Raw genomic sequence first — 57671 nt, forward strand, 5'->3', positions numbered from 1 at the left:
GGCGAAAAGCAAAGTTGAGCTTAGTTTTTTTGCTTTGCTGAATAAGTTCCGATATCTTATTTACATAAAAGAGTAGCATATGGTTTTTGATTTATATGGAAATGAAGATTGCTTAGAGGTAAATAATTTTTATAAAAAATTGTTGGCCGAAATGCCTGACCTGCTTTTTCAGTTTGTTATTGATGCTGATAATAATTACACGTTTCCTCTTGTAAGTAAATCGGTAGATGAAATATTTGAGCTTTCTTCTACAGATTTTAATAATGATATTAAGTTTATAATTTACGATCGAATTTTACCTCTAGATCGCGAACTTTTTTTTCAGTCTTTAGTCAAAGCTAGAAAAGAAATAAAACCTTGGAAAATTGAATTTAGAGCTACTCTTCCTAAAAAAGGGATTTGCTGGTTCAAAATTGCTGCAAAAACAGAATCTGCTGCAAATGGAAATGTTGTCTTTTATGGGCATGTCTCTGATATTACTGAGCTAAAAGATAAAGAGGAGAAGCTTCGAATTTCTGAAGAACGTTTTCAATTTGCTCTAGATGCATCTACGGCTGGAATTTGGGACTGGGATATGGTTACTAATAGGGTTTTTTACTCTTCTTTGTCTCTTAAAATCTTAGAATTGGAGTCTACTGATATTTTTGATGATCCAGAACGATGGGATAAAATTGTGCATCCAGATGATCTTCCAAAATATTATTCAGATATACATGAACATTTTGATAATAAAATTCCGTTTTATGAAAATTACCATCGTGTAATGACTTCTAGCGGTAATTACAAATGGATTTTGGATAGGGGGAAGGTAATTAAGCGCGATGAAAACGGAAAACCTTTGCGGGTAATTGGTACACATACAGATGTTTCGGCTCAGAAAGAAAAAGAGCTGGATCTTATGAAAACAATGAAGTTGTATAGCGATCAAAATAGCCGTTTGTTGAACTTTTCGCATATTGTTTCTCATAATCTAAATACACAAGCTGGAAATATAAAATCGATTTTAGATCTTATTGATGCTGATGTTAGCAAGCAGACTGTAACAGAAATGCTGGAATATTTGCGAACTGTTTCTAATGATCTGAATGAAACTATTTCAAATCTTACTCAAATTGTAAAAACACAGAGTAATATTAATATTGCCGTAGTTCCGCTAAAACTTTGCGAGTATATCGAGAAGACTATTTCGACAATCAAAGGGTATCATCAACAGAGAAAGGTTACTATTATAAACAATGTTCCAAAGTATTTAACGATTAATTTTAATCCGGCTTATATGGAGAGTGTTTTGTTGAATTTTACAACAAACGCGATTAAATATGCACATCCAGATCGTGATCCAATCATTACTTTTGATTTTGCAATTGAACCTGAAGGATTTAAATCTCTAAAAATTACTGATAATGGCCTCGGAATCGATTTGAAAGTCTATGGCGATTTGCTATTCGGCATGTATAAAACCTTTCATAAACATGAAGAAGCTCGCGGAATTGGGTTGTATATAACTAGGAATCAAATTGAAGCGATGAAAGGAACGGTTGAAGTAGAAAGTGAGGTAGGAGTAGGAACAAGTTTTAAAATCATTTTTAATGATATGTAGAAATTTTAGAACATAGATAAAAAAATAAAGGCTGTCAATTGACAGCCTTTATTTTTTTATCTATGTTCTTTGGATTATTTAGCAATGTTTACAGCCCTAGTTTCTCTAATAACTGTAACTTTTACCTGTCCAGGATAAGTCATTTCTGTTTGAATTTTTTGTGAAATTTCGAAAGATAAGTTTGCTGCATTATCATCAGAAACTTTTTCACTTTCTACAATTACACGAAGTTCTCTACCGGCTTGAATTGCGTAAGCATTTTTAACTCCGCTGAATCCGTAAGCAACATCTTCAAGATCTTTCAGACGCTGGATGTAAGAATCAAGAACCTGACGTCTTGCGCCTGGTCTAGCTCCAGAAATAGCATCACAAACCTGAATAATTGGAGACAATAAAGACTTCATTTCAATCTCGTCGTGGTGCGCTCCAATCGCGTTGCATACTTCTTCTTTCTCACCATATTTCTCAGCCCACTGCATACCTAAAAGCGCGTGTGGCAAATCACTTTCTGTATCTGGCACTTTTCCGATATCGTGTAATAAACCAGCTCTTTTTGCTAATTTCACGTTCAATCCTAATTCTGCAGCCATAATACCGCAAAGTTTAGAAACTTCTCTCGAGTGCTGTAATAAGTTTTGTCCGTAAGAAGAACGGTATTTCATTCTACCTACAACTTTAATCAATTCTGGGTGTAAACCGTGAATTCCTAAGTCAATAACCGTACGTTTTCCAACTTCGATAATTTCGTCATCGATTTGTTTTGCGGTTTTAGCAACAACTTCTTCGATACGTGCTGGGTGAATACGTCCGTCAGTTACTAATTTGTGTAAAGACAAACGAGCAATTTCTCTACGAACAGGATCAAAGCAAGAAAGGATAATAGCTTCTGGTGTGTCATCAACAATAATTTCAACTCCAGTTGCAGCTTCAAGTGCTCTAATGTTACGTCCTTCACGTCCAATAATACGTCCTTTTACATCGTCAGATTCAATGTTGAAAACAGAAACGCAGTTTTCAACTGCTTCTTCAGTTCCAACTCTTTGTATCGTATTAATGATGATTTTTTTAGCTTCCTGCTGTGCAGTAAGTTTTGCCTCTTCAATTGTTTCTTGAATATGAGACATTGCTTTTGTTTTGGCTTCAGCTTTTAAACCTTCTACCAATTGTTCTTTAGCTTCTTCAGCAGAAAGACCAGAGATTACTTCTAATTGTTGTAACTGGCTTTTGTGAAGTTTGTCAACTTCAGCTTGTTTTTTGTCTAAAACCTCAATTTTATTGTTGTATTCAGCTGTTTTAGCTTCAAAGTCTTCGTTTACTTTTTTAGCTTTAGAAAGTTCATTAGAAACTTGAGATTCTTTATCGCGAACGCGTTTTTCTACTTCAGCAACTTTTTTATCACGTGCTAAAATAACTTGTTCGTGTTCTGATTTAAGTTCGATAAAACGCTCTTTTGCTTGAAGAATTTTATCTTTTTTGATATTTTCTGCTTCTAAATTTGCGTCTTTTAAGATAGAAGCCGCTTCTTTTTTAGCGTTTTTAATTAGGTTTGAAATATTACTTTTCTCGATAATTTTAGCTATTGCAAATCCTGCTGCAATACCTACAATACCAATAATGATCGTTATGATGTCCATGTTTGTTAGGGTTTATATATAAAAAAAGCCTACATTAATTGCTTGTATAAACTCGTAAAGACAAGTTTTGAGCTAACTCACTGTTCAAGTTTCCCAGCCAAATGGAGGGCATACTATAGTAGCGACGATTTGCTCATTCTAAATTGTTAGTGTTGAGTTTACCAAATGTGAACTAATGTAGGCAGTATCTTAGTTTCTGTAAAGAACGTTTAATTTTCGAGATATTGATCTAAAAGCGTGTTTAATCTTTTAATTCTTTCGATAGTCTCTTCTCCATCGATTGCATTATCAATCTGTTTTTGTTCTACTTGCGATGCAAATTGTAATGCACACATTGCTAGAACATCTTGTTTATCACGAACCGCGTAATTTTCTTCGAACTGCTTGATCATGGCATCAATTTTCTTAGAAGCACTTCTGAGTCCTTCTTCTTGAGCGGGTTCAACCGTAAGTGGGTAAACGCGATCGGCAATTGATATTTTAATTCTAAGCTTTCCGTCCATATTATTAATCTGATAGTTGCGCTATGCAGTAATCAATTTCGCGAATTAATGAATTTATTTTAAGCTTTGTCTCTCTCTTGTTATTGTCGCTGCCAAGCAACGAATTGGCTATCTTAAGTGTTTCATTTTGCTTCTTCAAAGCTTCCATTTCCTCAGATTGTTTCTGGATAATTTGCGCAGCTTTGGCTAGTTCTAATCGTAATACTTGATTGTTTTGTTCAAAGGCTTTTGATTTCTCAAAAAGCTTTTCAACTTTATATTCAAGAGTATCAATTATTTCTGCAATTACACTCATTATACATCCTATTCATTACTTAATCCTACAAAGTTAATATTCCTTTTTATTAATGCAATTTTTTATCGATTTTTTTGCATTATTTTAGATAAATATATTGTAATTCAATTAATTGAGTTTTTGAAGCTTTTTTCTTGCTTTTATTGGCTTATTTTTGCTTATCTTAGCAAAAATGTTGTTTATGAGATTATATGTACTTGCCCTTTTAATTTGTAATTCTGTGTTTGCTCAAACACAATATCCTAAAGATTATTTCCGTCCTCCATTAGATATTCCAATGCAACTTTCAGGTAATTTTGGGGAGTTGAGACCTAATCATTTTCATGCTGGTTTTGATTTAAAAACTAATCAAAGAGAAGGTTTGAGCGTGCATGCAATTGCAGATGGATATGTGTCAAGAATTAAAATTTCGACTTTTGGAAACGGAAAATGCATCTACATAACGCATCCGAACGGATATACTTCTGTTTATGGACATTTGCAAACACCAACAGGGGCAATTTTAGATTATGTAAAAAAAACGCATTACAAAGAAAAAGCTTATGAAATTGAAATGTTTCCAAAACCAGACGAACTTCCTGTAAAAAAAGGTGATATAATCGGACTTTCAGGAAATACGGGTTCGTCAGAAGGACCACATCTTCATTTTGAAATTCGAGATACTAAAACAGAATTTGTTATCAACCCGATTTTCTTTGGCTTTGACCAAAATTTAAAAGATACTAAAAAACCAACTTTATCTAGTTTGTATGTTTATCCGTTGGATAATGCTATGGTTAATCAATCCAAACAGCCTTTGCTGGTAAACATGGCGCTTCAAAAAGACGGAACTTATCTAGCTTCAAAAGTTAAAGCAAACGGAAAAATTGGTTTCGGAATTAATGCTGTTGATACCGATGATGTTTCACATAATAAAAATGGAGTTTTTAATGTTTCGACTTTTTTAAACGGAAATCAGAATTATAATTATCAATTTAATACTTATTCTTTTGATGAAATGCGTTATGTAAATGCATTGATAGATTATTCTCGTTATAAAAAATCGGGACAGCGTGTGCAGAAACTTTTTATGAAAACACCTTTTGCTTTAAGTATTATTAAAACCGATTCACTTCGCGGTATTGTCAAAGCAGAACCTAATTTAACTTCAAATTACAAAATAGAGGTTTCAGATTATTTTGGAAATATGAATTCGATCACGGTTCCGATTGAATTTGATACTGCAACACCTCTTGTGGAGTCAGAGTCGGTTAATGGGAAGTATTTTATAAAATATAATAGAGATGCCAATTTTGAGAAAGATAAAATGTCAGTTTTCTTTCCTGCTGGAACTTTCTACGATGATTTTAATATGAATTTTGATGTTAGAAGTAACAAACTTTTCATTCATGACGATACAGTTCCCGTGCATTCAAATTTTACAATCACTATAAAAGACGATACTTATCCAGAGTCATTAAGAGATAAGCTTTATATTGGTAAGGGAACAAGTTATAACGGAACAATCAGAAAAGGTGATGTTTTTACTGCAAAAGCAAAAATATTAGGTACATACGGTTTAGTTCTCGATACGATTGCTCCAGTTGTTAAAATTGCAAAACCAATTGAAGGAAAATGGATTAGCGATCAAAAGAAAATTGATTTGACGATAAGCGATTCTCTATCTGGAATAAAATTTTATAATGGCTATTTGAACGGAACTTGGGTTTTGTTTGAATACGAAAATAAAGCCAGAAGAATTACGCATACTTTTGATGATCAATATTTAGCAGAAGGTGAAAACGTATTAAAAGTTGAAGTTGTTGATAATGTAGGAAATACTACTATCTTTGAAACTCGTTTTTTTAGAAGTCAACAAAAATAAAACCCAAAATCTTTGAGTTACAACAGGTTTACATTCGCTTTTCTTTTTTTATTTTTCAGCTGTATTGCTTTAGCTCAAAATGCCCGCATAAAAGGGCTAATATTAGATGTGGAAAAACATCCTGTTGCGAGTGTAAATATTTCGTCTCAAGGAACTTCTGTACAATCTGATGCAAATGGATTTTATGAAATTGAAATTCCATCAAATAAAAAGGTTTCTCTTATTTTTACTCACGTTTCATTAAAAATGATGAGTTTGACGGTTAGTTTGAAAACAAATGAAGTTTTTGTTTTTAATCCTATTATGAGTAATTCTGAAGAGCAAATGGGAGAAGTTTTTGTTTCTTCTGGAAATAGAAAAAGAGTTCAAGGAATTACTTCGGTTGATACCGAAACTTTAAAGAAAATTCCAGGCGCAAATGCTGGAATCGAAAACATTTTGAAAACGCTTCCCGGTGTTAATTCGAATAACGAATTAAGCACACAATACATGGTTCGTGGCGGAAATTATGATGAAAACCTAGTTTATGTAAATGAAGTAGAAGTATATCGTCCGTTTTTAATTCGTTCAGGACAGCAAGAAGGTTTAAGTTTTACAAATACAGATTTAGTACAGAATGTTGAATTTTCTGCAGGTGGATTTCAGGCGAAGTTCGGAGATAAATTATCTTCTGTTTTAGATATTACATATCGAAAACCAACTCGGTTCGGTGCTGCTTTTGAAGCCAGTTTTTTAGGTGGAAGTGCTGCAGTCGATTTAGTTTCTAAAAATAAAAAGTGGTCTGCCGTAACAGGAGTTCGTTACCGAAATAATAGTCTTTTGGTAAATAGCCAAGATACAGAGACAAATTATAAACCCACTTTTGCTGACATTCAGACTAATGTAAATTATGATATTTCTGAAAAATGGCAAATGAGCTTTTTAGGAAATATTTCTCAGAATAAATATTCATATGAGCCTTTAGTTCGTCAGACAAATTTTGGAACTTTAGATCAGCCAATGGCACTTGCAGTTTATTACGAGGGGCAAGAAAAAGATCAGTATAACACTTATTTTGGCGCTTTAAAAACTACTTATAAAGCGTCGCCATCTCTTACTCTTAAATTGATTGGTTCTCTATTTCATACTACAGAACAAGAACATTTTGATATTTTGGCACAATATCGTCTAGGAAATGTAAACGCTGAAGATCCAGAAAATGCATCTGCAGTTGATTTTACTCGGGGAATTGGTTCTCAGCTGAATCACGCTCGTAATGATCTCGATGCGTTAATTGCAAATATCGAATTGAAAGGAATTAAAGATTGGAAAGAAAGTCAGTTAGAATTTGGTTTAAAATATACAAGAGAATCTATTCGAGATCGAGTAGTGGAGTGGGAAGTAATTGATTCGGCTGGATTTTCTATAAATCCGCCGTTGGTTATTCTTCCAAAAAATAATCAGCCATATACACCTTATACGGGACCACTTTTGCCATATCAAAATATACGAGCAACCAATTTTAATGCCATAAATAGGTTTTCTGGTTATGCGCAATGGAACAAGCAATCAGAAATTGGTTCAAGTCAGATCTGGTATCATTTGGGAGCGCGTTTTCAAGGCTGGAATGTTGCGGGAGCTTTAGAAGAAGGAAAAACACAGTTTGTGGTAAGTCCGCGTGCGCAATTTGCGATAAAGCCAGATTGGGATCGTGATATGGTTTTCAGGATTTCGGGCGGATTATATCATCAGCCTCCATTTTATAGAGAATTGCGAGATTTGGATGGGGTTGTAAAACCGAATGTGAAAGCTCAGGAATCTGTTCATATTGTTTTGGGTAATGATTATAATTTTAAAATGTGGAATCGTCCTTTTAAATGGGTGACAGAACTATATTATAAATCACTTTCAGATGTTAACGTTTATTCAATAGATAACGTTCGAATTCGCTACGTTGCCAATAACAATGCAAAAGCGTATGCGCAAGGTCTTGATTTTAGATTAAACGGCGAATTTGTGCCAGGAACAGAATCTTGGATAAGTTTTGGATATTTGAAAACCGAAGAAAATTACGAAGATAGAGGTTATATTGCCCGTCCGACAGACCAGCGTTTGAAATTTGCAATGCTTTTTCAAGACTACATGCCGAATATTCCAAGTGTAAAAGTGTATTTGAATTTGGTTTACAATACAGGTTTGCCTGGAGGTGCGCCAGCATATTCTGATCCGTATTTATATCAAAATAGATTGAATGATTACAGAAGAGCTGATATTGGTTTTGCAAAGGTTTTTGTAGACGCTAGTACACAAAATACAAAAAAAGGCTGGCTGAAAAACTTTAAAGAGTTAGCCGTTGGATTGGAAATTTTCAATCTTTTCAATAATCAAAATGCGATTACAAATACTTGGGTTCGTGATGTGTATTCAAAAAATCAATATGCGATTCCAAATTATATGACTTCAAGGGTTTTTAACGTTAAGATAAATGCGAGGTTGTAATCTGCTTTGCAATTGCTCAGTAAAATTCAATAAAACTCAAAAATACAATCAAAAATAGTATATTTGATAATCGTATATAATCAATGTAGATGAAAAAGTATTTTAAATATATCGCCTTTATACTTATCGGAACAGTAATCAGCTGTCGAGAAGAAGTTCAAAAACCAAAAGTAAGCTATGGCGCTTCAAATAAGGTAAGCGTTACTAAAACCGATACAACTCAAATTGAAATTGCAGATCTTCCTATTCAAATGGAAGGGACTAATTATTTAATCCATCCAGTTGGAGATTTAAGGGTTTTTGAAAGAGGGTCTAAAGCTAGATTTGGTTCTTCAAGTGTTAATGATGTGAGTTTTACTATTTCTAATTTGGGTGAATATGAGATTACAGGTTATCTGCAGAATTTAAAATTCCAAAAAGTAGATTCAGATTCTATCCGACCTTTGTCAGACAAACCAGTTTTGATTTTAACAGCTACGTATTTAAAAACAGTTGCTGACAAAACGCATAATAATGTGATGGTTTATACACTTACGGATTCAGATACCAATAAAGATGGTAAAATAGACACTAGCGATATTAAAACTTTATATTTAAGTGATATTAGCGGAGAAAACTTTACCAAAGTTTCTGCAGATCTTCAAGAGTTGGTAGATTGGAGCTTAATCGAATCTAAAAACCGTCTGTATTTTAGAACTATTGAAGATACTAACCAAAACGGTCAGTTTGATAAAAATGATGTGTTGCACTACAACTATATAGATTTATCTTCTAAAAAATGGGAAGTAAAGAATTATAAACCTATTTAAGTTGCTAAGGTTCTAAGTTTTTTTGCCACAGATTAAAAGGATTAAAAAGATTTTTTATAAAAGAGAGAGGCTGTTTCAATTTGTTGAAACAGCCTCTCTCTTTTAAATTGTTTTCCATAATGAAAACAACGTTTTCCATTTTTATGTCTAGACTCGTTCATTCCGTAGGAATGTTTGATCGGTAGAAAAAAAATCATGCCAGCACATTTACGTTCCATAGGAACGTTTGATGTGTTGCATTGTTGAAAAAAATATTAAAATCAAACGTTCCTACGGAACGTAATTAAACAAAACAATATAATTTTTCTACCGATGAAATGTTCCTACGGAACATAATCAAATCAGAAACGGGAAAAAATCTTTCTAATCCTTTTAATCTGTGGCAAACCATAGAATCTTAGTATCTCAGAACCTTAGTAGCTTTAAATTAATATATCACTTTCTAAATCTGATTTTTCAATTTCGAAACCAAAACCTAGTCGCTCGACCAATTCAATTACCAGTTTTTTGTACCAGTTTTCAGATTTTGGATGAATGTATATTTTTTCAATAAGCTGATTAATGTCGACGTTGATCTTTAATCCATCGTTTAATTTGATTTCGCTTTTTGAAGTGTCACTCAGAATTCGAACTTCTCTTTCGTATTGAAAACTTTTTCTCTTAAATAAAAACGGAAAGAATAAATCATCAAACGGAATATATTCTTTTTTATAATCGATGTAATTCACCTCACCAATGTACTGGTCAAAATTGTTTTCAGGTTTTACGGCTTTCTGCAGTCTTCTAATGGTGGACTGAATGGCTAAACCTTCATTATTTTTGGTAAAAATCTGCCACATGGCAAAAGATTCATATTCGTTAATATGCCAGCTGCTAATAGCTACTTTTTCCCGATGCGTTTTGTAGTAATTTAAAAACTCGGGATTATCAGCGGCAAGTTTTTTAATCTCTTCATAAGTTGGTTCGCTAAAAGTACCTTCATATTGGTCTTCAAACTTGTCTGAACGTGACATAAAAAGTTTCTTCGAAAGTAATAAATCAAGAAATTTAGATAAGTCTAGATATTTCCAAACAATAGTATCGGGATCGTCAGGAAGTTTTATGTTGGGGTTGTTAAGATACATTTTCTGAAAGAATTAAATTTCAATCTTTAACTATCCTAAAGTTATAAAAATAAACACAGATTAAAGAAATTAAACTGAGTTTTAATATTTCCTTAATCTGTGTTAGATTATTTGGGTATGTAAAAATCTTATGATTCGAAAGACTGCATGGTTACCAATTTATTGTAAGTTCCGTTATGAGCAATCAGTTCTTCATGAGTTCCTTGTTCAACGATTTTACCTTTTTGCATTACCACAATCACATCTGCTTTTTGAATTGTAGAAAGACGGTGTGCAATTACAATTGAAGTTCTGTTTTGCATCATGTTTTCGAGTGCAACCTGAACAAATTTTTCGCTTTCTGTATCCAGTGCCGATGTTGCTTCATCCAAAATCATAATCGGCGGGTTCTTCAATACTGCTCTTGCAATAGATAAACGTTGTTTCTGTCCACCAGACAGTTTGTTTCCGCTATCTCCGATATTAGTATAAATTCCTTGTGGAAGGTCTTTCACAAATTCATAAGCATTTGCAATTTTAAGAGCTTCTATAATTTCATCATCAGTGGCGTCCAATTTTCCTAAAGAAATATTGGCTTTGATTGTATCATTAAATAAAATACTGTCTTGTGTAACCAATCCCATTAAGCTGCGAAGCGATTGCAGATTCATGTCTTTAATGTTGATTCCGTCAATAGAAATTGAGCCGTCGTTTACATCGTAAAAACGAGTCAATAAATTGGCAATAGTACTTTTTCCACTTCCAGATTGACCAACAAGCGCAACAGTTTGTCCTTTTTTAATTTGAAGAGAAAAGTCTTTTAAAACGGTTTCTTCTTCATATTTGAAATTCACATTTTGAACATTGATATTATCATCAAAAGTTGTTTTTTCTACTGCGTTTTCTTTAGAAACAATAGTATTTTCTTGTTCTAAGATTTCAAGAACACGTTCTGCAGCCGCATTTCCTCTTTTTACTCCGTATGAAGCTTTAGAAATAGCTTTTGCAGGAGTTAAAATGTTGTATGCTAATCCCATGTAGGCGATAAACGCAGCGCCTTCTAAAGTTTTATCGATCAAAACCATTTGACCTCCGTACCAAAGTAAAATAGCAATTACGGTAATTCCCATAAATTCACTCGCTGGAGAAGCTAAGTTTTGACGGTTTCCAATGCTATTTGATAAAGTAAAAAAGCGGTCTGTCGAATTTTGAAAAACATTATTAAAGTAATTTTCAGCATTGTATCCTTTTACAACTTTTAATCCGCCAATTGTTTCTTCAATTGTAGAAAGGAATTTCCCTTGTTCTTCTTGAGCTTTGGTAGATTGTTTTTTAAGCTGTTTTCCAATCAATGAAATAATATATCCAGAAACCGGAATAAAAATGAAAACAAACAAAGTCAGTTTAGCACTAATGACAAGCATAGCGATGATCGTAAAAATAATTGTTAAAGGTTCTTTTACAATAAGCTCTAAAATTGCTAAAAAAGAGTTTTGGACCTCATTTACGTCAGCTGAAATTCTAGAAATTACGTCTCCCTTTCTTTTTTCAGAATAAAATGCCAAAGGAAGTTCTAATGTTTTTTTGTACAATGCATTTCGCATGTCTTTTAAAACACCATTTCTCAAGAAATTGATGAAAAACATTGCCAAGTAATCAGCTAAGTTTTTTAATAAAAAGATGGAGATGATTATGGCAACCATTATAGATAGCACATATCCAGATTCGTGAGTTCCTTTTGAAGTTGTAATATAGTAGCTTAAGTAATTTTCTCCATATTCTTTAATGTCCAAAATCCCTGTGTATAAAGGCTTTTCATAGTTTTCTTTGGTTTTGTCAAATAAAACTTGAAGCATTGGTATTAAGGCAATGAATGAAAGTGTACTGAAAAGCGCATATAAAATATTGAAAAAGATATTTAAGAATGCGTATCTTTTATACGGGTATATAAAAGGAACTATTTTTTTGAAATTACTCATTTATTTTTGGATGTTATTTTTTTGCTTGGTTATGGTTATTTGAGTTTTGGCTAGTGAATTTTTACTGCACAAAATTAATCCAATTGGATTGTTTTCAATTTCTTTTGGGTTTTTTTTATAAAAAAAACTCTGATTTTGCATCTTCTAAGAAATGCAAATCAGAGTTTTAATATTGGACTCCTTGTTTTTAAAGACTATTTGCAAATGGCAATACTTTCAAAAAAGGTTTATTTAATTCAACTGCATATCTGCAATAATGTTTTGAATTTTCTGATCTAAGAAACTTTCTGCTTCATCAAAATCAGAAACCGATTCGATTTCGGCATTTACACTAATGTAGAATTTAATCTTAGGTTCAGTTCCGCTTGGTCTTGCGCAAATTTTAGAACCATCCTCTGTATAATAAATCAATACATTCGATTTCGGAATATCCATTGTCGATTCTGAACCGTCTAATAAATTTAAAGCAATAGATGATTGATAATCCTCAACCATAATAACTCTTTGTCCGTTAATTTCTTTCAAAGGATTTTTGCGTAAATCAATCATCATTTGGTTGATTTCTTGCAAGCCTTCCATTCCTTTTTTAGTTAAAGAAACTAAGAATTCTTTGTAGAAGCCATTTTCAACATAAAGCTGTAAAAGTTCTTTATAAACAGAGCTTCCTGCTGCTTTAGCTTGAGCAGCAACTTCGCAAATTAATAAGGTAGCGGCAACAGCATCTTTATCTCTAACGGCATCACCAACCATAAATCCGAAACTTTCCTCACCACCTCCGATAAATTCAAGTTCAGGAAAATCTTTGATCATTTTTGCGATCCATTTAAATCCTGTCAATCCAACTTTGCACTCAACACCGTAGCTTGTTGCCAATTCCATCATCATTGGAGTTGAAACGATTGTTGAACCTACGAATTGTTTTCCGTTAAGTTTATCTGCTTTTTTCCATTGTTTCAATAAGAAAGAAGTCATTAAAACCATAGTTTGGTTTCCGTTCAATAAAATCATTTTGCCGTCATTGTTACGAACAGCAACTCCTAAACGGTCACAGTCAGGATCTGTTCCTACTACAATATCAGAATTTGTTTTGTCTGCCAACGCCAAAGCCATTGTTAAAGCTTCTGGTTCTTCCGGATTTGGCGATTTTACTGTTGGGAAATCTCCGTCTGGTACAGCCTGTTCAGGAACAATATGAACATTTTTATATCCGGCTTGCGATAAAACATCTGGAATTGATTTTATAGAAGTTCCGTGTAATGAAGTAAACACAATGTGAAGATTGTCTTTGGCTTCAGCCGGAGTATTAAAACTTGCGTTTTCGATAGATGATTTTATAAATGCTTTGTCAAGTTCTGTGTCAATGTACTGAATCAAACTTTCGTTTGCGTTAAATTTGATTTTGTCATAGCCTAAACTTTCAATCACATTGACAATTTCTTTGTCTTGCGGAGGAACAATTTGTCCACCATCTTGCCAGTAAACTTTGTAACCGTTATATTCTGGCGGATTGTGAGAAGCTGTTAAAACAATTCCGCACTGACATTTTAAATATTTAAGGGCAAAAGATAATTCTGGAGTTGGTCTCAAATCAGAAAACAAATAAACTTGAATTCCGTTTGCTGAGAAAACATCAGCTACGACTTTTGCTAAAGTATTACTGTTATGACGGCAATCGTAAGCGATAACCACTTTTAAAGGTTCGTTTGGAAAAACTTTATGTAGGTAATCAGATAATCCTTGAGTGTTTTTTCCAAGCGTATATTTGTTGATTCTGTTATCACCAACACCCATAACACCACGCATTCCTCCAGTTCCGAATTCTAAGTTTTTATAAAAACTCTCCTCAAGTTCTTTTGGAGAAGTTGTCATTAATTCCTTAACTGCAGCTTGCGTTTCCTGATCGAATGTTGGTGTTAGCCATTCGTTTACAGCTTTTAATATATTTGGTGCTATATTCATTTTTGATTTCGTTTTATGTTTTGTTTAAAATAGCCTGTTATTGGGGATTAAACGTGCTTTAAGAAAAATTAAAAATTAACCTCTCGTGCTACTTTATATCTTGCTTCGTTATTTTTTGTTCTTAAAATAATTTCGCCCAAGAATCCTGCTAAGAATAGCTGCGTTCCAAGAACCATGGTCGTCAAAGCAATATAAAACCATGGGTTGTTTGTAACCAAGCTATATTTCATTCCTGTATACATGTGGTATAGTTTAGAAACTCCAATGTATCCAGCTGCTAAAAATCCGATAATAAACATTAAAGAACCCATAGCGCCAAATAAGTGCATTGGTCTTTTCCCGAATCTTGATAAAAACCAAATGGTAATCAAATCCAGAAAGCCGTTTATGAAACGCTCCATTCCAAACTTCGTTTCACCATATTTTCTTGCTTGGTGAATTACCACTTTTTCGCCAATTTTTCCAAATCCAGCATTTTTAGCCAAAACTGGAATATAGCGGTGCATTTCGCCAGAAACTTCAATGTTTTTTACCACAACATTTTTGTAGGCTTTCAATCCGCAGTTAAAATCATTCAGTTCAACGCCAGAAGTTTTTCTAGCCGCCCAGTTGAATAATTTTGAAGGAAGATTTTTTGCCACAACAGAATCGTAACGCTTCTTTTTCCAACCAGAAACCAAATCGTATTTCTGAGCTGTAATCATTTCGTACAATTCCGGAATTTCGTCTGGACTGTCTTGCAAGTCGGCATCCATAGTAATGATAACATCACCTTTTGCCTTTGCAAAACCAGCATGTAAAGCCTGAGATTTTCCGAAGTTTTTCATGAAACGAATTCCTTTTACATTTGGATTTTCGTTAGAGAAACCTTCAATAATCTGCCAAGAATTATCTGTACTACCATCATCTACAAAAATGATTTCATAAGAGTAATTGTTAGACTGCATCACTTTAATGATCCAAGTGTAGAGTTCTTTAAGTGATTCCTCCTCGTTTAGAAGCGGTATAAGTATAGATAAATTCATTTATATTTTTATTCTTGTGTAGATTTGCTTTTGAAAAATGCGGCTAAAATTAGTCCAAAAATTGAACTTACCAATAAGTTTGATGCTGACCCCTTTAATATTCCTCCAATAGATAATTGATCACTATCTTTTATTTTTTGAAGAGCTTCATTGATTTTCGCTGCTGGGGCATCCATTTTTTGCATCATGTCAGCCATATATTTTAAAGTCATTTCTTTAATCGTCTCTTTTAACGGCGGGTCTATGAAGTTGAACAGAATAATATTAAATACTGCTGAAATTAAAATTGCGATTACTGCAAATATAAAGTAAGTCGTAAATGTGTCTTTAAAAGAGAAAAAGCTATTAATTTCTTTTTTTGTTTTAACAATTAAAGTTATAGATAAAGCGATATAAATTACTAAAGACATAATAGTTACCCACCATGCTGTGAATAATTTGATATCTGTACTATATATAATAGAGGTAATTAAAACAGAAACGACTCCAGCTACGATACCGTATGTAATACCATTCTTTTTTATAACTTCATTAATCATATTTTGATATGTTTAAAATTAATCCACAAATATAGTAATTCCCACTATAATCGGATATAAAAAAAGCTTTTCGAAATAAACTAAAAAAAAGTAAGCTAACTGTTTGTTTATTAAAAAAGAATTGTAAATTTGCACACTCAAAAATAATTAAATTTTTAAACAAAAAAGAGTATTATTTGTTTACACCTTTTTCTAACCATGAAAAAGCTTCAAAATAAAAGTGCTCCAAACAATAAATAAAAGAAAAGATGAAAAAAGGAATTCACCCAGAAAATTACAGATTAGTTGCATTTAAAGACATGTCTAACGATGAGGTTTTTATCACTAAATCTACTGCAGATACAAGAGAAACAATTGAAGTTGACGGAGTTGAGTATCCAGTTGTAAAAATGGAGATTTCTAGAACATCTCACCCTTTTTATACTGGTAAATCTAAACTTATCGATACTGCAGGACGTATTGATAAATTCAAAACTAAATACGCTAAACACGCTAAAAAATAATAGCTGTTTTAAATTATACAGAAGCCTTCCAATCGGAAGGCTTTTTTTATGCGTCGATTTTTGATAATCAAAAAAAGAAGCAGTGTGATTTTTAATATAGCCCGTGGTTTCAACCACGGGAAACGTATTGTGAATATGTTGCGTTCCAACGGTTGAAACCGCTGGTTATGTTTTTTTAGATGAGATTGTTTTTGATGCTATTTAAAAAAGATCATTTTTCCTTTAATAAAATATAGCCCGTGGTTTCAACCACGGAGAACGTATTGAGAGTATATAGCGTTCCAGCGGTTGAAACCGCTGGTTATGTTTTTCTTGAAGATTGAAAAATCAAACTATTAAGCTTGTCAAATAATCTTAATTTGAATAATCTAAGATTAAGGGTAATTTAAAAATTTGTGAATTCGTGGCTATTTACATATGATATGATTAATGTAACGTATAAATATTTGTAACTTTGAAGCCAGGTAACCAAATCAAATTTTAACAAACACTCAATTATTTATGAACTACATTCTTTTCGACGGTCCCGTTCGAAATGCTTTATTGCCCTTTACTTTTACACGGCCAGTAGCTGATATTTTGGTAGGAATTATGACAATTCGCCAAAAGTGGGAAAAATATCTTGGTTCTACAATCACTACGATAACCGAAGAATATTTGTCTGAAAAATTTCCAATGGTTGAAATGGAAGAAAATGTTATGATCAATGCAGCGTATTTGCCAAATGATACTCTTGCGGAGATGGTTTCTAATTTAACAGAAAATCAGGCAATCTTTAAAGGAGAAGATGTAATTGCATTTTTTGCTAGCGAAAATCAGGAAGAAGTCGATTTTGATTCTTACGAAATTATTCAATACAACGAAGATTGTATAACAATCGAACATACTTGGGATATTTTTTCTAAAAATGATGCTGCGATTCGTCAGGATTTTAAATATCTGACTGAAGATCGTACGTCTCAGCCGATTCCTAAAAGTGTAAATGTAATTTCGCCTGAGAATATTTTTATCGAAGAAGGAGCAAAACTAGAGTTTGTAACCTTAAATGCATCAACAGGACCTATATATATAGGTAAGAATACCGAAATTATGGAAGGAACCGTAATTCGCGGGCCATTCGCTTTATGCGAAAATGCAATGGTAAAAATGTCGGCTAAAGTTTATGGTGCAACAACAGTTGGACCTGGAAGCCGAATAGGAGGAGAGGTTAAAAACTCGGTTCTTTTTGCTAACTCGAATAAAGGGCATGAAGGTTTCTTAGGAGATTCTGTTTTAGGAGAATGGTGCAATATCGGAGCAGATTCTAATAACTCAAACCTAAAAAACAATTACGAAGAAGTAAAATTATGGAGCTACGAAACAGAAGGTTTTGCTAAAACAGGACTTCAGTTTTGCGGTTTAATGATGGGAGATCACAGTAAATGCGGAATCAACACGATGTTTAATACAGGAACAGTTGTCGGTGTGAGCGCTAATATTTTCGGAAGCGGATTTCCTCGCAATTTTGTTCCAAGTTTTTCTTGGGGCGGTGCTGCAGGATTTACAACTTATGTAACTAAGAAAGCTTTTGAAACAGCAAGGTTAGTGATGAGCAGAAGAAATATTGAGTTCGATGCAACGGAGGCTGCAATAATGGAACATATTTTCGAAGAAACTAAAAAATGGAGAAAAGATTAATTAGGTAATTAGTCAATTTGAAAATTAGATAATTTTTACAAACCCGACAGATTTTAAAACCGTCGGGTTTAATTTTTTTTAGCCACAGATTAAAGGATTAAAAAGATTAAAAAATCTGTGGAAATCCTATTAATCTGTGGCTAAATATTATTTATCAATTTTAATGAAATCTCCTTTCATGTTGAATTTTAATTCTAAACCATTGGTTAGTTTTGTTTCATAACCAGAAGATTCAATTTCTATTTTGGTTACATCTTCTTTAGGGAAGTTTGATTTTATATAAGAAGCAATTTTTTTGGGAATAATAGATTTTGGGACTTTTCCAGTTTTAGCATCCACTTCTTTCCAATTTCCTTTTTTGTCAAATTCAATTTCAATTTTATTGTCATACTGAACTTTGTACTCTGTAGAAAGAATCTCTTTGTCTTCCAGTATATAGCTTGGTTTTTTGGATCCAAAATGTGTTTTTAAGAAAGTTTGTGCATTTCCAGGTAATGCTTCTTTTTTAATTACGGTTTTTTGAGCATTTGCAGTAAGTCCAAATAGTAATCCTGCAATTAAGTAGACGGTCAGTTTTAATTTCGTTCTCATATTTTGCTGATTTTTAAAATTATAGGACAAGTTAAGACTAAAATTTTGAAATTGGAAAATCTGAGCAGCTTTAAAAATCAATCAAGCTTCTTTTTCTTGCCACAGATTAAAAGATTAAAAAAGATTTTTTTAGAATATGTATTCTCAAAAAAAATAATCAGTGAAAATCCTTTAATCTGTGGCAAAAAAAAATATATCTAATTGGCACATTTTCAAAATTATCTAATTATCAAATTGGGACATTATCTAATTAAATCTATCTTTGCAGCACGAAAAAAATGGGTAGTCGGATAAACGATTAACCGATTAAACAAAATTCACAAACACAAATGATTACAGTTAACGATATTTCGGTTCAGTTTGGCGGAACTACACTTTTTAGCGATGTTTCTTTTGCTATTAATGAAAATGATAAAATCGCCCTAATGGGTAAAAATGGTGCGGGGAAATCGACACTTTTAAAGATTATTGCAGGTGCAAATAAGCCTTCTACAGGAAGTATCTCTGCTCCGAAAGAAGCTGTAATTGCATATCTGCCTCAGCATTTGCTTACTGAAGATGGTGCTACGGTTATGGAAGAAGCATCAAAAGCTTTTAGTGAAATTTTTAAAATGAAATCTGAAATTGATGATATCAATGAGCAGCTGACAGTTCGTACTGATTATGAAAGCGACGAATACATGAAATTGATCGAAAGAGTTTCTGACTTAAGCGAGAAATTTTATGCTATTGAAGAAGTAAACTACGAAGCAGAAGTTGAGAAAATATTAGTTGGTTTAGGTTTTGAAAGAGAAGATTTCGCACGTCAAACTTCAGAATTTTCGGGAGGATGGAGAATGCGTATTGAGTTGGCTAAGATTTTATTGAGAAAACCAGATTTGATTTTGCTGGATGAGCCAACAAACCACATGGATATTGAGAGTATTCAATGGTTAGAAGATTTCTTATTGAATCAGGCAAAAGCAGTTGTGGTAATTTCTCACGATAGAGCGTTTGTAGATAATATCACAAATCGTACGATTGAGGTGACAATGGGAAGAATTTATGATTACAAAGCAAAATATTCTCATTACTTAGAATTAAGAAAAGATCGTAGAATTCATCAGCAAAAAGCGTATGATGAACAACAGAAAATGATTGCTGAAAACCGTGCTTTTATTGAGCGTTTCAGAGGAACATTTTCTAAGACTGATGCTGTTCAATCTCGTGTTAAAATGCTTGAAAAGCTTGAAATGGTAGAGGTTGATGAAGTTGATACGTCTGCATTGCGTTTAAAATTTCCGCCTGCGGCGCGTTCTGGTCAGTACCCAGTTATTGTAAAGGAAATGTCTAAAGCTTACGGAGATCATGTTGTTTTTAAAGATGCAAATATTGTAATCGAACGCGGTCAGAAAGTAGCTTTTGTTGGAAAGAACGGTGAAGGAAAGTCAACAATGATTAAAGCAATCATGAAAGAAATTGGTGTTGATTCTGGAAGCGTTGAAATCGGACATAATGCTCAAATTGGATATTTTGCTCAAAACCAAGCGGCGTTATTAGATGAAAATGCTACCATTTTTGAAACTATTGATAGTATTGCTGTTGGAGATATTAGAACACAGATTAAAAACATTTTAGGCGCTTTCATGTTTCAAGGAGATGATATTACTAAAAAAGTAAAAGTGCTTTCAGGAGGAGAAAAAACGCGTTTGGCAATGATCAAATTATTGTTGGAGCCAGTTAACTTGTTGATTCTGGATGAGCCTTCGAATCACTTGGATATGAAAACTAAAGATATTATTAAAGATGCTCTACGTGATTTTGACGGAACATTGATTTTAGTTTCTCACGATCGTGATTTCCTTGACGGATTAGCAACTAAAGTTTTTGAATTCGGAAATAAACGAGTAAAAGAGCATTTTGAAGATGTGGCTGGTTTCTTGGCGCATAAGAAAATGGATTCTATGAGAGAAATCGAGAAATAATATTTTTTAATATAAATTCTAAAAAGGGCACAAGTTTTAATCTTGTGCCCTTTTTTTTGTTGCTGCTTATTTTAGTAACAGTATTTTAATGCAATTTTTTTTACATAAAATATCTTTTTTTGTTATTTTAGTACTTCTATTCCGTGTTGACTATAAGCTGTTAACTTTTGATCTCAAGAATAAAAAGCTGATTTTTTTAAATCGACTATATAAGCATTAATATTTCAATTTATTTTAAGCCTATGAGTAAAAGTCTACTAATGCCAATTTTTTTTCTTTTTTTTATAACGCCAACTTTTTTACATGCCCAAGGTGATTTGAATCAGGGAGCTGATAAGACCGATAAAATAGAGAATGGAGAAGTAAAATATCCGCAGTTTCAGTTAAAAGGACTCCTTCAAGCGAGATATTTAGAAAGTTTTGGAGATAATGTAGATGTTTTAGGGACTCAGCATTCAACAGGAGATGCAACACAAAGTTCTTTTGATATAAAAAGAATGCGTGTTGGATTGAATACTAAATTAAGCGAAACGACAGAAATTGTAATTTTGGTTAATTTGGCAGACTTTAAATCGGATACAAAAGGGAAAGTTCTTGAAAATGCCTACGGAAAATACACTTTCAATAAATATATTGCTTTAACAGGAGGGCAATTCCGACCAGCTTTTGGTATTGAAGAGCTTGTTCCAGTTGACATTATTAAATCTTTTGATTTTTCTAATCAATATTATGAATTTGGAAAAAACGGATGGACAAGCTTTCAAATTGGGGCATCGGCAACAGGAGCTTTTGATATTGGGAAAATTCCTGTGAATTATGCTGTTTCGGTTTTAAATGGAAACGGAAAAAATCAGGAAATGGATAAAGATAACGGAAAGCAATATTCTTCGAGATGGGTTTTCGGTTTATCAAAAGAACATAAAATTAATTTAGGTTTAAACGGCGGTTTCGGAAAAGTTTTTAAAGAAGATGTTTTTGCAATCGGAGCAGATATTACCAGCGATTTTAAATTAACCGATAAGTTTAGTTTTGATTTACAGATAGAATATAAGCAAGGAACAAATCATAATTTATATTATTCGCTTCCGGTCGACGGAAGAACAGATAATGTTGCAGACTATCAAATGCGCGGGATTTATTTCCTGCCAAACTTTAGATATACTGTAAATTATCAAAAACTCACAGCGCTTGAATTGTCGTGTCGTTACGAAACGTTCGATCCTAGTTATAAAATCAATTCAAACGTACGCACTACTTATACGCCAATGGTCAGTTTAGAATTCGGAAAATCGTATACTGGTCGTATCGAAATGGGATTTGAGATTGATAGGTTTGATAAAAGCATTCCAGGTACAACAACCTACGATAATGATTTATTTTTAATTCAGTTGCAGCTCAGAATTTAATTCACTTAATTTTTGTTTTATGAAAGAAGTAAAAATTCCACAGACTCTAATTACGCTGGCAGTTTTAGTTGCCATTTGGTTTATTCCAGCTCCAGATGGTGTTGTGATAGAAGCGTGGCATTTATTTGCCATTTTCGTAGCTACTATTTTAGGAATCATCTTAAAGGCGGCTCCGATGGGAACGATGTGTATGATTGCAATTGCTCTTACAGCAATGTCTCAGGTCTTAGCTCCAGGAGATCCTGGAAAATCCATCACATTAGCATTGAAAGGATTTGGTGATAAAGTAATCTGGCTGATCGGAATTTCTTTTTTTATAGCAAGAGGGTTTATAAAAACTGGCCTTGGAAACAGGATTGCATTTTTGTTTATAAAAATATTCGGAAAAAGTTCTTTAGGGCTTGCCTATGGTTTAGGATTGGCAGATTTGGTTCTGGCGCCAGCTGTTCCAAGTAATACCGCTAGAGGAGGAGGAATAGTTTATCCGATTATGAAATCAATGTCGATGAGTTTTGGTTCGATGCCGGACAAGCCAGAAACGCATAGAAAATTAGGGGCTTATTTAACTTTGAATAGTTATAATATGAATCTGATCGCTTCTTCTATGTTCTTAACAGGAACAGCAAGTAATCCGATGTGTCAGAAGTTTGCGCTTAATTTAGGAATAAAAATCAGCTGGATGTCGTGGGCTGCAGCGGCAATTGTCCCTGGTTTATGTGCTTTTATTGTGATTCCGTTTGTTTTATATAAAATTTACCCTCCAGAATTAAAAAAGACTGGAGATGCGCCACAGATTGCAACCCAGAAATTGAAAGAAATGGGAGCAATCACGAGAGATGAATGGATGATGTTGCTTACATTTTTCATTCTGCTTTTCCTTTGGATGACGGGAGATTTATTTTCTATTGATGCAACGACAACGGCCTTTATTGGGTTGGTAATTTTGCTTTTAACTTCAGTTTTGACTTGGGAAGATGTTAAAGCCGAAAAAGGAGCTTGGGACACTATTGTTTGGTTCTCTGTTCTAGTAATGATGGCGAGCTCACTGAACGAATTGGGTTTTATAGCGTGGTTCAGCGATTTAGTAAAAGCACAAATTGGCGGATTAAGCTGGCAAATGGCTTTTCCAATTATAATATTAGTGTATTTCTTTAGTCATTACCTTTTTGCAAGTGCCACTGCGCACGTTGCAGCAATGTACGCAGCTTTACTTGGTGTTGGTGTTTCGCTCGGAATTCCGGGGTTGTTGCTAGCGTTTATGCTTGGTTTTGTCGGATCTCTTTACGGAACTTTAACTCATTATGGTCACGGCCCGGCACCCGTATTTTTTGGGAGCGGTTACGTTGACCTAAAGAGCTGGTGGGTCAAAGGGCTTATAACCGGTTTGGTTATGCTCTTGATTTATATGGTAATTGGAGGATTGTGGCTCCGAATAATTGGATATTTTTAAATTCTAATTCCGGGAGGAAGTAATTCTTTGTATTTAGGGTTCTTTTTGAAAAACAAAACAATCTTTGGATGGATAGGAACTACTCTGTAATTTTTTTCAGAACTTAAATCTAATATATTTTTAAGTAAAGTGTTGATCGTTTCTTCGTTCTCGTACGAATCAGGTTTGTTGATTTTGGTTAAAAAGATTTTCTTTTCTTGAAATTGATACTCAACTGCCAACATTCCTTCGGGGATGACAGTTTCGAATTGGCGTGCAAATGTGTTGTCTTTGATTTCCATAGTTACAGATGTTTCCATAGTAATTTCTTGTTAGGTTATTGGTAAATAGTGAATTTGGGACTCGAAATACGTATTGAAAGAAAATTCTTTATAAGATTTAAAATCAAAAAATATTTCGAAATGCAAAGGTAATCATTTGATTTTCAATATTAAATTATTTTTTGCAGCTATAAACTTTAAGTTATTGTTTTGAAGTTTGATTTTTTAAGTGAGATGCAATAAATAGGTCTGAAATTTGATTATCATGATATTAAAAAAAGGTAACTTTATTTTTTAGAATAAATATCCTAATGGTAATTTCATTTTAATGTTATGAGTAAAATTCCAGTTTATTTTATGCCAGGTTTGGCTGCGAGTTCATCTATTTTTGAGAGAATAAAATTGGATGACAGTATTTTTGAAACACATCTTCTGGAATGGGAAATTCCAAATCCAAAGGAATCTTTATCAGATTATGCGCTTCGAATTAGTAAAAATATAAAACAAGAAAATCCTGTTTTAATCGGAGTTTCCTTCGGTGGAATCTTGGTGCAGGAAATTTCGAAGCATATAAAAGCGCGAAAAGTCATTATTATATCAAGTGTAAGAAGCAATCATGAATTTCCTAGAAGAATGAAAATAGGGAAGTCTACTAAAGCTTATAAACTAATACCGATGCAGTTAATTCTTAATGTTGAGAAATTAGCTAAATTTTCATTTGGCGAAAAAGTCAATAAACGAATTAAATTGTATGAGAAATTTTTATCTGTCCGTGATTTAGGATACCTGCAATGGGCGGTAGAAAGTGTAATCTTGTGGGATCGTGATAAAATTGACGAAAATGTAGTGCATATCCACGGAGATAAAGATGATGTTTTTCCGATTAAATATATTGATAAGTGTATTTTAGTCAAAGGAGGAACCCATATTATGATCTTGAATAAGTACAAATGGCTGAATGAGAATTTGCCTTCGATTATACTTGATTAAAATTCGAAATTTCAAATCTTTGTACATGTAGTTTTGTCATCCTGAGGAACGAAGGATCACATTAGTAGCTCGACAAAGATTGGCAATGCTCTGTGTGGAATTTCTAGTGTGATCTTTCGTTCCTCAGAATGACAAGCTAGACATAGGATCTTCAGTGGCAAACCTAAAATCTAAACTCAACAATCTGCAATAAAAAAATCCCAAACTCCTTTTGGAATTTGGGATTTATAATATTGTAATTTAGAAAATTAGATTTTCTTCATTTGTTCTTTCATCATAGAGATTTGCTCTTTCAACATTCCTTGTTTGTCTAATTTTTTAGCTTCGTTTAATAAATTAGTCGCTTCCAATTTTCTTCTGCGTGACATTGCAACTCCTGCAAGGTTTAATTTAGCTACAGCCAAATCCATATCCATTGATAGCCCAAGTTCGATTGCCTTTTTGAAATGTTTCTCGGCTTGGTTGATATTGGTTTGAGATAACATGATACCTTGTAGGTAATTTAAGTATCCTTGTTGTTTTCTTACTAATGCACCTTCTGGATTTTTGATATATGATAACCATTTATTTGCACCTTCGAAGTCTTGTTTTCTTAATTTAAGGAAGGCTAAAAGGATAAATTCATTTTTAAAATAAAGAAAAATTGGAATTGCAGTCAATAAAATCAAAAATATACCATTTCCGATATTACTTTCTGTAAATTGCCAAATGCCCGCCACTACTAGAAGTCCGGCCAAAATAAGTTTAATATTTTTGTTAAACATAATAGATGTATATTTGTGATTGCAAATATAGTAAAAGGAATTAAAAATATTTTTATAAAAGTGCTTGCCAGAGAAAAAAGTCTTTGTATATTTGCACTCGGTTTTTGAACAACGATATCCAAAACCAAAATAAAGAGTTAATAGATACCATTTTTAAAGATACAAAGCAATGAGCAAAAGAACATTTCAACCATCGAAAAGAAAAAGAAGAAATAAGCACGGATTTATGGACAGAATGGCTTCTGCGAATGGAAGAAAAGTTCTAGCGCGTAGAAGAGCAAAAGGAAGACATAAATTAACTGTTTCTAGCGAGCCTAGACACAAAAAATAATGTTTGTATAAACATACATAAGGCGATTACTTTTTTAGTATCGCCTTTTTTTATACCTTTTCGGTAAAATTTTATCCAACTTTCTAGTTTATAATGCACTAGAGAGGTTTTTAAAACGTAAATAACTACACAATACATACAAAATGCCTAAAGACACATCAATAAAATCAGTTTTAATAATAGGTTCAGGACCTATTGTTATTGGCCAAGCTTGCGAATTCGATTATGCGGGATCTCAATCTGCACGCTCGATTCGTGAAGAAGGAATTGAGGTTATCTTGATTAACTCGAATCCAGCGACGATTATGACCGACCCATCTATGGCCGATCATATTTATTTGAAACCTTTAACGACAAAATCGATTATTGAAATTCTTAAGGAACATCCGCAAATTGATGCAGTTTTACCAACAATGGGAGGGCAAACTGCTTTGAACTTGTGTTTGGAAGCTGAGGAAAAAGGAATCTGGCAGGATTTCGGAGTAAGATTAATCGGTGTTGATGTTAACGCAATTAATATTACTGAAGACAGAGAGCAGTTTAAACAGCTTTTAGAAAAAATTAATGTACCAACTGCACCTGCAAAAACAGCTACTTCTTACTTAGAAGGAAAAGAAATTGCACAGGAGTTTGGTTTCCCACTGGTTATTCGTCCTTCGTTTACGTTAGGAGGAACTGGAGCAGCTGTGGTTTATAAAAAAGAAGATTTTGATGAGCTTTTAACTCGCGGACTTGAAGCTTCTCCAATTCACGAAGTTTTGATTGACAAAGCTTTGATGGGATGGAAAGAATACGAGTTAGAGCTTTTAAGAGATAAAAATGACAACGTTGTAATTATCTGTTCTATCGAAAATATGGACCCAATGGGAATCCACACAGGAGATTCGATTACAGTTGCACCAGCGATGACATTATCTGATACAACTTTCCAAAAATTACGTGACTATGCCATCTTAATGATGAGAAGCATCGGAAACTTTGCTGGAGGATGTAACGTACAATTTGCAGTTTCACCAGACGAAAAAGAAGATATCGTAGCAATCGAGATCAACCCTCGTGTGTCTCGTTCTTCTGCTTTAGCATCAAAAGCAACGGGTTATCCAATTGCAAAAATTGCTTCTAAACTAGCTTTAGGATACAACTTAGATGAATTGCAAAACCAAATTACAAAATCTACTTCGGCTCTTTTTGAACCAACTTTAGATTATGTAATTGTAAAAATACCACGTTGGAACTTCGATAAATTTGAAGGTTCAGACAGAACTTTAGGTCTTCAGATGAAATCTGTAGGTGAGGTTATGGGAATCGGACGTTCTTTCCAAGAAGCGCTTCATAAAGCAACTCAATCTCTAGAAATTAAGAGAAACGGTTTAGGTGCTGACGGTAAAGGATACAAAGATTACGAGTTGATTATCGATAAACTGACTCACGCAAGTTGGGACAGAGTTTTCGTAATTTACGATGCAATTGCAATGGGAATTCCGTTGAGCACAATTCACGAAATTACAAGAATCGATATGTGGTTCTTAAAACAATACGAAGAGCTTTATACTTTAGAAAAAGAAATTTCAAAATATAAAGTTTCTGATCTTCCTAAAGAATTGTTGCTTGAGGCGAAACAAAAAGGTTTTGCAGACAGACAATTGGCTCACATGATGAGTTGTCTTGAAAGTGAAGTTCACACTTTACGTACAGACATGAACATCAACCGTGTTTTCAAATTGGTAGATACTTGTGCAGCTGAGTTTAAAGCAAAAACGCCTTATTACTACTCAACATTCGAAGCTGAAATTGAAAAAGCAAACGGAGAACGTTTTGTTGACAATGAAAGTATTGTAACTGATCGAAAAAAAGTAATCGTGTTAGGTTCTGGACCAAACAGAATTGGACAAGGAATCGAGTTTGATTACTCTTGTGTACACGGAGTTTTAGCTGCAAAAGAATGTGGTTACGAAACGATCATGATTAACTGTAATCCGGAAACAGTTTCTACAGACTTCGATACAGCTGATAAATTGTACTTTGAGCCAGTTTTCTGGGAACATATTTATGACATTATCCAACATGAAAAACCTGAAGGTGTAATTGTTCAATTAGGAGGTCAGACTGCTCTTAAATTAGCAGATAAATTGTCTAAATACGGTGTAAAAATTATCGGGACTAGTTTTGATGCACTTGACTTAGCAGAAGACAGAGGAAGATTCTCAGACTTATTAACTGAATTGCATATTCCTTTCCCAAGATTTGGAATCGCTGAAACTGCTGATGAAGCTTCAAAATTGGCTGATACTTTGGATTTCCCACTTTTAATTCGTCCTTCTTATGTATTAGGAGGTCAAGGAATGAAAATTGTAATCAATAAAAAAGAGCTTGAAGAGCACGTTATCGATTTGTTGAAAGCAATTCCAGGAAACAAATTATTACTAGATCACTACTTAGCTGGAGCAATCGAAGCTGAGGCAGATGCAATCTGTGATGCTGATGGAAATGTTTACATCATCGGAATTATGGAGCACATTGAGCCTTGTGGAGTTCACTCTGGAGATAGTAACGCAACATTGCCTCCTTTTAACTTAGGAGAATTTGTAATGCAACAAATTAAAGATCACACGCACAAAATTGCGAGAGCTTTAAAAACGGTTGGTTTAATCAATATTCAGTTTGCGATTAAAGACGATACAGTTTACATTATCGAGGCAAACCCAAGAGCTTCAAGAACGGTTCCGTTTATTGCAAAAGCTTACGGAGAACCTTATGTAAACTATGCTACAAAAGTAATGTTAGGACACAATAAAGTAACTGACTTTGATTTCAATCCAAAATTAAATGGATATGCCATCAAACAACCAGTTTTCTCTTTCAGCAAATTCCCGAACGTAAACAAAGCGTTAGGGCCAGAAATGAAATCAACAGGAGAAAGCATCTTGTTTATTGATGACTTGAAAGACGATCAATTCTACGAATTGTATTCTAGAAGAAAAATGTATTTGAGTAAATAATCTCAGATTTTATTATAAAGAAAAGCTCCAATGAAAATTGGAGCTTTTCTTGTTTTATGCGTTTTGATGTTCCGTAGGAACATTTTGTTGGTAGTAGAAATATTGTGTTGTTGTCGTTGTTACGTTCCGTAGGATGACATCAATTTTTAAACAACCCAATAATCAAACGTTCCTATGGAACGTAAATACTGCTGTTAGCTGTTTTTTTTCTACCGATGAGACATTCCTACGGAATGAAAGCTAGATATAAAAATACAAAGCTAAAGTTGTGTTTTATTAAAGGGATAAAATAACAAAGAGGCTGTTTCAGTATTTGAAGCAGCCCCTTTAGTATTTTAATTATAATCCTATTCGTTTTGACCAAAGTTCATATTGTCTCTAGTGTTTTTTTGCACAGAAATAGCGCCAAATAATGCTAGTAAAAAAGCAAAGGCATAAAACCCTTTTTCGCTTGGCAGAATCGTTGCATTCCATAATCCTACAACTAAAAGAACAATTGAAAGCAAGGTTCCAAACCAGCAGATTCCATAGTAAATATCAGTAACAGGAAGTTTTTCTAATCGGTCTCTTACGCTTTTTTGTAATGAAACCACAGCAAAAAGTCCGAACATTAGAACGGTGAAATAATATCCTTTTTCGTTTAAAAGCATTTCGGCTCTAGCAAGTCCAACAATAAAACCAATTGTCCCCGCTCCAAGTGCAACCCAAGATGCCGCGATAAAGGCATTTGATGTTTTTTGTATCATAATTTATTATTTTGGTAAGAAGCAAATATAATTAAATTAGATTCAGCACAAAATAAATAGCAGTTATTTTGTACAGTAAAATCTCTCAAATAGATAAAAAGAAAAAGCTCCAATTATGGAGCTTTTCTCAATGTATAAGTAAGATGTTTTTATTTTTTAAGCAATTGTTCTAAAGGCTTTAATTGCTCCATGTCTATTTTAGAATTTTGTAAAACAGACATTAAAGTCATAATATTATTCGGATTCATATTTTCTCCTAACACACGAACTACTGCAAATCCGGTTTCTTTTCTGTTTGCAAAAATGACAAACTCTTTGATATTGTCATCACTTCCTACGTAGCTGACAGATGCACCATCTTTTCCAGAACCAAATTTCATTAATTCTTGATATTTCGGATCTTTTAATATAGTTTTTACCTTTGCTCTCTCTGTCTCAAATTGAGTTTGATTGCTTTGATCTGCTTTAAAAGCCAGAATATTCATTTTATCAAACGAATTCAAAGCTTCGTTTTGCTCTGCTGATAATTTGGTTTTATCAACATTCAGAATATTTGGTGAAATATCTAAAGAAATAAAATCTTTTTTCTCTGAATTCTCAACAAAATACTTTTGAAGTGAAGGTTCAGAATTACAGCTCCCCAAAGTTAGAAGAGCTGTAAGTGCTAAGATGAAGATGCTTTTTTTCATTTTTATTTTTTGCCTTTAGAAGCTTTCTTTAAGTCAGAACCGCCAGGAAGCTGCATTTTATCTGTTAGTACTGAGATTTCGTTTATGTCAAAATTACCAGTTAAAGATAATAAAACAGTTTCGTCATTTTTCGCACCGTCAACATACATTAAAAGTTCTCTTATTTGTGTGTCAGTAGCGCCAGATTTTACCATTATTCTAACGTTTTTTCCGCCATCATTTACTCGCATTAATTCTTCTAAACCGGCTGTTTTTACATATTTATCGGCCGTAGCTTTCATGTCGGCTTCTATTTTTGGATTTTTAGTGGTAAACACTTTCAAGTAATCTAGTTTTTTGATAAGAGCAATATATTGCTGAGTCTCTTTATCAGAAGCGTCAGTTTTTACTTTGCTCATTAAATCAAACATTTTTTTGTTTACAATTACTGAGGTTACATCATCTTGACCATCAAATTTATCAAAAGCACTTTGTGCATAAAAAGTGGTCGAAACGAATGCGAAGACTAAAGTTATAATGAAATTTCTCATGATTATTTTTGTTTAATTACTGTTTAAAAATTTTGTTTTTTGATTGTTCGTATTCTTTAATGTAGTGTACACTTTCAATACCCACATTAACATTGTTTGATAATAAAGCCAAAGCTTTTTGAGTTGCTTTTAAGGCTTCTTCGGGATCATCGTAAGTTCCTAATTCTGTTTGCGAAGCTACTGCAGTTGTGTCATTTTTTTCGCTAACAAAAAAGTAAGTACCGATTCCTAGCAAAATAACAGCAGAAGCTGCAATCGATAACCACGCCACGTTTTGTTTCTTAGTTTGTAGTGGAATCTCATACGTCGATTTCTGTTCTTTTGCTTGAGAGAAATAGCCAAACATAGGTTTGTACTGCTCCAAATGCTGCGCAACATTTGACGAAGAAAAGTATTCTTTTAATTGATTTTCTTCAGCAATAGAAGTTTCTCCCTGAAAGTATTTTTCTAATATCTCTTCTATTTTATTTAGTTCCATAAAGGTGTGTATTTGTCATTGATTCTCTAATTTTTTTTCTCGCTCTAGAAAGTGCCACTCGTATTGCGGTTTCGTTCATATTTACGATTTTGGCTATTTCTTCAAATTCATATTGTTCAACATCTCGAAGCTGGATTAATAGCTGCATTTGTTCGGGCATTTCGTTTATAATTTTTTCGACCCATTCTAAACTGTCTTGATCTTCTAATTTTTTATCCAATTGCGGCTGCCGATCAGTAAAATTATTATGGACAATCTGCAGATTACTGGCTCTTTTGGATTTTAGCTGGTCTAGACAATAGTTTTTAGTCATTGTCATGGCCAGTGCTTCTACGCTATTGTAGCTTTGCAGATTATCTTTTTTGTTCCATAATTTTACCATTACTTCCTGAGTTGCATCTTCTGCTTCTTCAGTGCTGGTAAGCAATCTTTTTGCCAGACGAAAAACTTTGTCTTTGAAAGGATTTATTAATTCTATAAATACAACTTGGTTCATTAATCTGATGGTTAATCGTTAGCTTATATATTCAAGACGAGGTACAATTCTATTTGTTACAAGAAAGATTAAATATTTTTTTATGTAAAAAAATACTGCTTTAACGATAAAGCTAAAACTAAAGATACTACTTTTACGTTATTCAGAATATAGATAACCTACACGATATGAAAACAACTTTAAAGAGCGTTCTTTTTCTCTTTTTATTCGCATTTTCTTTACAGTCTTGTGAAGATCAAGATGATGTCGCTGCTCCAGCAGACCTACAGATTAATAATTTTATCTGGAGAGGATTAAATGAAGTTTACTTATGGCAACAAGATGTTCCAAATCTAGCTGATGGCCGTAATTTACAACCAGATTTCGATCAGTTTTTGAGAGGATACTCTCGTCCTGAAGATTTGTTTCAAGATTTATTGAATAAGCCAGTTAGCAAATATCCAAATGGAGATGCGATTGATCGTTTCAGCTGGATTGTTGACGATTATACTGTTTTAGAACAGGAACTAAGTGGTGTTACAAAAAATAATGGTGTCGATTTCAGATTGAGCCGAGTTGCAGCAGGATCAAATGATGTAGTGGGGTTTGTGCGATACATTATACCAAACTCTGATGCTTCTACAAAAGCAATTAAACGTGGTGATCTGTTTACTAGTGTAAACGGAACAAAACTTACGGTTTCTAATTATCAGCAGCTATTATTAAATCAGGATAGCTATACTTTAGATTTGGCAGATTATAATGGAACAAGTTATGTTTTAAACGGAAAATCAGTCGCCTTAACTAAAACTGTCTTAGAAGAAAATCCAATTTTAATTAATAAAGTGATTGCTTCTGGAAGCCATAAAATTGGTTATTTAATGTATAATGGTTTTTACCCAGGATACGATGATAAATTGAATTTGGCTTTTGGCGAATTGAAATCGCAAGGTATAACAGATTTGGTATTAGATCTTCGATACAATGGAGGAGGATCTGTTACATCTGCAATTAGACTTTCTAGTATGATCACAGGACAGTTTGATACTCAGATTTTTGCAAAAACGCAATTTAATGCTAAGTGGATGAAAGACATGACTGCTGAAGATTTAGAAAGTTTAAATTACAGATTTGTGAATAATATTAATGGGAAGGCATTAAACAGTTTAAATTTAAGCACAGTCTATATTATTACAACTGCGAGTACAGCATCTGCGAGCGAATTGGTTGTAAATGGGTTAAAGCCTTATATCAATGTAGTTCAGATTGGAGAAACTACAACGGGTAAAAATGTTGGTTCGTATACGATTTATGATTCTGAAACTTTATTTACCAAAAAAGGAATTAATCCAAATCATAAATATGCAATGCAACCATTGGTTTTTAAGATTTCGAACTCTGCCGGTTTTGGAGATTATACTCAAGGATTACAGCCAACGTATCAACAGTATGAAAAAGTAAGCACGTATGGTGTTTTAGGAGAAACTTCAGAGCCTTTGCTTAATTTGGCTATTTCAAAAATTACAGGATCTACTGCTAGAAGAATTCTGGACGATTCTGCACCAAATACACCTTATTTGACAGATTCAAAAATTATAAATGGATTAAGACACGGAATGTATTTTCAAAATGCTCCTAAGAATTTTTAGAATAATAAAATCCAATTAAATAGAAAAGGCTTTCATCACTGAAAGCCTTTTCCATAAAAAAAAAACAAAAACTAATTCTAATTGTAAAATTAATCGTTAAAGTAGAATCCGTTTGGACCAACACCCACAGTTAATTCTTTTAATAAACTTCCGCTGAAGTTATAAATGTATGCTTTGCTGTCTGTTTTAAAGTTTCCGCCATCTGAAAGGTAAACGCGGTTGCCTTTTACTGCAAATCCGTAAAGATACCCAATATTTGAAGTAGCTTTGAAAAGTGGACTAATAGAAGCGGTCGTTGCAGCCGTGTTAATTGAGTATACCGAACTTCCTACTGTATAATAAACTTGGTTGTTTTCGATGTCTAAATATCCAGCCACTCCTTGAGATTCCGGAATTTCAATTTTAGAAACTGATTTGTCAGAGATTTTAACTTTTATAATTTCGCTGCTTTGTGTAAAAGAAGGGCGCAAGATATAAAGAGTTCCGTTTTCCTCTTCAATAGAATCTGAACCAGAACCAATTGTTATTGGATCTTCTAAAGTTTTTGTGTTGATATTGTAAATTGAAAGCTTATCACTACCCATAGGATCTGTAATGTATAATTTTCCGCTTTCTTCAACAATTCTATTTCCAGTTGTATTTAAGTTAATTTTAGATTCAACAAGATTTGTTGCCAAATTAATTACAGCAATATAATCATCTGTAACAGAATCATACGAATTTGCATTTGTTACATAAGCTTTGCCATCTTTTACAACACCATATCTTGGGTTAGCCAATCCGCTGTCAACTTTAGCGATTAACTTAAAAGTATAACGGTTTACAATGTTTATTACGTTAGATCCACCAGCAATTATGTACGCTCTGTCTCCGCTAAAAAAGATGTTTTGAGCAAATTTTCCAAGTACATCAGATCCGTTTTCTGCTTTATAAGCGTCTTTTGTAAAAATGCTAAAATCATTGCTAGAAAACGATACTGTTCCAGCATCTGTACTTCCTTCATTTAAAATAAAAAAACCATTGTCGTAAGCACCTTTCGGACCATCGTTGTCATCACTCGAACAAGAAGCAAATAACGAGATGCTTAACGCTATTAAAAGTAATTTACTAAACTTCATATATTAAAATTTTAAGGTTAAATACATATTGAAATTGTGACCTGGCATCGGTCTGTTTTCTAGACTTTCGTAGTCTTTATTAAAAAGGTTCAGAACCTGAAAACCTACTTTGAATGAATCTAAAAATTTAAGATCATAATCAATTCCGATATTTGAAATCGTATAATCATTAATAATTTCATCTGGATTATTATCGGCTCTCGTGTAAACAAAACCGTTATAAAGAACTTGATAATAAGCGCTTATTTTATTTCGAGAATAGGAAACAGCCCCTGTTGCTTTATTAAACGGAACGAAAAAGATCTGATTTTTCGTTTTTTCATCCTGCGAAACGGTATAAGCGTAAGTGGCATTTAAAGCAAAATTGTTTTTACCATAACTTTTTTTCCAACCTAAAACAGTTTCAGTTCCGTAACTATTTACTTTGTCTTGATTTTGTGGAGTCCAAATGCCATTTGCACCTGGAACCCATTGCAGCATATCAGTAATTTTCATGTAATAAAAATTCTGTGTCCAAGTCAGATTTTTGAATGTAAAGACATTGCCAATTTCTCCTTGATAAGAGCTTTCAGGTTTTAAGTTCGGATTTCCTCCTTCGTCCCAATACAAATCGTTGTAAGTTGGAATTCTAAAGTTTCTGGAGATGTTCAGTTTTAGATTATACCAATCGTTGAATTTATAAGAAGATCCTAAATTGAATAAAACGGGTGATTTGTAGTTATTGGTAAATTCTTTTCTAACGCCTAATTCGTTTTTCCAATTGGTGCCAAAATCTTGCCTAATCAACAAAGCTGCAGAACTTATTTCGCGAATATGACTTCCAAAACTGGTTCCATAACCGTTTGTTCTACTATAATCTACAATTCCGTTTATATGAGTTGTTTTAAATAAATGGTAATCAACATCTAACTTCGTAATTAAGTTTTCAGTTTTTCCATAACTATAATTTTTTAAAGAATTATCAGCAAAATATTGATAATTTTCAAAAATGTAAGCTGTCTTGAAATTGGTCTTCAGTTTTCCGAAACTTCCATCGTATTCCAATAAATTTCGATTGAAACCATTTATGTATTTACTTTTGGTTTCAGATTCTGTAACCAGTGAAGTATTACGGTCGGTGTTTGAAGTCTGGCTGTAAAGTTTTAAAATATGATTTTCATTGAATTTATATCCAGCATTGGCGCTCAAGGTAATAATATCATATTGACCATTTTGGTTCCGGCGCTGTTCACCTCTCCAAGTATATCGATTTAAATATTTATAATCGTTTGTCGAGCTATTTTTTGAAAGTCCGATTTGAGCGCTCCATTTTTTGTTAGAAACAGAAGTTTTATAATTAATTCCAATCGTATTAAAGCTGCCGTAATCTAGTCTTAAGTTATTCTCAAAACGATTATAAAATAACAAATCGTTATTTAAATGTACGGTTCCTCCAACAGCTCCGCTTCCGTAGATGACACTTCCACCACCTGCTTTAATGCTTATTGAATTATAATCTGATCCCGAAATAGTATTAAAATCGGTGCTTCCGTTCATTTGAGAATTGATGTTTATTCCGTTCCAAATTACTGCTGTCTGAGAAGAAGTTGTTCCTCTGAAAGAAACTGTAGAAAGCATTCCGCGACCATATTCTTTAAAATACAAAGTCGAATTAAAATTTAATAAATCCGTTAAGAGAGCCTCATTTTTGTTGATTATAGAATCATTGAGTTTTAAAACAGACTGCGAAGCAGAGTAAGTTCTTAAATTTTTATCTGAGACAAAAACCTCTTTAAGACTGGTAATAGAATCACTTTGCGCCGAAATAATTTGGCACATTACAAATAAACAAAAAGCAAAAAGTCGTTTTAATGTCATAATTTCTTCACTCTTGTTCCCGAGAGTTCGATAAATTGTTACAAAGGCAGGTCTCCTGGCTTGCGTCTTGCTGTTTACCTTCCCATCACGCAAGGCGTGACAGTGGTTTGTAGTTAACAGCAAGCATTCGTTTTGAACTTAGCTTACAGTTGCGGGTACAGCTCAAGAATTTACTTGATTCCCTTTTAATGTGTTTTTTAAATTAAAAACACAACCTTAATTTGCTGCAAAGATAAAGTTAAAAATATTGATTATTCAAATTTGTTTTGCGTTTCATGAAAAATTATAAATTATTTGCATTAAAAATCGATTTTTATAACTTCTCCGAAATCAACTTTATTATTGAAAGCATCTTTTAAAGGCAGTGAACTTTGATGGCACAGAATGCTTCTGATGATTCCGGCGTGAGCAACAATAACGATTGGCTGATTTATTTTTGAAATTATATCAGATAAAAAATCACCAACTCTTTTGTGCAGTTCTACAAAAGATTCTCCGTTTGAAACTTTTATGTTTACAAAATCTTCCATCCACGGATTAAGTTCTTCGGACGGAATTTCGTTCCAGCTTTTCAGTTCCCAATCTCCAAAATTCATTTCTTTTAAGCGTTCGTCTTCCTGATAAGAAATACTTTTAATGTTTTCTTGAATGTGTTTTGCTAAAATAACGCAACGCTTTAACGGACTTGAAAAAATAATTGCCTCAGAAGGAAGTTCCGAAATAATTCTGCCAAAAATTTCATCAAAAGGTTCAGCAATATCAACATCTGACTGCCCGTAACAGATTCCTTTTTCGCAAACGGTTTCAGTATGGCGAACTAGATAAATTTCCATAAAAATAAAATGCTTAAGTAAAATACCACTTCGCAAACTTGTTGTGTTGCTCCAAGACAATCTCCAGTATAACCGTCAATCCATTTCTGGAAATAACGTGCTAAAAAATATCGAGTTATGAAAACGGGAATTATAGCGAGAAGAAATTTCAAATTGAAATAAGAAAATACAATTAGGGGAATTAAACCAAAAAAGAAAGAACCAAAAACTTCTTTCCAAGAATACTGCTTTGCAATTGGCTTGCTTTTGCTTGAAGCATCATCACGAGAATATTCATGTGTAAAAATAATGCTTATTGCTGCTAGACGACTTAAAGAATGCGCGGAAATAAATAAAAGGAAAATTAGTAAAATGTTATTAGTGAAAAGTAAAATGGATTCCGAAAGTAGTTTGAATTTTAATAGAAAAAGTAAAACCAATCCGATTGCTCCATAAGCACCAATGGCGCTGTCTTTCATAATCATTAAGATTTTTTCTTTGGTCCAGCCTCCGCCAAAGCCATCACAGACATCTGCAAATCCATCTTCATGAAAAGCACCTGTTGTTAAAATAGAAGCAATAATCGCTAGTATAACAGCAATTTCTGTTGAAAGAAAAAGTGAAAAAAGATAAAAAGCCAGAAAGGAAATGCTCCCGACAATCCATCCAATAAAAGGAAAATATCTCGTGGCTTTATTTAAATAATCGGGATGATGCGTAATGTTTTTTGGGCACGGAATTCTGGTGTAAAACATTAAGCAGGTGAAGAAAATGTGTAGTTCTTTTTTCATTGAATTATGATTGTTTTGGCTAAAGCCCTCTTTGGGAGCAAATTTATAACCTCCAGATAAATCTGGAGGCAATTCAAAAATAAAATTTTAAAAAAATGATTTCTATGAATTGCCAACATCTTTAGATGTTGGTTTGTTTATAGGCACTCATAAAGGCTTTAGCCAAATTTTTCATAAATGCTTAAACCCAAATTTGATTATAAATTCATCATATTCTTCTTGAAATGTTTTCTTTTTATGATGCTCTTCTTGATTTTTTATATAATCTCGAACTTTATCTACAATAGATTCTGAAACTGAAACTGCAAAATATTCATCCTGCCACTCAAATTTATCTGTTGTCAATTGATTTTTATTAATCCAATATGAAGATTCACCTTTTAAAAGTTGTATTGTTTTCTGAATAGTTTGATTACTTCCTAATGAAATTAAGCAGTGACAATGATCAGAATATCCGTTAATAAAATCAAGATAAATTTCTTTCCTTAATGCATTTTCTTTTATGTGATTCCACACTTTTTGACGAAGATCAATTGTATTTAAAAAAGGGAATCTATTTTTGGTACTCCAAACACAATGAATATAAATTTTTGTAAAAGGCATGTAATGAATAATTTCAATTTGAAATTCAAAGCTATGAACTTTAAAGTTTAAAAGAAAGTTATTTCTTACTTATTCCCGCGCTTTCAAAACTAGCCATTTCATTCAAAAAAGCTTCAGCCGATTTTAGAATTGGAAATGCTACAGCACAGCCAGTTCCTTCACCTAAACGCAAATCAAGATTTAAAATAGGTTTTGCTTCTAAATAATTTAGCAATTCTGAATGTGCTTTTTCAGCAGAGCAATGACAGAAAACAGCATTTTGTTTGATGTTCGGATTTATTTTAAAGGCTATTAAGTAAGCAACAGTACAAATAAAACCGTCAACAAGAATTAGCATTTTATTTTCAAAAGCAGCCAGCATTCCGCCAGCCATTTGAAGAATTTCGAAACCTCCAAAATAGGAGAGTTGCGACATTAGTTCTGCTTGACCAGAATAACTTTCAATTGCTTTTTTTAGTAAATTTTGTTTTAGAAGTAGTTTTTCGTTTTCAACTCCGGTTCCTTTTCCAACACAATCTTCAATAGGAAAACCTGTTAAAATACTCATTAAAACAGAAGCGGTAGAAGTATTTCCAATTCCCATTTCGCCAAAACCAATACAGTTCGAGCCAGATTTTGCGATATTTTCAGCAATCGATTTTCCTTTCTCAAAACATAATTGGACTTCAGATTCGCTCATTGCAGGAACGTGAAGAAAAGACTGAGTTCCTTTGGCAATTTTTGCATCGATTAATTTTGCATTGGTTGGAAAATCATAATTAACGCCAGAATCTACAATTGATAATTTGATATTATTCTGATTGCAGAAAACGTTTATGGCTGCGCCGCCATCGAGAAAATTGTTGACCATTTGTCGCGTGACATCTTGCGGATAATCGCTTACGCCATGATTAGCAATTCCGTGATCTGCAGCAAAAACTACAATATTAGGTTTTTCAATTTTCGGATTCAAAGTTTCAAAAACCGTTGCCATTTGGAAAGCCAAAGATTCTAATGTTCCCAAAGAACCAACAGGTTTTGTTTTAGAATCTATTTTGTCTTGTAAAAGAGTATAAAAATCGGATTTATCTTGGATTTTCTTTTTTGATTGTGAATCGAAAGAAGAAACATTTATTTGATGAATTTCTTTGATTTCAGTGCAAATAGGAGCTTCTGATTTTTGTTTCCAATGCAATTGCTGCAGCATTGGCTGATTATTATAATTGGTTGCTGGTTTTCCGATGCAGAAATAGCCAAGCGGTTCTATATTTTCGGGTAAATCAAGGATTTTTTTAAACTGATAATAATTGAGAATCGAAACCCAACCCATGCCGTAACCTTGTTCTGTAAGCGAAAGCCAGATATTCTGCGCCGCGCAAACCGAACTGAATTTCACAGCCTCGTTACTGCCAATTGTCCCAATCGTAAATTGATTTAAGACAGAACGGTCATAAGCAATTATAAGTCCGATTGGAGCTTCTTCGATTGCTTCGAGTTTAAGAGATTTGTAAAGTTCTTTCTGTTCTGGATTATCAGTAAGTTCTTCGGCTTTTTTATTGTAATCTAAAAACAGCTTTTTAATAGACGTTTTAACCTCTTGAGATTTAATGAGATAATATCTAGTAGCATCGGTCAGTCCCACAGACGGAGCCCAATGTCCAGCTTGTAAAGCTTTCTCGATTACGTAATCAGGAACTTCGTCGGCTGTAAAATGTCGTGTGTCGCGGCGTGATTTTAATATATCTTCTAAATTACTCATGCCATAAAATTACAATTTTTAAATCCCAAATTCCAAGATCAAACTCTAAAAAAGAAAATTCCAAATTCCAAAACTCAGTATGTTTTTGGAATTTAGAATTTCTAATTTGTTTTTTTTTTATTTGATTTTAACTGGAATTCCAGAAACCATCAATACTACTTCATCGGCATTTGCGGCAAGAAATTGATTCATCCAGCCTTGAAGCTCAACAAATTTTCTTCCAATATGAGTTTCTGCATGAACCCCCATACCAATTTCATTTGTCACAATAATGATATTAGCATTTTCGTGTTTTGCAATGGCAAGAAATTCTTTTTTAGATTCTTCAAGGCTTAATGCGACATCATTTTTAGTATCGATAAAAAAATTAGTCAGCCAGAGTGTTATACAATCAATTAGGGCAGTTTTTCCAGAAAAATCAATTTCACTTAAATATTTCTCTTTTTCAATATTCGTCCAATGTTCGTCCCGTTCCTGCTGATGGCGATCAATTCGATTTTGAAAGTCAGCATCCCATTTTCGGGCAGTTGCTACATATATAGGAGAGTTGGAAAGTTCTAAAGCAAGTTTCTGTGCATAACCACTTTTTCCAGAACGTTCGCCACCAGTTACTAAGTAGATCATTTTTATTAATTATAAGTTTTGAATTATGAATTATGAGTTTTGTTTGGCAATTTATAAATTAAATTACGAGCTACTCACTCATAACTCATAATTTATAACTCATAACTCCTAATACGGGCAATGTCGACAATTATTTCCGCAACAGGTTCCTCTTTTTAGATGAAACCAAGCTTTAAAGACATAATTGCCATTTTCGATATAATAATCAATACCTTCAATTAAATTATCGGTTTTGGGTAATTGCATAGCTTTATTATTAAGTGCCTTTTTTGGAGATAAGGTTTCGATGTAAGCGTCAATTTTATCTTCGCAAGCTTCTTTAAAACATACAGGGCAAAGGCAGTCACCTCCGTCGGCAAGATTGAAAATAGGAGGGTAATCATTACACCAGCACTTATTTTCAGATGAAATGTCTCCGCATGAAAAAGCGGCTTCACAACTGGAGCAAATTTTTGTTTTTGGTGCACTCATTAAATAAAAGGCTATTTGTTTAAATTTGTACAAATAAAGGTAAACAAAAAAAATAGAAATTGATTTACCTTTGTTGCCATACAAAACATAAAATATGAAATATTTTTTCCATAAATTATCAGTCGTTTTTTTACTTTTTATAGTAGTTGGCTGTAAAAAAAATGAAACACAAACTCCTGTAAAATCTATCACTGCTAAAGAAAGCATCGAATTTGCATCGGGACTTTCAATTATAAAAAACGAAGGCTATTCAATTGTAAATGTGGTGAATCCGTGGCCAAATGCTAAGGGGAAATTCACTTATATTTTAGAGGAAAAAGACTCGCAAATTCCAGACAGTTTAAAAAAATATCCCTCAATAAAAGTTCCATTAGAAAGTGTTGTTGTAACTTCAACAACAAATATTCCTTTTTTAGAAATGCTGGAAGTTGAGAATAAATTGGTCGGATTTCCTCATACCGATTATATTTCTTCAGAAAAAACTAGAGCATTAATTGACAAAGGTTCTGTGAAAAACGTTGGACAAAATGAAAAATTGAACATTGAACAATTAATAGAATTGTCACCAGACTTGATCGTTACGTTTGGTGTTGACAATAATAATCCGATGTTGGATAATTTGAAAAAAAGCGGTTTAAAAGTTCTTATTCAAGGCGATTGGATGGAACAGTCTCCGCTAGGAAAAGCAGAATGGATTAAACTTTATGGTGCTTTATTCGGGAAAGAAGAAAAAGCAAAAGAGCTCTTTGATAAAATCGTTGAAAGTTATAATCAAGCAAAAAAACTAGTAACGGATAAACCTGCAACTTCAAAAGTTTTATATGGTTCTATGTACGAAGATGTTTGGTATGTTGCCAAGGGAAATAGTTGGGTAGCGCAGTTTATGAAAGATGCAAAATCTAATTATTTATGGGCTGACTTGCAAGGAACTGGAAGTGAAGGATTGTCTTTTGAAAAAGTCTTGGATAAAGCGAAAACGGCTAATGTCTGGATTGCTTCTGGATCTTTCAAAAGTTTAGATGAATTGCAAAAAGCAAATCCACATTATTCAGAATTTGATGCTTTCAAAAATAAAACGGTATATAATTTTGAAGGAAAAATGGGAGCAACAGGGGGAACGGTTTATTATGAACTCGCACCAAGCCGTCCCGATTTAGTTTTAAAAGATTATATCAAGATTTTTCATCCTGATTTATTGGCAGGCTATGAATTTACTTTTGCATCAAAACTGAATTAAATTGGCTAATAAAAAAAGAAATACCATTTTATTTGTCGTTTTGGCTTTAGGACTGTTGCTAATGTTTTTTGCGAGCATTAGTTTAGGATCAGTTACAATTCCTCTAAAAGATGTGGTGGCAAGTTTAACAGGAGGTCAGGCAACAAAATCGACTTGGGAATATATTATTATTAATTACCGTCTTCCTAAAACCATCACCGCGGTTTTAGCAGGAACAGGACTTTCAATGAGCGGACTATTGATGCAAACTCTGTTTCGAAACCCACTTGCTGAGCCTTATGTTTTAGGTTTAAGTTCTGGTGCTAGCTTAGGTGTTGCTTTTGTAATTTTGGGAGCAGGATTTCTGCCTTCATTTTTAAGTGTAATTGCATTGTCTTCTTACGCAATCGTTTTGGCATCTACTTTAGGAAGCACCTTGGTTCTTTTCTTGGTTTTAATTGTTTCGCAAAAACTACGAAATACAATGGCAATCTTGATCGTGGGATTGATGTTTGGAAGTTTTAGTACGGCAATCGTAAGTATTCTGACTTACTTTAGCACGGCTGAACAGCTTCAGAAATTTACTTTTTGGACAATGGGAAACCTCGGAAATCTTTCATGGGCAAACATTGGAATTTTAACTTTCTGTGTTGGAATCGGGTTACTTTTGAGTGCTAAAAGTATCAAACCGTTAAACGCCTTGCTGCTTGGAGAAAATTATGCCAAAAGCATGGGATTGAATTTTAAACAGGCTAGATTAATAATTATATTGGCAACCAGTTTATTATCTGGGGCGATCACTGCATTTGTAGGGCCAATTGCTTTTGTTGGTTTAGCAGTGCCTCATATTGCAAAGCTGACTTTTCATACAAGCAATCATACTATTTTATTTTGGAGTACTTTATTTTTTGGTTCGATAATAATGCTGTTTTGTGATATTGTTTCACAAATGCCTGGTTATGATGTCACGCTTCCAATAAATGCAGTTACGTCTATTATTGGTGCACCGGTTGTTATTTGGCTGGTAATGAGAAAAAGAAATTTTTAAGTAAAGTATTACAAAAAAAGCAATATCTTAGTTTTTTAAACACATAGATACATAGTTTTAATAGCCGATTAAAGGCGTTTCACTTTTTGCAACAATCATAGTTTTGCAAGAAAATATAAGACGATGTTCTACTTATAAAAAGACTATGATTACCCAAAAATATTTAGATGAATTAACTTATAATGTTATCGGAGCATGTATTGAGGTGCATAAGGAAATTGGAAAAGGGTTACTTGAAAATGTTTATCATCAATGTTTGAAAGAAGAACTTAGATGTCGAAATATAATTTTTGTTTCCGAAATGAAAGTTCCTCTAATTTACAAAGGCAAAGAAATAAACGCAGATTTCAAATGTGATTTATTAGTAGAGAATTGTTTAGTTGTAGAATTAAAAGCAACATCAGAATTAAATCCTATATATGAAGCGCAATTAATGACTTATATGAAACTTTTGAAAGCGCCTAAAGGCATTTTGATTAATTTTAATTGTTTTAATATTTTTAAAGAAGGTCAAAAGACATTTGTAAATGAATATTTCAAATTGTTGCCAAAGTTTTAAGCTCAAAGTCTATGTGTTAATTTACTAGTAAATTTTCAAATAACCTTTTAAATAAAAAAAAAACAGAAATCTATGTTTCTATGTGTTTAAATAACAACCACAATGATTAGAAGTATTTTAAAGACATCAAATTTAAACATTGGATACAAATCCAAGAAAGGTGTTACGACTATTGCTGAGAATCTTAATCTTAATCTTGAAGCGGGTAAATTAATTACTTTAATAGGAGCAAACGGAATTGGAAAGTCAACTTTACTGCGAACGATCACGGGAATTCAGAAACCTTTGTCGGGAAATGTTTATTTGAACGAAAGAAAAATTTCAGATTATCAGCCTTTAGAACTGGCACAAAATCTCAGTTTGGTTTTGACAGAAAAATTGCCACCAAGTAATCTTTCTGTATTTGAATTAGTGGCTTTAGGTCGACAGCCATACACGAATTGGGTTGATAAAATGTCTGACGAAGATGTTCTAAAAGTTCAGGAGGCAATGAATTTGACGCAAATCGAACATTTAGCTTCAAAAAAACATTTTCAAATTAGCGACGGGCAATTACAAAAAGTTTTAATTGCACGAGCTTTGGCACAAGATACGCCATTAATTATTCTAGACGAACCAACAACGCATCTTGATTTATTGCATAAAGTTTCATTGTTCAAATTATTAAAGAAACTAACACAAGAAACTCAAAAATGCATCTTGTTTTCGACACATGATATTGATTTGGCTATTCAGTTAAGTGATGAAATGATTCTGATGACGCCAGAAAGCATAGTTCAAGATCAGCCTTGTAATTTAATTTCGAATGGAAGTTTCAGCAATTTGTTCAAAGATGAACATATTATTTTTGATGCTGAAAAAGGGAAGTTTATTGTAACTTAAGTTATGCTATTTTCTTTCTTAAATCTATTTCGTTGAACATTCAATACAATACTTAATTCGCTTACATCTGTACTTAATTCATTAAGATTGAATTTCATTATTTGACCAGGATCAATGATATAATAAATGAAATAATCTGTAGTGTCATCTTTATAGCCATTATGTTCTGAAAAAGCTCTTTCGTTTTCGATATTATTCCACGGAATTAAAAGATTATCTCTATACTGAATTCCTTTAGAATTAATTCTAAATTGAATTTCATCGATTCTTTTTACAGATTTAATAAGTAGAGGAATTTGAAAAATAAAAAGGAACAATAATGCAGAAAATACAAAAAGTTGGTTTTGCATATAAAAATAAATAGAACCTGTAAAAGCTCCAATTACTAGGACTGCTCTCACAAGAATTTTCCCCCTCGTGTGATAAATTAAGAATTCTTTAGAATAGCTGAGATTATTTTCATCAATGAGCGGTCTCATCTTATTTCTTTGAACTAATTTGTCTCTTAGCCTCTCCAACCACAAAAGCAACCGAATTAGCAATATTAAAGCTGCGAATAAGCGGTGACATCGGAATAGTTAAATGATTTTCGAATCTTGCCATAAATTCTTTACTCAAACCAACGCTTTCTTTACCGAAAACAAGCCAGTCACCATCTTGAAATTCGTTTTCTAAATAAGATTTATCAGAATGCGAACTCATCAAAAAAACACGAGAATGATCTGGAATCTGTGCAATCCATTCTTCTACATTTTGATATTCCGTAACATCAAGATGAACCCAATAATCCAATCCCGAACGTTTTAGATTTTTGTCATTAATCACAAATCCGAAAGGATGAATTAAATGAAGACGGCTTTCTGTGCCAACACACAATCTGCCAATATTTCCGGTATTATTTGGTATTTCTGGTTCTACAAGAACAACGTTTAACATCTTTTTTAAGTTATGAATTATGAGTTATGAGTTATAAGTTATGAGTTTCTGGAAATTATCTAATTGTCACATTATCTAATTATCTAATTGAAAATCGGAAACTTCCAAAACTTCACCTGCTTTTAGGTTTTGCAAATATACATTTCCTATTCGAACGCGAACAAGACGCAAGGTTGGAAAACCAACTGCAGCAGTCATTTTTCTGACTTGACGAAATTTTCCTTCTCTTACTGTGATGGATGCCCAAGAAGTCGGGCCATGACGTTCGTCTCTTATTTTTTTGGCTCTCGCTCCAAAATCTGGAATTTCGGTAACAATAGATGCTTTGCAGCGTTTCGTTTTGTATTTTCCGCCGTGAAGCCCAATTTCGACACCATTTTGTAATTGTTCAATTGCTTCTGGCGTAATTAATCCGTCAACCTGAACGTAATATTCTTTTTCAACCTTTTTACTTCTTACGAGTTCGCTCATGTTTCCGTCAGTAGTCAAAAGAAGCAAACCTTCAGAATCTTCGTCCAATCTTCCAATTGCCATTGTTCCATTTGGAAAATCGTACAATTCGCCCAAAAGCTTTTTCTTTCTTTTTAATTCGTAAATAAATTGGCTTAAATAGCCGTAAGGTTTAAAAAGAATGAAGTGTCGATGCATTTTTAATTTTTTGCAAAGATAGTCTCTTTCTTAAAACTAAAACTTATAACTGTTTTTCAGATTTCATTTTTTTCAACCATTGGTAAACAAACCAAATCGCAGTTATGACAAAAATGATTATTAAAACAGGATAATAATTTTCGAAAAAAGCATGAAAATAAGTTCCAACAAAAATATAAGCAGAAGCCATGCAAAGTTTGATTAAGATAAATTCAGAATTGGACCAGCTGGTTTTGATTTTAAAGAAATTCATAATAATTAAGGTTGTTAAGTTGCTTTGAATAAAGGTAATAAATAAAAAATCAGATGGCAATTATAAAAGAAAAGCAATGCGAAGTCATAATTTTTTCGCAGTTAGAATTCGTAATATTATAAAGTTGAATGTAAAAAATAATAATGCCATGGAAACGAATAATTTAGGAACAAAAAAGATAAACGGAACGCAGAAGAATATCGACGAATCTAAAGGAAAAAACGTTTCGCACGATAAAGAGCTAAAAGATGCAAAAATGAATAAAGAATTGGTAACAGACGCAGACGGAGATAAAAAGATTGTGGAGAGAGCTCGAAACGAGAATGAAGATATTAATAAAGCACTTCATCAAATAAATCCTGATAATCCTAATGCGAGCCGCGGAGTTGAAACGGAAGAAGAGGCAAATAAAACAGTTGAGAACAAAGATCGTAATTCTGATATAACACCAAATCGGTATTCAAATTCAAATCCAGAAAGTCATAAAGATCGCGGAAACATGAAATTAGATGAAGATGAATAAGATGCTACGAAATTTTAAATAAAAACAAGTCAATTTAATGCTAAATAACATAAGATTAGCGGTTGGCGTTAATGTTATTGTAAACTCATTTTAAAGTTTTTCTAACGGTTGAGATCTTCGTAAATTAGAGGAATCAATTTAAAATATATACAAAATGGCACTTTTAGAAAATAAAGTAGCTTTTGTATCTGGCGGAGGATCTGGAATCGGACGCGCAGTGGCAAAAGCATACGCTCGAGAAGGAGCAAAAGTAGTAGTAGCTGATATAAATGTAGAACATGGTGAAGAAACCGTAAAAATGATAAAGGAAAAAGGCGGTGAAGCTTTTTTCATAAAAGGAGATTCGTCGAGTGCAGCCGACAATAAACATATGGTTGAGGTGACAGTTTCTAAATACGGCCGATTGGATATTGCCTGTAATAATGCAGGAATGGGCGGGCCGGCAAAACCAACTGGAGAATATGAACCAGAAGCTTGGGATAAAGTTATTGCGCTGAATTTAAGCGGTGTTTTTTACGCCTGCCGTTACCAATTGGAGCAAATGGAGAAAAATGGGGGAGGAAGCATTGTAAATATTGCTTCAATTCACGGACAGGTAGCCGCGCCAAATAGTGTTGCATATACAGCGAGTAAACATGGTGTGGTTGGTTTGACTAAAAATATTGCGGTAGAGTATGCACAGAAAAATATTCGTTGTAATGCCGTAGGACCGGGTTATATCGAAACAGCACTTTTAAAAGATAATTTAAATAAAGAAATGATGCAGGCCGTTGCAGCAAAATCTGCAATGAACCGTTTAGGAACCGCAGAAGAAGTTGCTGAATTGGTAGTTTTTCTAAATTCTGATAAATCATCATTTACTACAGGAAGCTATATTATTGCCGACGGTGGTTATACCGCGGTTTAATATTTTTTTAGAGAATACTATTTTGAATTAGTAAAAAGCAGTAAGCGAAAGTTCGCTGCTTTTTTTGTTTTTAAATCTGTTTTATTTGTAGGAAACCTAGCGTTTTCGGGGTTTTCGTATGTTTTAGTTGTTTTGAGGAATGTTTTGTTTTGAGCCTTTTTTATTAGTTTTATTTTATTACATTTAGCATTGTGTTAAGTTTTGATGAAAAATATGTAGAAAAATATAAACATTAAGTTTATGTTTTTGTAATATTCGCTTAACTTTAAAGACTATAAATTTGAACTCTAAAAACTCTATTTTTTAACGTATGAAAAAACTTTACTTTTTGCGCCTTTTGGCTCTTTTATGTTTTTTTAGTTGCATTTCTGGAAGTCTTTTTGCCCAGACAATGCCAACGCCCCAAACATTACCTGTCAATCAAAAATTTATTGGATTCGCTGCAAACTCTACTACTTATCCGGCTGGTTTTCAAGGTTGGTTGGTAAGTTCAAGCCAAAATACATCAACTTACAGTACAGCATTATCTGGCGATAGGGCTTTAATAGCTAGCAGTACGGCATTAACTACTAGCGGAAATATCCATAATTTTGATGGTAAAATTGGTTTTTTAAATACTACTAGTGCAGATTTTGCAATTGGCTTTGCGTTTTCGAGCACTGGTATTACAGGTGTTAGAGTTGAATACGATGCTATGGTTATAAGAAATCCTTATGATGGAACAGCCAATTATCGTCTTCAAGAAATGGCTTTACAGTATCGAGTTGGAGTTAGCGGACCTTTTATCACTTTACCTTCAACAGCTTATATTAATAATAGTACAACACCACAACTTACAGCAGTTACTAATCCGTTGGATAATACTGTTAAAAGAATTGGTGTTACATTACCAAGTGAGTGCGATAACCAAGCAGTGGTTCAAATAAGATGGATTGCAAGATTAGCTTCAGGAACTTCGGGTTCTCGCCAATCTTATGCAATAGATAATATTACTATTGAAAAAGATATACTAGCTCCAGTTAATAGTTCAGGTTATCCAAAAGCGGCTAATGTTTTAGGATTAAGTTTCGATTTTATTAATAAAATAAATGAAATAGGAAAAACATACTATGTTTTACTTCCAGGAGGCAGTGCAGAACCAACAGTTGCACAAATAAAAGCAGGACAAGATTCAAATGGAACTGCAGCGTTACAATCAGGAATTTTTGACGTTACAAATTCTGATCTGGAATATGTAAAAAGTTTTACAGGATTGCCTTTAAGCACTGCATATTCTGTTTTTTCTATCTCAGAAGACGTTGTTGGAAATGTTCAAGCATCGGTTAATAAAGTAGATGTTACTACATTAAATGTAATGCCTCCTGCAATTTCTACATCAATTAGCGCATTAAATTTAGGTGGTACTGAACCCAATTTTGATCCTTTAACAAAAAGCTATCAGATTGGAGCTTCAGATCTTACAGCAAATGTAGTAGTTACTGCGTCAGGGAATTTTACTATTTCAAAAGATAATGTAGCATTCTCAACATCTTTGACATTTGTCCCTACTGATTTTGATTCTAATGTAACACCAACAGTGTATGTTAAATTTACTCCAACTTCAGTTGGCAGTTTTACAGGTGCAATAACTCATGAAACGACAGGAGGTGTAACGAAGATAGTTAATTTAACAGCTCTTGGAGTAAACCCTTTTGTACAAAATTTTGATGATCCAAATGTTTTTGCAAATAGTAAATGGTCACAATATAATGAGGCTGGACCAATAAACAAATGGGCTTATACTAATCAGTCACGTAATGTTAACTCTGGAACTGGAGCTGTTTTAATGAACGGGTATTCAGATTCTGGAGCAAGTAAAGATTGGCTAATTTCTCCAAGACTACGTTTAGATGGTTTTACTCAAATTCCGTTATTATCTTTTTATTCTCGTCAATTTTATGATGGGCCATCTTTAAAATTAATGGTTTCAACCAATTATGATGGAGTAAGTGACCCAAATACAGCAACATGGACACCACTTGATGGTAAATTTCCTGGAAATACGGGTACTTATGCAAAATCTGAATTTATAAATTTAACAGCTTATAAAACAGATCATACCTATTTGGCTTGGGTTTACGAAACTACTTCTGGCGGACTTGATAATGCAGCAGAATGGTCTTTTGATGACTTTGCTATCATTGATGAATCAAAATATGTGGATTCTAATCCGCGTTTAGATTTTGCAGATGTAAGTCCAAATACGGTTTCTTCAAGTCAGTCTTTTGTTTTTAATGCGGCTGGTTATGGAGATATCACTATTGCTGCTCCGGCTTCTTACGAATTATCATTAGATAATATTTCATTTGGATCAAGCATTACAGTTGCTGCTGCAGATGCTGAAGCAGGAAAAACTGTTTATGCAAGATTTGTACCAACAGCGAAAGAACCAACAATTTCTGGAGCATTAAAGATTACAGGAACATCACTAAACAAGCAAATTGGCTTATTTACAGGATCATCTATTCTAAAGGTAGATACTTTTGATATAGTAACTTATAACTTAGAGTTTTTTGGAACTGATGTTAAAGATAAAACTGGTAAAGAATTTGGACCAACAAATGATGCGTTGCAAATAGAAAACGTGGCCAAAGTAATGAACAAATTAAACGCAGATGTTTATGTAGTTCAGGAAGTTTCTGATGATCCGTCAATTGATGCTTTAATTCAGAAAATTAATATCAATGGAAAAACATTTGATAAAGTAGTTTCAACTTCTTGGTCTTATTCATTTCAGGCTCTAGACCCATATTTCCCGCCTCAAAAATTAGTAGTGCTTTATAATACGCAAACTATAACTGTAAAAAGTACAAAAGTATTGTTTAAAGATTTGTACGATCAAATTCGCTTAAACACTGTGGTTTTACCAGGTTATCCGGGAACAGATACTCCACAAGAAAACGATGATAGTTTTTTCTCATCAGGGCGTCTTCCTTTTTTGGTTCAAGTTGAAGCTAATATTGGTGGAATTAAAAAAGAAATTAACTTAATTGATCTTCATGCCCGTGCGAATAGCGGAACTGATATTTCAAAATACAATCAACGCAAGTATGATATTGACTATTTAAAAGATGCGCTAGATGCTGAATATCCAGATGCGAATTTAATTCTTTTAGGAGATTTTAATGATGATGTAAAAGCTTGGGTTGGAAATGCAAGTACAGCTTCTTCTTATAAGAAATTTGTAGATGATACTACTAATTATAATGCTTTAACATTAGGAATTAGTCAGGATGGAGCTTATAGTTTTTTAAGTTCGGGAGGATTTTTAGATCATATCTTAATTTCTAATGAATTGAATGATGATTATATCACAAACTCAATTGCAGTTTACGATCCAAGAAATGATATTGCAAATTATACCACAACAACATCAGATCACGGACCAGTAATTGCTCGTTTTGAATTAAAGCAAGATGTGCTTTCTACACCAGATTTTGGAAAAAACAAATATTTTGTAAAAGCTTATCCAAACCCTGCTACAGACGTTTTAAATTTTGATGTAAAAACAACGCAAGGAAGAGATTTAAAAATCAGATTATACGATTTTAATGGTCGTGCTATTGGAAATCCAATCAGTGTTAAAAATGAATCTGAAGTTAGTACAGCAGTTGTTGCTGTTGGGAATCTAGTTTCTGGAGTTTATTTCTACACGGTTACAGAAAATAATAAAGTGATTTTTAAAGATAAAGTCATCAAGAAGTAAAAATCTTCTATAAAAATAGAAAAGGCAGTCATTTTAAGACTGCCTTTTTTTATATAAATACTTTTTTCAATTCTTCTAAATCAATATTACTTTGATCTGAAAAGTTAAAGAAATAATCCAATTGCCATTTTTGTGTTTTCTGAGCCTGTTTACTTGTAGTTTCATCCCAAGGCGGATAAACTCTTGTAGCTCTTATTCCTTCTTTATTTTGAGTAGAAAAAATGCCTTTTTCAAGTAACGTTTTCTTCGGAAAAATAAATTGTCCCCAATTTTGATCTTTTCGAACAGTCACAATTACAAAATCAATAGTATCCAAATAATCAAAAGGTTCAATTATACCTGATTGGTTTCGTTTCCATAATGTGACGAACTGTCCCGTTTTGGTTGGGGTAATTTTTGCCTCTCTATAACAAATGTTTTGGCTGTCTAACTGAAAACGAAATGCACTGTATTCTTCACTTTCGCTTTCCTTTTCTAAAGAAGTCATCTGCAAATCTGCTCTGTCAAAAATACTTTCTTTGCTCAGTACTAAATCAGGTGAGCCAATAGTAAAATTCATAAAAATTTATTTTAAAAATAGTTTGAAAATTACTACAATTTTACTTTAGAAATTAACATTCAGTCCAAAATTTAATCCCCATTGGAACTGGTTGAAAGACTGGCTATTTAACGGATTGATATAATAATTCACAGCAGGTTCAACAAAAACATTGGTCTTTTTGTACACACGATATTGCACCGTACTGCTCAAAGTAGAACCATAAACATAATCATTGGCATTCATATTCTCTCCAATCGAATGTCCGTCTAGAGCCACATTATTAGAAATTAATTTACCAACAAAACCACCAGTATTTAAGTTAATGCTCGCTTTATTTTTATTGAAAACAGAATAAGAAACCTCAAGAGGCATTTCTACATATCTTAAATTTTGATCTAATTTACCAGTTTGCACGTTTTCATTTTTCAAAGCTTCTTTTGTGCTATTTGAAATAAAAAGATAACCTTGGCTTGTCGGGTCTGCTGAAACAACGGGACTGTTATTGCTATCGGCATTTAGAGTGCCAGGATTAAAAAAAGCATTGCTTTTGGCGCTTAAATACGATACATTGGCAACACTCTGTCCTAATTCACTAATTTTTAATCCAGAACCAACAGCCCATTTTTTGTTAATGCTGTATTTTGTTTTTACACCATAAGAATTAGACTGTTTAGAATCGTTTACGTTACCCAATGTTTTTTCGTTCTTAGTATTTTCAGAACTTGCAACACCTGCAAAAACGGCAACTGCCCATCTTTCTTTTTTGTTGATCAGATTGTCTTTTTTCTCCTTTTCTTCTTTTTCCTTTTCTGGAGCTAAAATTCCTTTTTCTAAATTTTGAAGTTCAGCCAGCTGCATAGATTCTGTTTTGCTCAAACTGTTGGTGATTTTTAGATCGTCTTTAATAATAACCGCTTTGTCAGTTCGCTTAGTATCATTTTTACCCGAAACGGCATTGTTTGAATTATAGGTATTACCATTTGCAAAAGAGCTATTATTTGTAGAATAGCGCTGATTATTGAAGGCAAGATTTTTATTGTTTTTCGCAGCAATTTGTTCTTCAAAAATAGAATTTGAAAGTTGTTTTTTTGCATTCGAATTAAACTTGCTTTGTTTTCCAAATGCAATTCGTTCTTCAGAAATTCCTTTGTTTGAAGATTTTACATTATTTCCTAAAATAGATTTTTTAGAAGATTTTACAATTGATTTTTCTTCTGAGCCAGAGTTTTGGTATGCAACAGATTGGTTTGGAACATTTGCTGAAACAACTGCACTAGATTTTTTAGAAGATTTTACAATTGCTTTTTCTTCTGAGCCAGAGTTTTGATATGCAACAGATTGGTTCGGAGCATTTGCTGGAACTGCTATTTTAGATTTAGAATCTTTTTTACTGGTTTTGTTCTTAGAGCTTGTTTCTGCTACAGAAGTCTCTTGAGACTGAATTTGTGAGTCAGTATTGAATTGATTCTTTGCAGCATTTTCATGTAATGAATCTATCGTTTTGCCAGTATTCTTATTTTTATTTAAATCTTTATTATTATGAATTTCATTTTTTTCTTTGTCAATAACAACGCTGTTTGTGTTGTTTTCTAAATTGCCATTGTTAAGGTTTATATTTTCAGATGAATTAGTAAAATGTAAAATTGAAGGCAGAAGCAACCCTAATAATAAGCATGCAGCAGCCGACCACCAAAGAACAACTCTCTTCTTCTTTTTAGGTTTATCTAATTTTTCTTCAATCTGACTCCATAATTCTGGAGGCGGAACACTCGAAAAGTCTTCCATTGATGAAAAAATATCTTCTATTTTTTGCTTCTTCATGCTATCTTAAAATTTTTTATGCTCAAAATTCGCTTTTGTAATATGTGTTTGGCGCGATTTAAATTTGATTTTGATGTCCCTTCGGAGATTTTTAGTAGTTCGGCAATTTCTCTGTGTTTCATTTTTTCGAACACATACAAGTTAAAAACCGTTCGATATTGATCTGGTAAATCCCGAATGTACTCCAGCAGTTTTTCCTGTTCTATCGGAATAGCTTCCAGTTCTTCTTCTTCAATAAAATCTGTATCGGGATCAAAAACATCTAAAAAGAAACTCTCTTTTTTCTTTTTGTTTAAAGTTTCGATGAGCTTATTGATGAAGATTCTTTTTAACCATCCCTCAAAGCTTCCTTCAAATTTATATTGGCTTATTTTCTGAAAGGCAATTACAAATGCTTCCTGAAAAACGTCTTTCGCGTCATCTTCATTCTTCATATATTTCAAACAAATACCATATAAAACAGGAGAGAACAACTGATAAATTTTCAGCTGTCCCTCTCTGTCATTTTTAATGCACAGTTTGATATATTTTTCTAACTCGTCTTTCAAAGAAATGGTTCAAATTTGATTTGGCAAAAATAGTTTTAAATAGCTTACAAAACTATCTTTTAAAAATAGTTCGAGTACCATCTTGACTATTGCTTACAATGGTTAGGTTTTGATTGTCAAGGTTTTCTATTACATAAGTTTTTCCTTCAAACGTAATTAGATCATGTTCTGACTGATCAAAATATCCCTTTCCTTTTTCTATCTGATAAGTACTGTTTCTAATTTCTACATTGTTTTTATAAGTAATAACCCTTCCGTCTGGGGTGAAAATAATTTTCTTAGTAAATCCAATTGTTTTTGGCGTAGCTACATAAGGATTGTTTGAACCTCCGATAGATTTTTCCCAAGTCCAAGTATTTACTATTGATCCTGCTGCTTCTTTAGAATCATTAATAGAAATCATTGATGTAAAAAGAAAACAGATAATAAAAGATAAAAAGAGTTTCTTCATGACCGAATTATTATTTTAAACTTGTAATTTTTTCTTGAATCGCTTTTTTGAAAAGTTTTATTTCAGTGCTTTGATCTGCAGTATCGTTATTGTCGATGTAAACTTTTGTAGTGCTTGCTCCTTGACGAAGTTCAAAATAAATTCCGCCTTGATCTGCAGCATCTGGAGAACCATAAGTTTTAGTTTGTCCTTTTAAAGCTAAAATTTCAGCAGGAACACTTTTTAATAATAGAGCATATTCGCCTCTCTTAATTGTTGGAGTATATCTATATTGTCCAAAATCATATTGATTAGCACCAACGTTTAAGAATTTTAAAGTATTATAATCGTTAATCTGATAGAATTTTTGGCAGTCAGAACTTAAACATTTGTTATTGAAACTTCCAATAATCATATTGTCTGGACTTTCTGTTGTTTTATTGAAAATCATTCCTTTTGATGTTTTCGGAATCAAAACAAAATCATAAGGATAAGTAGGAGCTTGGGTTACGTTTTCGCCTTCAGCAGGAGCTTTTTCGTAGTAATTAACAACGATCTCGCAATTGTTTTCTATAATAGAAGTAATTTTGATGGCATATCCGCTTGTAGGTTTAGCGCCTGCAAAAATTCCAACAAGATATTCTTTTGTAAAATCAATATTAGGGTCACTTGCAACTGGACAGTTGTTATCATGTTTTGTAAAAAACTCATCCATTTTTTCTTGAGATACAATAACAGCCGCAGCAGGATTATTAGGCATTGACTTTACACTATAATTACATGCGAAAGGAAAACCAGTAAAATTTACAACTGTATTAGCTCCACAATCTACATATTTATTTCCGTCATTGAGAGAACAAGCACTGAATCCAAAGGCTACAAACAAGCCAAGCATTAATTTTTTCATAATCATTTTAATAGGTTTATATCTTAGTAGATAATGGTTTTGAAAAAAGGTTGCGTTGAGGTTTAATTTTTTTTGAAAAATAAAATGTTGGTTTAGTTGGATTTGAAAATGAATTAGTGAAATTTCTATTTTAAAAACTAAGCACTACGTATTATTGCGTACTTTTACGTAAAATTAACTTAGTTATGACTGATTATATACCGTTTTTGTTAGGCTTTGTTGTGGCGCTTTTTGCAGGAATCTACGTAGGTAGAATGCTTTCTGCATCAAAATTTCAGTCAGAAAAAGCTATTTCTGAAGAGAGATTAAATGCGTTAAATAGTCAATTGCAAATGTTAAAAGAGCAGTTTGAAAGTGAAAAGAATAATTTTCAGAAACAATTGCAGTTTAGTATTTCTGAAAAAGAAAACATTCGAACAGAAAAAGACAGTTTGGCTATTCAGCTTTCTAAAAAAGAGGTCGATTTTGAAAATTTGTGGGAACGTCATAAAGAACAAAAAAGTGAAATTAATGAACTGCAGGAAAAATTTACCAAAGAGTTTGAAAATCTTGCCAACAAAATCTTAGAAGAAAAATCGGCAAAGTTTACCGAGCAAAATACCGTAAACATGAAAAATATCCTAACGCCTTTGCAGGATAAAATTCATGTTTTTGAGCAGAAAGTAGAACAGACCCACAAAGAAAGCATCGATTATCATGCGGCGCTTCGTCAGCAGATAATTGGCTTGAGCGAAATGAATGCGCAAATGAGCAAAGAAACCTTAAATCTTACCAAAGCGTTAAAAGGTGATAGCAAAATGCAAGGGAATTGGGGCGAATTGGTTCTGGAACGCGTTCTGGAAAAATCGGGATTAGAAAAAGGAAGAGAATACGAAGTACAGCAGAGTTTTACAAATAGTGAAGGAAATCGTGTTTTACCAGATGTTGTAATTAATCTTCCTGACGGTAAAAAAATGATTGTTGATTCAAAAGTTTCGCTTGCCGCTTATGAAAAATGGGTAAATGAAGAATCAGAACTTTTAAAAATAGAATTTCTTAAAGAACATGTGATTTCCATAAAAAGACATGTCGAGCAGTTGGGCAGCAAAAACTATCATGACTTATACCAAATGGAAAGCCCAGATTTTGTTTTGCTTTTTATTCCGATGGAGCCAGCTTTTGCCGTTGCCTTAAACGAAGATCCTACATTGTATACCAAAGCTTTTGATAGGAATATTGTTATTGTAACGCCAAGCACGCTTTTGGCCACTTTACGTACTATTGATAGTATGTGGACAAATCAGAAACAGCAGGAAAATGCCTTAGAAATTGCAAGACAGGCAGGGGCTTTGTATGACAAATTTGAAGGTTTTGTAACCGATTTAGTCCGAATTGGAAATAAAATAAAAGATACCAAAACTGAA

General features: G+C 33.1%; 54 protein-coding genes and 1 riboswitch (1 of these 55 cut by a window edge). Of the genes, 21 read left to right on the forward strand and 33 right to left on the reverse strand.

What is annotated here, in order from left to right; all coding sequences use genetic code 11:
- Positions 1 to 79: 79 nt before the first annotated feature.
- Positions 80 to 1600 carry a sensor histidine kinase gene (locus DMA14_RS10195; protein ID WP_111424564.1) on the forward strand — a complete coding sequence of 507 codons (1521 nt, stop codon included), beginning with the start codon at positions 80 to 82 and terminating at the stop codon, positions 1598 to 1600.
- 74 nt (positions 1601 to 1674) lie between these two features.
- On the opposite strand, the gene rny is transcribed toward DMA14_RS10195, so the two are convergent.
- The 3 genes from rny to DMA14_RS10210 all read right to left on the reverse strand — a co-directional run bounded on the left by rny (position 1675) and on the right by DMA14_RS10210 (position 4032).
- Complete coding sequence (gene rny / locus DMA14_RS10200) at positions 1675 to 3234, reverse strand: ribonuclease Y (RefSeq protein WP_111380131.1); 1560 nt, start codon at positions 3232 to 3234, stop codon at positions 1675 to 1677.
- 209 nt (positions 3235 to 3443) lie between these two features.
- Entirely contained in the window at positions 3444 to 3737 is a 294-nt protein-coding gene (locus DMA14_RS10205) for a cell division protein ZapA (protein ID WP_008464801.1), read from the reverse strand.
- 4 nt (positions 3738 to 3741) lie between these two features.
- Positions 3742 to 4032 carry a hypothetical protein gene (locus DMA14_RS10210; protein ID WP_008464802.1) on the reverse strand — a complete coding sequence of 97 codons (291 nt, stop codon included), beginning with the start codon at positions 4030 to 4032 and terminating at the stop codon, positions 3742 to 3744.
- 181 nt (positions 4033 to 4213) lie between these two features.
- Here DMA14_RS10210 and DMA14_RS10215 point away from each other — a divergent pair, with 181 nt between their 5' ends.
- The 3 genes from DMA14_RS10215 to DMA14_RS10225 all read left to right on the forward strand — a co-directional run bounded on the left by DMA14_RS10215 (position 4214) and on the right by DMA14_RS10225 (position 9183).
- Entirely contained in the window at positions 4214 to 5896 is a 1683-nt protein-coding gene (locus DMA14_RS10215) for a M23 family metallopeptidase (RefSeq protein ID WP_111424565.1), read from the forward strand.
- 12 nt (positions 5897 to 5908) lie between these two features.
- A complete protein-coding gene (locus tag DMA14_RS10220) occupies positions 5909 to 8374 on the forward strand; it encodes a TonB-dependent receptor (RefSeq protein WP_111424566.1) in 2466 nt (821 codons plus the stop codon).
- A gap of 89 nt (positions 8375 to 8463) precedes the next feature.
- Positions 8464 to 9183, forward strand: a complete 720-nt coding sequence (locus tag DMA14_RS10225; protein ID WP_111424567.1) for a CREC-EF hand family protein — start codon at positions 8464 to 8466, stop codon at positions 9181 to 9183.
- Positions 9184 to 9605: 422 nt separating this feature from the next.
- Here DMA14_RS10225 and DMA14_RS10230 read toward each other — a convergent pair whose 3' ends face one another.
- The 5 genes from DMA14_RS10230 to DMA14_RS10250 form a co-directional block, all read right to left on the reverse strand.
- A complete protein-coding gene (locus tag DMA14_RS10230; RefSeq protein WP_111424568.1) occupies positions 9606 to 10307 on the reverse strand; it encodes a DUF2971 domain-containing protein in 702 nt (233 codons plus the stop codon).
- 128 nt (positions 10308 to 10435) lie between these two features.
- On the reverse strand, positions 10436 to 12265 hold the full coding sequence (locus DMA14_RS10235) for an ABC transporter ATP-binding protein (protein WP_111424569.1): 1830 nt from the start codon (positions 12263 to 12265) through the stop codon (positions 10436 to 10438).
- 231 nt (positions 12266 to 12496) lie between these two features.
- Positions 12497 to 14224, reverse strand: a complete 1728-nt coding sequence (locus tag DMA14_RS10240) for a phospho-sugar mutase (protein WP_111424570.1) — start codon at positions 14222 to 14224, stop codon at positions 12497 to 12499.
- Positions 14225 to 14292: 68 nt separating this feature from the next.
- Positions 14293 to 15249, reverse strand: a complete 957-nt coding sequence (locus DMA14_RS10245) for a glycosyltransferase family 2 protein (RefSeq protein WP_111424571.1) — start codon at positions 15247 to 15249, stop codon at positions 14293 to 14295.
- Positions 15250 to 15257: 8 nt separating this feature from the next.
- Entirely contained in the window at positions 15258 to 15788 is a 531-nt protein-coding gene (locus DMA14_RS10250) for a DUF4199 domain-containing protein (RefSeq protein WP_111424572.1), read from the reverse strand.
- Between the two features lie 248 nt (positions 15789 to 16036).
- Here DMA14_RS10250 and DMA14_RS10255 point away from each other — a divergent pair, with 248 nt between their 5' ends.
- Both DMA14_RS10255 and DMA14_RS10260 read left to right on the forward strand, forming a co-directional pair.
- Positions 16037 to 16291, forward strand: a complete 255-nt coding sequence (locus DMA14_RS10255; RefSeq protein ID WP_111363726.1) for a type B 50S ribosomal protein L31 — start codon at positions 16037 to 16039, stop codon at positions 16289 to 16291.
- A gap of 501 nt (positions 16292 to 16792) precedes the next feature.
- Positions 16793 to 17968 (forward strand): GlmU family protein, encoded by a 1176-nt coding sequence (locus DMA14_RS10260; RefSeq protein ID WP_111424573.1) that lies wholly within the window; start codon positions 16793 to 16795, stop codon positions 17966 to 17968.
- 147 nt (positions 17969 to 18115) lie between these two features.
- Here DMA14_RS10260 and DMA14_RS10265 read toward each other — a convergent pair whose 3' ends face one another.
- The gene (locus DMA14_RS10265) at positions 18116 to 18559 is read right to left on the reverse strand and encodes a PepSY-like domain-containing protein (RefSeq protein ID WP_111424574.1); all 444 of its coding nucleotides are present in this window, start codon (positions 18557 to 18559) and stop codon (positions 18116 to 18118) included.
- A 329-nt stretch (positions 18560 to 18888) separates the two neighbouring features.
- Between DMA14_RS10265 and DMA14_RS10275 the strand changes: the two genes are divergently transcribed.
- The 3 genes from DMA14_RS10275 (at position 18889) to DMA14_RS10285 (ending at position 23379) form a co-directional block, all read left to right on the forward strand.
- Positions 18889 to 20523, forward strand: a complete 1635-nt coding sequence (locus DMA14_RS10275) for an ABC-F family ATP-binding cassette domain-containing protein (protein ID WP_111424576.1) — start codon at positions 18889 to 18891, stop codon at positions 20521 to 20523.
- Between the two features lie 260 nt (positions 20524 to 20783).
- Positions 20784 to 21929 carry a porin gene (locus tag DMA14_RS10280; RefSeq protein WP_111424577.1) on the forward strand — a complete coding sequence of 382 codons (1146 nt, stop codon included), beginning with the start codon at positions 20784 to 20786 and terminating at the stop codon, positions 21927 to 21929.
- Positions 21930 to 21948: 19 nt separating this feature from the next.
- Positions 21949 to 23379 carry an anion permease gene (locus DMA14_RS10285; RefSeq protein ID WP_111424578.1) on the forward strand — a complete coding sequence of 477 codons (1431 nt, stop codon included), beginning with the start codon at positions 21949 to 21951 and terminating at the stop codon, positions 23377 to 23379.
- Here the strand turns inward: DMA14_RS10285 and DMA14_RS10290 are convergent.
- Positions 23376 to 23678 (reverse strand): GNAT family N-acetyltransferase, encoded by a 303-nt coding sequence (locus tag DMA14_RS10290; RefSeq protein ID WP_238989944.1) that lies wholly within the window; start codon positions 23676 to 23678, stop codon positions 23376 to 23378. The genes DMA14_RS10285 and DMA14_RS10290 overlap by 4 nt on opposite strands.
- A gap of 294 nt (positions 23679 to 23972) precedes the next feature.
- Here DMA14_RS10290 and DMA14_RS10295 point away from each other — a divergent pair, with 294 nt between their 5' ends.
- Complete coding sequence (locus DMA14_RS10295; RefSeq protein WP_111424579.1) at positions 23973 to 24629, forward strand: alpha/beta hydrolase family protein; 657 nt, start codon at positions 23973 to 23975, stop codon at positions 24627 to 24629.
- A 248-nt stretch (positions 24630 to 24877) separates the two neighbouring features.
- Here DMA14_RS10295 and DMA14_RS10300 read toward each other — a convergent pair whose 3' ends face one another.
- A complete protein-coding gene (locus DMA14_RS10300; RefSeq protein WP_111424580.1) occupies positions 24878 to 25393 on the reverse strand; it encodes a DUF2892 domain-containing protein in 516 nt (171 codons plus the stop codon).
- A gap of 169 nt (positions 25394 to 25562) precedes the next feature.
- Here DMA14_RS10300 and rpmH point away from each other — a divergent pair, with 169 nt between their 5' ends.
- Both rpmH and carB read left to right on the forward strand, forming a co-directional pair.
- A complete protein-coding gene (gene rpmH, locus DMA14_RS10305) occupies positions 25563 to 25724 on the forward strand; it encodes a 50S ribosomal protein L34 (protein ID WP_008464848.1) in 162 nt (53 codons plus the stop codon).
- A 143-nt stretch (positions 25725 to 25867) separates the two neighbouring features.
- Positions 25868 to 28723: a carbamoyl-phosphate synthase large subunit gene (gene carB / locus DMA14_RS10310; RefSeq protein WP_111424581.1), complete on the forward strand. Its 2856-nt coding sequence runs from the start codon at positions 25868 to 25870 to the stop codon at positions 28721 to 28723.
- 347 nt (positions 28724 to 29070) lie between these two features.
- Here the strand turns inward: carB and yiaA are convergent, their stop codons facing one another.
- From yiaA to DMA14_RS10335, 5 genes are all read right to left on the reverse strand, one after another.
- Positions 29071 to 29469, reverse strand: a complete 399-nt coding sequence (gene yiaA / locus DMA14_RS10315; protein WP_111424582.1) for an inner membrane protein YiaA — start codon at positions 29467 to 29469, stop codon at positions 29071 to 29073.
- Positions 29470 to 29618: 149 nt separating this feature from the next.
- Positions 29619 to 30158 carry a DUF4252 domain-containing protein gene (locus tag DMA14_RS10320; RefSeq protein ID WP_111424583.1) on the reverse strand — a complete coding sequence of 180 codons (540 nt, stop codon included), beginning with the start codon at positions 30156 to 30158 and terminating at the stop codon, positions 29619 to 29621.
- A gap of 2 nt (positions 30159 to 30160) precedes the next feature.
- On the reverse strand, positions 30161 to 30688 hold the full coding sequence (locus tag DMA14_RS10325; RefSeq protein ID WP_111424584.1) for a DUF4252 domain-containing protein: 528 nt from the start codon (positions 30686 to 30688) through the stop codon (positions 30161 to 30163).
- A 16-nt stretch (positions 30689 to 30704) separates the two neighbouring features.
- Positions 30705 to 31166 carry a hypothetical protein gene (locus DMA14_RS10330; RefSeq protein ID WP_111424585.1) on the reverse strand — a complete coding sequence of 154 codons (462 nt, stop codon included), beginning with the start codon at positions 31164 to 31166 and terminating at the stop codon, positions 30705 to 30707.
- Positions 31153 to 31662: an RNA polymerase sigma factor gene (locus DMA14_RS10335; protein WP_008464858.1), complete on the reverse strand. Its 510-nt coding sequence runs from the start codon at positions 31660 to 31662 to the stop codon at positions 31153 to 31155. Before DMA14_RS10335 ends, DMA14_RS10330 begins: the two co-directional genes overlap by 14 nt.
- Before the next feature lie 167 nt (positions 31663 to 31829).
- Here DMA14_RS10335 and DMA14_RS10340 point away from each other — a divergent pair, with 167 nt between their 5' ends.
- Positions 31830 to 33290 carry a S41 family peptidase gene (locus tag DMA14_RS10340; RefSeq protein ID WP_111424586.1) on the forward strand — a complete coding sequence of 487 codons (1461 nt, stop codon included), beginning with the start codon at positions 31830 to 31832 and terminating at the stop codon, positions 33288 to 33290.
- 89 nt (positions 33291 to 33379) lie between these two features.
- Here the strand turns inward: DMA14_RS10340 and DMA14_RS10345 are convergent, their stop codons facing one another.
- The 8 genes from DMA14_RS10345 to DMA14_RS10380 form a co-directional block, all read right to left on the reverse strand.
- Positions 33380 to 34408, reverse strand: coding sequence for a YncE family protein (locus DMA14_RS10345; RefSeq protein WP_111424587.1), 1029 nt, complete (start codon positions 34406 to 34408; stop codon positions 33380 to 33382).
- Between the two features lie 3 nt (positions 34409 to 34411).
- The gene (locus DMA14_RS10350) at positions 34412 to 36265 is read right to left on the reverse strand and encodes a TonB-dependent receptor plug domain-containing protein (protein ID WP_111424588.1); all 1854 of its coding nucleotides are present in this window, start codon (positions 36263 to 36265) and stop codon (positions 34412 to 34414) included.
- 28 nt (positions 36266 to 36293) lie between these two features.
- Positions 36294 to 36499: riboswitch (cobalamin riboswitch) on the reverse strand.
- A gap of 65 nt (positions 36500 to 36564) precedes the next feature.
- A complete protein-coding gene (gene cobC / locus DMA14_RS10355; RefSeq protein ID WP_111424589.1) occupies positions 36565 to 37098 on the reverse strand; it encodes an alpha-ribazole phosphatase in 534 nt (177 codons plus the stop codon).
- Positions 37083 to 37868 carry an adenosylcobinamide-GDP ribazoletransferase gene (locus tag DMA14_RS10360; protein ID WP_111424666.1) on the reverse strand — a complete coding sequence of 262 codons (786 nt, stop codon included), beginning with the start codon at positions 37866 to 37868 and terminating at the stop codon, positions 37083 to 37085. Before DMA14_RS10360 ends, cobC begins: the two co-directional genes overlap by 16 nt.
- Before the next feature lie 171 nt (positions 37869 to 38039).
- Positions 38040 to 38471, reverse strand: a complete 432-nt coding sequence (tnpA, locus tag DMA14_RS10365) for an IS200/IS605 family transposase (protein ID WP_111424590.1) — start codon at positions 38469 to 38471, stop codon at positions 38040 to 38042.
- Between the two features lie 58 nt (positions 38472 to 38529).
- On the reverse strand, positions 38530 to 40209 hold the full coding sequence (cobT, locus tag DMA14_RS10370) for a nicotinate-nucleotide--dimethylbenzimidazole phosphoribosyltransferase (protein ID WP_111424591.1): 1680 nt from the start codon (positions 40207 to 40209) through the stop codon (positions 38530 to 38532).
- A gap of 117 nt (positions 40210 to 40326) precedes the next feature.
- A complete protein-coding gene (gene cobU, locus DMA14_RS10375; protein WP_111424592.1) occupies positions 40327 to 40833 on the reverse strand; it encodes a bifunctional adenosylcobinamide kinase/adenosylcobinamide-phosphate guanylyltransferase in 507 nt (168 codons plus the stop codon).
- 108 nt (positions 40834 to 40941) lie between these two features.
- A complete protein-coding gene (locus DMA14_RS10380) occupies positions 40942 to 41304 on the reverse strand; it encodes a DUF5522 domain-containing protein (protein ID WP_111424593.1) in 363 nt (120 codons plus the stop codon).
- 94 nt (positions 41305 to 41398) lie between these two features.
- On the opposite strand from DMA14_RS10380, the gene DMA14_RS10385 reads away from it, so the two are divergent.
- The 4 genes from DMA14_RS10385 to DMA14_RS10400 all read left to right on the forward strand — a co-directional run bounded on the left by DMA14_RS10385 (position 41399) and on the right by DMA14_RS10400 (position 45009).
- Positions 41399 to 42541: an ABC transporter substrate-binding protein gene (locus DMA14_RS10385; protein ID WP_111424594.1), complete on the forward strand. Its 1143-nt coding sequence runs from the start codon at positions 41399 to 41401 to the stop codon at positions 42539 to 42541.
- A 1-nt stretch (position 42542) separates the two neighbouring features.
- Complete coding sequence (locus DMA14_RS10390; protein ID WP_394336012.1) at positions 42543 to 43568, forward strand: FecCD family ABC transporter permease; 1026 nt, start codon at positions 42543 to 42545, stop codon at positions 43566 to 43568.
- 145 nt (positions 43569 to 43713) lie between these two features.
- On the forward strand, positions 43714 to 44127 hold the full coding sequence (locus DMA14_RS10395) for a GxxExxY protein (protein WP_111424595.1): 414 nt from the start codon (positions 43714 to 43716) through the stop codon (positions 44125 to 44127).
- Positions 44128 to 44232: 105 nt separating this feature from the next.
- On the forward strand, positions 44233 to 45009 hold the full coding sequence (locus DMA14_RS10400; protein WP_162536286.1) for an ABC transporter ATP-binding protein: 777 nt from the start codon (positions 44233 to 44235) through the stop codon (positions 45007 to 45009).
- On the opposite strand, the gene DMA14_RS10405 is transcribed toward DMA14_RS10400, so the two are convergent.
- The 4 genes from DMA14_RS10405 to DMA14_RS10420 form a co-directional block, all read right to left on the reverse strand.
- Positions 45006 to 45488, reverse strand: coding sequence for a hypothetical protein (locus DMA14_RS10405; RefSeq protein WP_111424597.1), 483 nt, complete (start codon positions 45486 to 45488; stop codon positions 45006 to 45008). The two genes, DMA14_RS10400 and DMA14_RS10405, sit on opposite strands and share 4 nt — an antisense overlap.
- A gap of 1 nt (position 45489) precedes the next feature.
- Complete coding sequence (locus tag DMA14_RS10410; protein WP_111424598.1) at positions 45490 to 45945, reverse strand: tRNA (cytidine(34)-2'-O)-methyltransferase; 456 nt, start codon at positions 45943 to 45945, stop codon at positions 45490 to 45492.
- A 75-nt stretch (positions 45946 to 46020) separates the two neighbouring features.
- The gene (locus DMA14_RS10415; protein ID WP_111424599.1) at positions 46021 to 46593 is read right to left on the reverse strand and encodes a pseudouridine synthase; all 573 of its coding nucleotides are present in this window, start codon (positions 46591 to 46593) and stop codon (positions 46021 to 46023) included.
- A 43-nt stretch (positions 46594 to 46636) separates the two neighbouring features.
- Positions 46637 to 46846 (reverse strand): hypothetical protein, encoded by a 210-nt coding sequence (locus DMA14_RS10420; RefSeq protein ID WP_111424668.1) that lies wholly within the window; start codon positions 46844 to 46846, stop codon positions 46637 to 46639.
- A 148-nt stretch (positions 46847 to 46994) separates the two neighbouring features.
- On the opposite strand from DMA14_RS10420, the gene DMA14_RS10425 reads away from it, so the two are divergent.
- The 3 genes from DMA14_RS10425 (at position 46995) to DMA14_RS10435 (ending at position 52021) form a co-directional block, all read left to right on the forward strand.
- Entirely contained in the window at positions 46995 to 47369 is a 375-nt protein-coding gene (locus tag DMA14_RS10425) for a hypothetical protein (RefSeq protein WP_111424669.1), read from the forward strand.
- 154 nt (positions 47370 to 47523) lie between these two features.
- Positions 47524 to 48276, forward strand: a complete 753-nt coding sequence (locus DMA14_RS10430; protein ID WP_111424600.1) for an SDR family NAD(P)-dependent oxidoreductase — start codon at positions 47524 to 47526, stop codon at positions 48274 to 48276.
- Positions 48277 to 48586: 310 nt separating this feature from the next.
- Positions 48587 to 52021: a T9SS-dependent choice-of-anchor J family protein gene (locus tag DMA14_RS10435; protein WP_111424601.1), complete on the forward strand. Its 3435-nt coding sequence runs from the start codon at positions 48587 to 48589 to the stop codon at positions 52019 to 52021.
- Positions 52022 to 52070: 49 nt separating this feature from the next.
- Here the strand turns inward: DMA14_RS10435 and DMA14_RS10440 are convergent, their stop codons facing one another.
- The 5 genes from DMA14_RS10440 to DMA14_RS10460 are packed head-to-tail and all read right to left on the reverse strand — an operon-like array spanning position 52071 to position 56268.
- Positions 52071 to 52580 carry a MepB family protein gene (locus DMA14_RS10440; protein WP_111424602.1) on the reverse strand — a complete coding sequence of 170 codons (510 nt, stop codon included), beginning with the start codon at positions 52578 to 52580 and terminating at the stop codon, positions 52071 to 52073.
- A gap of 45 nt (positions 52581 to 52625) precedes the next feature.
- Positions 52626 to 54383: a hypothetical protein gene (locus tag DMA14_RS10445; protein ID WP_111424603.1), complete on the reverse strand. Its 1758-nt coding sequence runs from the start codon at positions 54381 to 54383 to the stop codon at positions 52626 to 52628.
- Positions 54380 to 54931 (reverse strand): RNA polymerase sigma factor, encoded by a 552-nt coding sequence (locus tag DMA14_RS10450; RefSeq protein WP_111424604.1) that lies wholly within the window; start codon positions 54929 to 54931, stop codon positions 54380 to 54382. The genes DMA14_RS10445 and DMA14_RS10450 overlap by 4 nt, the downstream gene beginning before the upstream one ends.
- A 52-nt stretch (positions 54932 to 54983) precedes the next feature.
- Positions 54984 to 55382: a hypothetical protein gene (locus tag DMA14_RS10455; protein ID WP_111424605.1), complete on the reverse strand. Its 399-nt coding sequence runs from the start codon at positions 55380 to 55382 to the stop codon at positions 54984 to 54986.
- A 10-nt stretch (positions 55383 to 55392) separates the two neighbouring features.
- Entirely contained in the window at positions 55393 to 56268 is an 876-nt protein-coding gene (locus tag DMA14_RS10460) for a protease complex subunit PrcB family protein (RefSeq protein ID WP_111424670.1), read from the reverse strand.
- A 185-nt stretch (positions 56269 to 56453) separates the two neighbouring features.
- Between DMA14_RS10460 and rmuC the strand changes: the two genes are divergently transcribed.
- On the forward strand, positions 56454 to 57671 hold the 5' portion of the coding sequence (gene rmuC / locus DMA14_RS10465) for a DNA recombination protein RmuC (RefSeq protein WP_111424606.1). It continues 156 nt past the right edge of the window; the window shows 1218 of its 1374 coding nt (coding positions 1-1218); its start codon is at positions 56454 to 56456; its stop codon lies off the right edge, out of view.

Origin of the sequence: Flavobacterium sharifuzzamanii, assembly GCF_003254585.1 — a bacterium.
Taxonomy (GTDB): Bacteria; Bacteroidota; Bacteroidia; order Flavobacteriales; family Flavobacteriaceae; genus Flavobacterium; species Flavobacterium sharifuzzamanii.

What these genes read in the sequence shown, in the direction of transcription:
- DMA14_RS10210 (WP_008464802.1), bottom strand. Translation starts at nt 4,032, where the DNA reads ATGAGTGTAATTGCAGAAATAATTGATACTCTTGAATATAAAGTTGAA.
- DMA14_RS10425 (WP_111424669.1), top strand. Translation starts at nt 46,995, where the DNA reads ATGGAAACGAATAATTTAGGAACAAAAAAGATAAACGGAACGCAGAAG.
- rpmH (WP_008464848.1), top strand. Translation starts at nt 25,563, where the DNA reads ATGAGCAAAAGAACATTTCAACCATCGAAAAGAAAAAGAAGAAATAAG.
- DMA14_RS10440 (WP_111424602.1), bottom strand. Translation starts at nt 52,580, where the DNA reads ATGAATTTTACTATTGGCTCACCTGATTTAGTACTGAGCAAAGAAAGT.
- DMA14_RS10445 (WP_111424603.1), bottom strand. Translation starts at nt 54,383, where the DNA reads ATGAAGAAGCAAAAAATAGAAGATATTTTTTCATCAATGGAAGACTTT.
- carB (WP_111424581.1), top strand. Translation starts at nt 25,868, where the DNA reads ATGCCTAAAGACACATCAATAAAATCAGTTTTAATAATAGGTTCAGGA.
- DMA14_RS10245 (WP_111424571.1), bottom strand. Translation starts at nt 15,249, where the DNA reads ATGAATTTATCTATACTTATACCGCTTCTAAACGAGGAGGAATCACTT.
- DMA14_RS10455 (WP_111424605.1), bottom strand. Translation starts at nt 55,382, where the DNA reads ATGAAGAAACTCTTTTTATCTTTTATTATCTGTTTTCTTTTTACATCA.
- DMA14_RS10335 (WP_008464858.1), bottom strand. Translation starts at nt 31,662, where the DNA reads ATGAACCAAGTTGTATTTATAGAATTAATAAATCCTTTCAAAGACAAA.
- DMA14_RS10405 (WP_111424597.1), bottom strand. Translation starts at nt 45,488, where the DNA reads ATGAGACCGCTCATTGATGAAAATAATCTCAGCTATTCTAAAGAATTC.
- DMA14_RS10295 (WP_111424579.1), top strand. Translation starts at nt 23,973, where the DNA reads ATGAGTAAAATTCCAGTTTATTTTATGCCAGGTTTGGCTGCGAGTTCA.
- DMA14_RS10300 (WP_111424580.1), bottom strand. Translation starts at nt 25,393, where the DNA reads ATGTTTAACAAAAATATTAAACTTATTTTGGCCGGACTTCTAGTAGTG.
- DMA14_RS10325 (WP_111424584.1), bottom strand. Translation starts at nt 30,688, where the DNA reads ATGAGAAATTTCATTATAACTTTAGTCTTCGCATTCGTTTCGACCACT.
- DMA14_RS10340 (WP_111424586.1), top strand. Translation starts at nt 31,830, where the DNA reads ATGAAAACAACTTTAAAGAGCGTTCTTTTTCTCTTTTTATTCGCATTT.
- DMA14_RS10265 (WP_111424574.1), bottom strand. Translation starts at nt 18,559, where the DNA reads ATGAGAACGAAATTAAAACTGACCGTCTACTTAATTGCAGGATTACTA.
- DMA14_RS10280 (WP_111424577.1), top strand. Translation starts at nt 20,784, where the DNA reads ATGCCAATTTTTTTTCTTTTTTTTATAACGCCAACTTTTTTACATGCC.
- DMA14_RS10330 (WP_111424585.1), bottom strand. Translation starts at nt 31,166, where the DNA reads ATGGAACTAAATAAAATAGAAGAGATATTAGAAAAATACTTTCAGGGA.
- rny (WP_111380131.1), bottom strand. Translation starts at nt 3,234, where the DNA reads ATGGACATCATAACGATCATTATTGGTATTGTAGGTATTGCAGCAGGA.
- yiaA (WP_111424582.1), bottom strand. Translation starts at nt 29,469, where the DNA reads ATGATACAAAAAACATCAAATGCCTTTATCGCGGCATCTTGGGTTGCA.
- tnpA (WP_111424590.1), bottom strand. Translation starts at nt 38,471, where the DNA reads ATGCCTTTTACAAAAATTTATATTCATTGTGTTTGGAGTACCAAAAAT.
- DMA14_RS10230 (WP_111424568.1), bottom strand. Translation starts at nt 10,307, where the DNA reads ATGTATCTTAACAACCCCAACATAAAACTTCCTGACGATCCCGATACT.
- DMA14_RS10290 (WP_238989944.1), bottom strand. Translation starts at nt 23,678, where the DNA reads ATGGAAACATCTGTAACTATGGAAATCAAAGACAACACATTTGCACGC.
- DMA14_RS10345 (WP_111424587.1), bottom strand. Translation starts at nt 34,408, where the DNA reads ATGAAGTTTAGTAAATTACTTTTAATAGCGTTAAGCATCTCGTTATTT.
- DMA14_RS10460 (WP_111424670.1), bottom strand. Translation starts at nt 56,268, where the DNA reads ATGAAAAAATTAATGCTTGGCTTGTTTGTAGCCTTTGGATTCAGTGCT.
- cobT (WP_111424591.1), bottom strand. Translation starts at nt 40,209, where the DNA reads ATGAGTAATTTAGAAGATATATTAAAATCACGCCGCGACACACGACAT.
- DMA14_RS10250 (WP_111424572.1), bottom strand. Translation starts at nt 15,788, where the DNA reads ATGATTAATGAAGTTATAAAAAAGAATGGTATTACATACGGTATCGTA.
- DMA14_RS10360 (WP_111424666.1), bottom strand. Translation starts at nt 37,868, where the DNA reads ATGAAAAAAGAACTACACATTTTCTTCACCTGCTTAATGTTTTACACC.
- DMA14_RS10410 (WP_111424598.1), bottom strand. Translation starts at nt 45,945, where the DNA reads ATGTTAAACGTTGTTCTTGTAGAACCAGAAATACCAAATAATACCGGA.
- DMA14_RS10285 (WP_111424578.1), top strand. Translation starts at nt 21,949, where the DNA reads ATGAAAGAAGTAAAAATTCCACAGACTCTAATTACGCTGGCAGTTTTA.
- DMA14_RS10205 (WP_008464801.1), bottom strand. Translation starts at nt 3,737, where the DNA reads ATGGACGGAAAGCTTAGAATTAAAATATCAATTGCCGATCGCGTTTAC.
- DMA14_RS10240 (WP_111424570.1), bottom strand. Translation starts at nt 14,224, where the DNA reads ATGAATATAGCACCAAATATATTAAAAGCTGTAAACGAATGGCTAACA.
- DMA14_RS10275 (WP_111424576.1), top strand. Translation starts at nt 18,889, where the DNA reads ATGATTACAGTTAACGATATTTCGGTTCAGTTTGGCGGAACTACACTT.
- DMA14_RS10225 (WP_111424567.1), top strand. Translation starts at nt 8,464, where the DNA reads ATGAAAAAGTATTTTAAATATATCGCCTTTATACTTATCGGAACAGTA.
- DMA14_RS10350 (WP_111424588.1), bottom strand. Translation starts at nt 36,265, where the DNA reads ATGACATTAAAACGACTTTTTGCTTTTTGTTTATTTGTAATGTGCCAA.
- cobU (WP_111424592.1), bottom strand. Translation starts at nt 40,833, where the DNA reads ATGATCTACTTAGTAACTGGTGGCGAACGTTCTGGAAAAAGTGGTTAT.
- DMA14_RS10195 (WP_111424564.1), top strand. Translation starts at nt 80, where the DNA reads ATGGTTTTTGATTTATATGGAAATGAAGATTGCTTAGAGGTAAATAAT.
- DMA14_RS10420 (WP_111424668.1), bottom strand. Translation starts at nt 46,846, where the DNA reads ATGAATTTCTTTAAAATCAAAACCAGCTGGTCCAATTCTGAATTTATC.
- DMA14_RS10380 (WP_111424593.1), bottom strand. Translation starts at nt 41,304, where the DNA reads ATGAGTGCACCAAAAACAAAAATTTGCTCCAGTTGTGAAGCCGCTTTT.
- DMA14_RS10395 (WP_111424595.1), top strand. Translation starts at nt 43,714, where the DNA reads ATGATTACCCAAAAATATTTAGATGAATTAACTTATAATGTTATCGGA.
- DMA14_RS10385 (WP_111424594.1), top strand. Translation starts at nt 41,399, where the DNA reads ATGAAATATTTTTTCCATAAATTATCAGTCGTTTTTTTACTTTTTATA.
- DMA14_RS10255 (WP_111363726.1), top strand. Translation starts at nt 16,037, where the DNA reads ATGAAAAAAGGAATTCACCCAGAAAATTACAGATTAGTTGCATTTAAA.
- DMA14_RS10215 (WP_111424565.1), top strand. Translation starts at nt 4,214, where the DNA reads ATGAGATTATATGTACTTGCCCTTTTAATTTGTAATTCTGTGTTTGCT.
- DMA14_RS10430 (WP_111424600.1), top strand. Translation starts at nt 47,524, where the DNA reads ATGGCACTTTTAGAAAATAAAGTAGCTTTTGTATCTGGCGGAGGATCT.
- DMA14_RS10435 (WP_111424601.1), top strand. Translation starts at nt 48,587, where the DNA reads ATGAAAAAACTTTACTTTTTGCGCCTTTTGGCTCTTTTATGTTTTTTT.
- DMA14_RS10415 (WP_111424599.1), bottom strand. Translation starts at nt 46,593, where the DNA reads ATGCATCGACACTTCATTCTTTTTAAACCTTACGGCTATTTAAGCCAA.
- DMA14_RS10260 (WP_111424573.1), top strand. Translation starts at nt 16,793, where the DNA reads ATGAACTACATTCTTTTCGACGGTCCCGTTCGAAATGCTTTATTGCCC.
- DMA14_RS10235 (WP_111424569.1), bottom strand. Translation starts at nt 12,265, where the DNA reads ATGAGTAATTTCAAAAAAATAGTTCCTTTTATATACCCGTATAAAAGA.
- DMA14_RS10320 (WP_111424583.1), bottom strand. Translation starts at nt 30,158, where the DNA reads ATGAAAAAAAGCATCTTCATCTTAGCACTTACAGCTCTTCTAACTTTG.
- cobC (WP_111424589.1), bottom strand. Translation starts at nt 37,098, where the DNA reads ATGGAAATTTATCTAGTTCGCCATACTGAAACCGTTTGCGAAAAAGGA.